At 41.1% G+C, this 41,703-nt stretch carries 35 protein-coding genes (1 of these 35 cut by a window edge); 17 read left to right on the top strand and 18 right to left on the bottom strand.

Annotated elements, in window-relative coordinates:
- The 11 genes from HWQ38_RS35670 to HWQ38_RS35620 all read left to right on the top strand — a co-directional run.
- Positions 1 to 2,063, top strand: a 2,063-nt coding sequence (locus HWQ38_RS35670) for a KR domain-containing protein (RefSeq protein ID WP_292803742.1), incomplete at its 5' end; no start/stop codon positions are given.
- A gap of 277 nt (positions 2,064 to 2,340) precedes the next feature.
- Positions 2,341 to 6,447 (top strand): non-ribosomal peptide synthetase, encoded by a 4,107-nt coding sequence (locus HWQ38_RS35665; protein ID WP_292803739.1) that lies wholly within the window; start codon positions 2,341 to 2,343, stop codon positions 6,445 to 6,447.
- A 5-nt stretch (positions 6,448 to 6,452) separates the two neighbouring features.
- Complete coding sequence (locus HWQ38_RS35660) at positions 6,453 to 7,838, top strand: cytochrome P450 (protein ID WP_292803736.1); 1,386 nt, start codon at positions 6,453 to 6,455, stop codon at positions 7,836 to 7,838.
- Between the two features lie 9 nt (positions 7,839 to 7,847).
- Complete coding sequence (locus HWQ38_RS35655) at positions 7,848 to 9,230, top strand: cytochrome P450 (protein WP_292803733.1); 1,383 nt, start codon at positions 7,848 to 7,850, stop codon at positions 9,228 to 9,230.
- A 2-nt stretch (positions 9,231 to 9,232) separates the two neighbouring features.
- Entirely contained in the window at positions 9,233 to 10,264 is a 1,032-nt protein-coding gene (locus HWQ38_RS35650) for a sucrase ferredoxin (RefSeq protein WP_292803731.1), read from the top strand.
- Between the two features lie 25 nt (positions 10,265 to 10,289).
- The gene (locus tag HWQ38_RS35645) at positions 10,290 to 11,663 is read left to right on the top strand and encodes an MATE family efflux transporter (protein WP_292803728.1); all 1,374 of its coding nucleotides are present in this window, start codon (positions 10,290 to 10,292) and stop codon (positions 11,661 to 11,663) included.
- A gap of 460 nt (positions 11,664 to 12,123) precedes the next feature.
- On the top strand, positions 12,124 to 12,297 hold the full coding sequence (locus HWQ38_RS35640; protein WP_251959247.1) for a hypothetical protein: 174 nt from the start codon (positions 12,124 to 12,126) through the stop codon (positions 12,295 to 12,297).
- A complete protein-coding gene (locus HWQ38_RS35635; RefSeq protein ID WP_292803722.1) occupies positions 12,281 to 12,526 on the top strand; it encodes a hypothetical protein in 246 nt (81 codons plus the stop codon). The genes HWQ38_RS35640 and HWQ38_RS35635 overlap by 17 nt, the downstream gene beginning before the upstream one ends.
- Positions 12,486 to 13,124, top strand: coding sequence for a transposase (locus HWQ38_RS35630; RefSeq protein ID WP_292803719.1), 639 nt, complete (start codon positions 12,486 to 12,488; stop codon positions 13,122 to 13,124). Before HWQ38_RS35635 ends, HWQ38_RS35630 begins: the two co-directional genes overlap by 41 nt.
- A gap of 500 nt (positions 13,125 to 13,624) precedes the next feature.
- Entirely contained in the window at positions 13,625 to 13,825 is a 201-nt protein-coding gene (locus HWQ38_RS35625; RefSeq protein ID WP_292803716.1) for a hypothetical protein, read from the top strand.
- Between the two features lie 413 nt (positions 13,826 to 14,238).
- Positions 14,239 to 14,877: a histidine phosphatase family protein gene (locus tag HWQ38_RS35620; RefSeq protein ID WP_292803713.1), complete on the top strand. Its 639-nt coding sequence runs from the start codon at positions 14,239 to 14,241 to the stop codon at positions 14,875 to 14,877.
- 55 nt (positions 14,878 to 14,932) lie between these two features.
- On the opposite strand, the gene HWQ38_RS35615 is transcribed toward HWQ38_RS35620, so the two are convergent.
- From HWQ38_RS35615 to HWQ38_RS35600, 4 genes are all read right to left on the bottom strand, one after another.
- Positions 14,933 to 15,685, bottom strand: a complete 753-nt coding sequence (locus HWQ38_RS35615; RefSeq protein ID WP_292803710.1) for a DUF1003 domain-containing protein — start codon at positions 15,683 to 15,685, stop codon at positions 14,933 to 14,935.
- Positions 15,686 to 16,052: 367 nt separating this feature from the next.
- Complete coding sequence (locus tag HWQ38_RS35610) at positions 16,053 to 16,232, bottom strand: hypothetical protein (protein WP_292803707.1); 180 nt, start codon at positions 16,230 to 16,232, stop codon at positions 16,053 to 16,055.
- Between the two features lie 112 nt (positions 16,233 to 16,344).
- The gene (locus HWQ38_RS35605; protein ID WP_292803705.1) at positions 16,345 to 17,238 is read right to left on the bottom strand and encodes an alpha/beta fold hydrolase; all 894 of its coding nucleotides are present in this window, start codon (positions 17,236 to 17,238) and stop codon (positions 16,345 to 16,347) included.
- Positions 17,239 to 17,367: 129 nt separating this feature from the next.
- Positions 17,368 to 19,008: a metallophosphoesterase family protein gene (locus HWQ38_RS35600; protein WP_292803702.1), complete on the bottom strand. Its 1,641-nt coding sequence runs from the start codon at positions 19,006 to 19,008 to the stop codon at positions 17,368 to 17,370.
- A 721-nt stretch (positions 19,009 to 19,729) separates the two neighbouring features.
- Between HWQ38_RS35600 and HWQ38_RS35595 the strand changes: the two genes are divergently transcribed.
- Positions 19,730 to 20,515 (top strand): isochorismatase family cysteine hydrolase, encoded by a 786-nt coding sequence (locus HWQ38_RS35595; RefSeq protein WP_292803699.1) that lies wholly within the window; start codon positions 19,730 to 19,732, stop codon positions 20,513 to 20,515.
- Positions 20,516 to 20,768: 253 nt separating this feature from the next.
- Positions 20,769 to 21,224, top strand: a complete 456-nt coding sequence (locus HWQ38_RS35590; protein WP_292803696.1) for a cupin domain-containing protein — start codon at positions 20,769 to 20,771, stop codon at positions 21,222 to 21,224.
- Between the two features lie 430 nt (positions 21,225 to 21,654).
- On the opposite strand, the gene hpnI is transcribed toward HWQ38_RS35590, so the two are convergent.
- The 9 genes from hpnI to HWQ38_RS35545 form a co-directional block, all read right to left on the bottom strand.
- Entirely contained in the window at positions 21,655 to 22,872 is a 1,218-nt protein-coding gene (gene hpnI / locus HWQ38_RS35585; RefSeq protein ID WP_292803693.1) for a bacteriohopanetetrol glucosamine biosynthesis glycosyltransferase HpnI, read from the bottom strand.
- Between the two features lie 135 nt (positions 22,873 to 23,007).
- Positions 23,008 to 23,880 (bottom strand): hopanoid biosynthesis-associated protein HpnK, encoded by an 873-nt coding sequence (gene hpnK / locus HWQ38_RS35580; RefSeq protein ID WP_292803690.1) that lies wholly within the window; start codon positions 23,878 to 23,880, stop codon positions 23,008 to 23,010.
- 76 nt (positions 23,881 to 23,956) lie between these two features.
- The gene (gene hpnJ, locus HWQ38_RS35575; protein WP_292803687.1) at positions 23,957 to 25,411 is read right to left on the bottom strand and encodes a hopanoid biosynthesis associated radical SAM protein HpnJ; all 1,455 of its coding nucleotides are present in this window, start codon (positions 25,409 to 25,411) and stop codon (positions 23,957 to 23,959) included.
- 415 nt (positions 25,412 to 25,826) lie between these two features.
- Complete coding sequence (locus HWQ38_RS35570; protein ID WP_292803684.1) at positions 25,827 to 25,988, bottom strand: hypothetical protein; 162 nt, start codon at positions 25,986 to 25,988, stop codon at positions 25,827 to 25,829.
- Entirely contained in the window at positions 25,989 to 27,185 is a 1,197-nt protein-coding gene (locus HWQ38_RS35565; RefSeq protein ID WP_292803682.1) for an ATP-binding protein, read from the bottom strand. It lies immediately after the preceding gene.
- Between the two features lie 481 nt (positions 27,186 to 27,666).
- A complete protein-coding gene (locus tag HWQ38_RS35560) occupies positions 27,667 to 28,980 on the bottom strand; it encodes a CO2 hydration protein (RefSeq protein ID WP_292803809.1) in 1,314 nt (437 codons plus the stop codon).
- A 92-nt stretch (positions 28,981 to 29,072) separates the two neighbouring features.
- Complete coding sequence (locus HWQ38_RS35555) at positions 29,073 to 30,569, bottom strand: NADH-quinone oxidoreductase subunit M (RefSeq protein ID WP_292803679.1); 1,497 nt, start codon at positions 30,567 to 30,569, stop codon at positions 29,073 to 29,075.
- A gap of 143 nt (positions 30,570 to 30,712) precedes the next feature.
- Positions 30,713 to 31,426 carry a carbonic anhydrase gene (locus HWQ38_RS35550; RefSeq protein ID WP_292803676.1) on the bottom strand — a complete coding sequence of 238 codons (714 nt, stop codon included), beginning with the start codon at positions 31,424 to 31,426 and terminating at the stop codon, positions 30,713 to 30,715.
- A gap of 45 nt (positions 31,427 to 31,471) precedes the next feature.
- Complete coding sequence (locus HWQ38_RS35545; RefSeq protein ID WP_292803673.1) at positions 31,472 to 33,355, bottom strand: NAD(P)H-quinone oxidoreductase subunit F; 1,884 nt, start codon at positions 33,353 to 33,355, stop codon at positions 31,472 to 31,474.
- Positions 33,356 to 33,897: 542 nt separating this feature from the next.
- Between HWQ38_RS35545 and HWQ38_RS35540 the strand changes: the two genes are divergently transcribed.
- On the top strand, positions 33,898 to 35,517 hold the full coding sequence (locus HWQ38_RS35540) for a cyclic peptide export ABC transporter (RefSeq protein ID WP_292803670.1): 1,620 nt from the start codon (positions 33,898 to 33,900) through the stop codon (positions 35,515 to 35,517).
- Between the two features lie 143 nt (positions 35,518 to 35,660).
- Here the strand turns inward: HWQ38_RS35540 and HWQ38_RS35535 are convergent, their stop codons facing one another.
- Positions 35,661 to 36,104 (bottom strand): molybdopterin-binding protein, encoded by a 444-nt coding sequence (locus HWQ38_RS35535; protein ID WP_292803667.1) that lies wholly within the window; start codon positions 36,102 to 36,104, stop codon positions 35,661 to 35,663.
- A 94-nt stretch (positions 36,105 to 36,198) separates the two neighbouring features.
- Here HWQ38_RS35535 and modA point away from each other — a divergent pair, with 94 nt between their 5' ends.
- Entirely contained in the window at positions 36,199 to 36,993 is a 795-nt protein-coding gene (gene modA / locus HWQ38_RS35530) for a molybdate ABC transporter substrate-binding protein (RefSeq protein ID WP_292803664.1), read from the top strand.
- A gap of 322 nt (positions 36,994 to 37,315) precedes the next feature.
- Here the strand turns inward: modA and HWQ38_RS35525 are convergent, their stop codons facing one another.
- The 3 genes from HWQ38_RS35525 to HWQ38_RS35515 all read right to left on the bottom strand — a co-directional run bounded on the left by HWQ38_RS35525 (position 37,316) and on the right by HWQ38_RS35515 (position 38,901).
- Positions 37,316 to 37,873 carry a peroxiredoxin gene (locus tag HWQ38_RS35525; RefSeq protein ID WP_292803806.1) on the bottom strand — a complete coding sequence of 186 codons (558 nt, stop codon included), beginning with the start codon at positions 37,871 to 37,873 and terminating at the stop codon, positions 37,316 to 37,318.
- A gap of 38 nt (positions 37,874 to 37,911) precedes the next feature.
- Positions 37,912 to 38,154, bottom strand: a complete 243-nt coding sequence (gene sipA, locus HWQ38_RS35520) for a regulatory protein SipA (RefSeq protein ID WP_292803662.1) — start codon at positions 38,152 to 38,154, stop codon at positions 37,912 to 37,914.
- Positions 38,155 to 38,388: 234 nt separating this feature from the next.
- The gene (locus tag HWQ38_RS35515) at positions 38,389 to 38,901 is read right to left on the bottom strand and encodes a P pilus assembly/Cpx signaling pathway, periplasmic inhibitor/zinc-resistance associated protein (RefSeq protein ID WP_292803659.1); all 513 of its coding nucleotides are present in this window, start codon (positions 38,899 to 38,901) and stop codon (positions 38,389 to 38,391) included.
- Between the two features lie 328 nt (positions 38,902 to 39,229).
- On the opposite strand from HWQ38_RS35515, the gene HWQ38_RS35510 reads away from it, so the two are divergent.
- Together HWQ38_RS35510 and HWQ38_RS35505 are read left to right on the top strand one after the other, a co-directional pair.
- On the top strand, positions 39,230 to 40,501 hold the full coding sequence (locus HWQ38_RS35510) for a sensor histidine kinase (protein WP_292803656.1): 1,272 nt from the start codon (positions 39,230 to 39,232) through the stop codon (positions 40,499 to 40,501).
- Positions 40,501 to 41,163 (top strand): response regulator transcription factor, encoded by a 663-nt coding sequence (locus HWQ38_RS35505; RefSeq protein ID WP_292803803.1) that lies wholly within the window; start codon positions 40,501 to 40,503, stop codon positions 41,161 to 41,163. The genes HWQ38_RS35510 and HWQ38_RS35505 overlap by 1 nt, the downstream gene beginning before the upstream one ends.
- A gap of 149 nt (positions 41,164 to 41,312) precedes the next feature.
- Here HWQ38_RS35505 and HWQ38_RS35500 read toward each other — a convergent pair whose 3' ends face one another.
- Positions 41,313 to 41,703: the 3' portion of a nucleoside deaminase gene (locus HWQ38_RS35500; RefSeq protein WP_292803653.1), read on the bottom strand. 35 nt of this gene lie beyond the right edge of the window; only the last 391 of its 426 coding nucleotides appear in the window; its start codon lies off the right edge, out of view; it ends in the stop codon at positions 41,313 to 41,315.

The raw sequence follows: 41,703 nt of genomic DNA, 5'->3' as shown, positions 1-41,703 counted from the left end.
GTTATCGTCTACCTTTACCTACTTATCCCTTTGAACGTCAACGATATTGGATTGATGCAAAATCACCATCACTTTCTTCAAGTAGCAACTCTATAACTTTAGATAAAAAACAAGACATTGCTGACTGGTTTTATATTCCCTCCTGGAAACGTTCTTTGCTACCTCATTCAACCTCCCCATCTCGTGCAGAGTCTTTTGATAAGGAATGGCTACTATTTGTTGATGACTGTGGAGTAGGTGTCCAGTTAATTAACAGACTGGAACAGCATGACAAAAATGTAATTGTTGTAGAGAAGGGACAAGAGTTTCGCAAATTACGTGAGGGTGTATACACTATTAATCCGCAAAACCGCGATGACTATGATGTTTTATTTAAAGAACTGATTTTACTGGGTAGAATTCCCCAAAATATTGCTTATTTATGGACTCTGAATACTTTTGAAAATTGTCAACTAAGTAAATATCTAGAATTTCAAAGTTTGTTGTTTTTAACTCAAACTCTTGGTAAGGAGAAAATTAGCGTAGACGCCTTAGCGGCTTGCCAAAGGCATCGCTTGCAAATCTGGGTTATATCGAACCAAATCCAAGAAGTTAACGGTAACGAAACTCTCGACCCAGAGAAAGCAACGGTGTTAGGGTTATGTAAGGTTATTCCTCAAGAATATCCTAATATTAGTTGTCGGAATTTAGATTTTGTTTTAACGAACCGCAGAGGCGCAGAGAGAGGAGGAGGAGATTTTGATCGTCATATTGTAGACCAAATTATAAATGAGTTTATAGCTTTGTCCCCTGATTTGGTTGTTGCTTACCGCGATCGCTACCGTTGGATACAAACATTTGATTCAGTACACTTATCAGCAGTTGCAGACAAAAATATATTGAGAAAAGAAGGTGTTTACCTGTTTCCAGGTGGACTCGAAAGTTTTGCAATTGTGCTGGCTGGATATTTGGCAAAAACTCTCCAAACAAAACTTATATTCATTGAAGATTCTACTTTTCCTGAAAATGATGAATACTTGCAATGGCTTGAAACTCACGGTCAAAAAGATGAAGTAAGTCGAAAAATTCAAAAAGTATTAGCATTAGAAGAATTAGGTGGAGAAGTTTTAGTCATGCGTGCAGATCCAACTAACTATGAACAAATGCACCGGATTTTAACATCAGACAATATTGGTCAAATTCATGGAGTAATCTCTTCAGTTGGAATAACGCGCGAAAATATATTTTGCTCAATAGCAGAAATTCAGAAAACAGAGTTAGAAAAGTTACTTGACACTCAAGGTCATAAAATAACTGTTTTAGAAAAAGTATTACAGAATCAAAAGTTAGATTTTTGTATTATTCTTTCTTCTTTATCTTCCGTTCTTGGAGGATTCGGGTTAGGATTATATTCAGGAGTTAACCAACTAATAGATACTTTTACTCAAAGACATAACCAAACTAGCTATTTGCCCTGGAAAATCATCAATTGGGATAAATTGCAACTGAATGCAACCCAAGAAGAAAAAACACTCACACAAACATCTGGGGTAGAATTAGCCATCACCGAGACAGAAAGTATAGAAGTCTTTAAAAGGGTATTTTCTTTAGCAGAGGGAACTCAGGTTGTTGTTTCTACTTTAGATATTAAAGCCAGGTGCGAGTACGCTTCGCGTATACTTGGCGATCGCACATTTAACGGCGACTCGATCACAAACGCAAAATTTTCCAATCAATTAGACTCATCCTCACGCTATTCTAGACCTAACCTCAGTAATTCCTATGTTGCTCCGACTAACGAGTTAGAAAAACAAATTGTGGAAATTTGGCAAGAAGTTTTGGCGATTACAGAAGTTGGTATTTATGACAATTTCTATGAATTAGGAGGAGATTCCCTCATCGCTACCCAATTAGTTTCTCGATTACGAGCAAAGTTTCCTGTAGAGTTACCTCTACGCGACCTTTTACTGCAAGCGATGATCCCAGCAAAACAAGCAGAAATGATCGAGCAACTTCTCTTTGAGAAAATCGAAGAATTATCAGAAGATGAAGTGGCACTTCTTTTAGGTAATGATATTCCCTAATCAATTTTAATAATTCTCTGCTACTCGGCGTTACATTTCATTTCACAGAATTTGATATTAAACAGCATAACTCAATACAGTTCAATTAAGCATTTCTTCCTTCTCTTCCTTTGCGACGGCAGTCGCTACAACGGGGGGAACCCCCGCAACGCGCTGCCTCTTCTTTGCGTCCTTTGCGGTTCGTTAAAAAAAATTGACTTTGACAAAGAGTTAAGCCTTAACCCAAGCGTATTGCAGCATAACTATCAACTTAAAAAATATTAAACAACTCTTAAAAATGGATAAACAATACTCTAATTTATCACCCACAAAAAAAGCTCTCCTAGAGAAATGGAAGAAGGGAAAATTTCCAGGTGATACAATTCCTAGACATCAAACCTACCAGAGTATTCCCTTATCTTTCTCCCAACAAAGATTATGGTTTATTGACCAACTTTACCAAGGTAGTTCCTTCTATAACATTTCGAGTGCCTTTCATTTAAAGGGACTGCTTAATATAACAGCACTCCAGCAAAGTCTTAATGAAATCCTCAAGCGTCATGAAGTCTGGCGCACAAATTTTACAACTGTCAACGGACAACCAGTGCAGGAGATTGCACCGGAATTAAATTGGGACTTGCCAATTATTAACCTTGAGCATTTATCTGGCAAAGATTGGGAAGGAGAGGTTAAACAATTTGCAGCTATTGAGAGCAAGAAACCCTTCAATTTAGCTAAAGGATCTTTAGTCAGAGCAACTTTATTGCGCGTGGGTGAGGAAGAACACATTTTCCTTTTGACGATGCACCACATTATTACAGATGGATGGTCTGTTGGTGTGTTTCTGCAAGAGTTGGCAACGCTGTATGCAGCTTTTTCTACAAATCAGCCGTCTCCTTTACCTGAACTTCGGATTCAGTATGCAGATTTTGCAGTTTGGCAGCGCGATCGCTTACAAGGTGAATTACTGGAAACCCAATTCAATTACTGGAAGCAACTACTAAGCGGCGAATTACCTTTACTACAGTTGCCTACAGATCGTCCGCATCCTGCCGTGACTACTTTTACTGGTGCAAAGCAATACTTCACGTTTTCTAAAACCTTAACAGATGCGCTTAATCAAATCAGCCAGCGCGAAGATGTGACTTTATTTATGACTTTGGTGGCAGGATTTAATATATTACTATACTGCTATACAAATCAAAAAGACATTCTAGTTGGTTCTCCAATTGCTAATCGCAACCGAACTGAATTAGAAGGAATGCTGGGTTTATTTGTCAATACCTTAGTGTTGCGTAATAACCTTAGTGGTAATCCTACTTTCCGTGAATTCTTACATCGAGTCCGGGAGGTAACTCTTGATGCTTATGCACATCAAGATTTGCCTTTTGAGAAACTTGTAGAAGAATTGCAACCAGAGCGCGACTTAAGCCGGAATCCACTTTATGAAGTGATGTTTGTTCTGCAAAATACACCAATGTCTGTACAGGAGGTTTCTGGTTTAACCTTGCGTATCTTGCAGTTCGATAGCGGTACAGCACAGTTGGATATTTTCGTATCGATGTCCGAATCTCAACAGGGCTTAACAGGCTTTTTAGAGTATAATACGGACATTTTTGATTCAGTAACAATTACCGGATTTATCAGTCATTTCCAAACTTTATTAGAAAGCATTGTTGCAAATCCAGATCAGCGTATTTGCGAATTATCACCATTAACTGCTAAAGAGCGATCTCAACTATTATTTGAGTGGAATCAGACTCACACCGATTATCCTCAAAATGCCTCTCTCCATCAATTATTTGAGCAGCAAGTAAAGTTAATCCCTGATGAATTAGCATTAATTAGTCAATCAGAACAACTAACTTATCGGCAACTTAATCATCGGGTTAATCAGCTAGCCCATTATTTACAAAAACAGGGTATAACCCAAGAAACTATTGTTGCCATTTGTCTAGAACGTTCACCAGAAATGGTAGTGGCAATTCTAGCTATTCTCAAAGCTGGTGGTGCTTACATTCCCCTCGATCCAAGTTATCCAGTGGAACGCCTTGGTTTCATGCTTTTTGATTCTCAAGCATCGCTGTTAATCAGTCAACAAGAAATATTAGAAAGGCTACCTGCATCTTTAGTCAAAACTGTTTACCTAGACATCCACAAAGACGAAATTCTTCAAGAAAGCCAGGAAAACGCCGTTAATAGGTCGAAAGCTGATAATTTAGCTTATATTATCTATACTTCTGGTTCTACTGGCAATCCTAAAGGCATTCTCGCTACTCATCGCGGTACAGTCAATGGCTTACACTGGCTATGGAAAACTTATCCCTTCACCAAAGGGGAGATTTGTTGCCAGAAAACAGCTATTAGTTTTGTAGATTCAGTATGGGAGATTTTTGCACCATTACTTCAAGGAATTCCGACTGTAATTATTCCCGATGCAATTGTCAAAGACCCACAATTGTTTATAGAAACTTTAACAGATCACAAAGTTACGCGTGTAGTACTAGTACCCTCATTACTGCGCTTACTTCTAGATAACTACAGTCATCTGATTAAAATTTTATCGCATCTAAAACTTTGGATAACCAGTGGTGAAGCACTATCTGTTGATTTGGCTCAAACTTTCCGAAAACTGATACCATCTGCCAAATTAATCAATCTTTATGGCTCATCGGAAGTTTCTGCTAATGTCACTTACTACGACACCAGTTTCTTGCCAGAAAAATTAACTAGCGTTCCTATTGGTCGCCCGATTGATAATACTCAAGTTTATGTACTAGATAGTTATTTAAAACCAACTCCTGTAGGAGTTGTTGGTGAGCTTTATGTTGGTGGTGATGGATTGGCCAGGGGATATTTACATCGTCCTGAATTAACTCAAGAACGTTTTATTAATAATCCCTTTATCCCAGAAAGCAAACTTTACAAAACTGGCGACTTGGTACGTTACCTTAACGATCGCAATCTTGAGTATTTAGGTCGCCGTGATGACCAAGTAAAAATCCGTGGCTTTCGGGTGGAACTGGGGGAAATTGCCGCAGCGATCGCTCAACATCCAGATGTGCGAGAATGTGTTGTCATTGCCCACGATGATCCTCAACGCTCAAAGCGTCTGATTGCATATGTAGTAACTCCCCTGCAAGAGATAGGGCTAGAGTTATTGCCCTACTTACAACAAAAGCTGCCGAATTATATGATCCCGGCTGCTTTCGTAGTATTGGATGCAATACCCCTGACACCCAATGGCAAAGTGGATAAGCGATCGCTTCCAACCACTGAGGTTATCCGAGCCAACACCATTCTATCTTTCGTTGCTCCCCGGAATTTTATAGAATTGGCTTTGGTGAAGATTTGGGAAAATCTCCTGAATAATCACCCGATTGGGGTTACAGATAACTTTTTTGACATCGGTGGTCACTCGTTTTTAGCTGTTCGCTTAATGGCACAAATTTATGACCGATTTGGGCATAATCTTCCCCTATCTACTCTTTTTGAAAAACCGACAATTGAAAAACTAGCAACTATTGTTAGTGAGCCGTCCCGTGAGAAATCGAACTCTCCTCTAGTCGCAATTCAGGCTGACGGTTCCAGAACACCTTTCTTTTGTATGCATGGTGCTGGTGGAGGAATTCGTAATTACTTCAACTTGTCTCGAAGATTGGGTGAAGACTATCCCTTTTATGCTTTAGAACATATCCCTCATGAAGAAGAACCCGAAATCATTTCAGTGGAGGAAACAGCCGCTCGCTATCTCCAAGAAATTCGTCAGGTACAACCGAATGGGCCTTATTTTTTGGGCGGTCATTGTTACGGTGGTGTTATTGCCTTTGAAATGGCGCAACAATTGCAAAGGCAAGGTGAAACTGTAGGTTTGTTAGTTGTGATCGATGCCATATTGCCAGAAATCACCATCAAACCAGGAGAAGACGACGATGCCAAATTCTTACTCCGTATGGCTGAATCGATAAAAACTAGCAATAATATAGACTTTTCTCTTCCTTTTGAGGAACTGCAAAATTTACCAGTAGATGAGCAATTTCATTTGGTGAATAAAAAAGCAAATTTCATTTTTAGCGACACAGAGATTCAGGATTTTCTCAGTTATTACAAACTTTTTAAAGTTCACGTCCAAGCCATGCGAGATTATGTCCCGCAGATTTATCCTCACTCCATGACTCTCTTACGAGCTACTGAGGAAATTATTCATGATTTTGAAAGTCCAGAATTCCATACTGATGATCCTTTCTTAGGTTGGGGCAAATGTTGCAGCCAACCTATTCAGGTTATTGAAGTTTCAGGAGATCATTTCTCGATGTTAGTTGAACCTCATATTCAGGCATTAACCAGACAGTTGAGAATTTGTATTGATCATGCTCACTTTTGTATAGAAAACGCGAGTAAATAAGACTAATGAAACTACCAGCAGGGCCGAAAACTCCCAATTGGCTGCTGAATCAGCAATTCCAAGCTGACCCCTTTGGCTATATGGATGCAATTTGTCAACGTTATGGTGACACAATCACCATCATGTCTGGTTCTACACCAACGGTACACGTTAGCAATCCTTTGGGGATAAAGCAGATTTTTACTAATACCAAAGAAATTACAGCTAGGGGTGCGTTGAACCGAAGTTTTGCTTTTATGACCGGAAACCAAGGAGTACTTCAACTTGATGGCTCACGTCACAAAGATCGGCGGAAACTTTTAATGTCTGCCTTTCATGGTGTGCGGATGCAAGCTTGCGGGCGACGTATTTGCCAACTCACAGAAAAAATCATCAGTCAACAGGTGGTTGGTAAACCTTTTATTGCTTACCCGATCATTGAAAATATTACCCTGCGGGTGGGTGTAGAGGTCGTCTTGGGCTTACGCGAGGGAGAGCGCTACGATAAAATTAACCATCTATTTGCGACTGTAAATAAACAATCGCAATCTCGTCTTTTTAAACTTGTCACAAAATTACCCTTTGGGCAAAAGGATTTAGGTCGGTGGAGTCCGTGGGGATACCGTCTGCATCTGCGAGAGGAAATTTTCCAATTACTCTATGCCGAAGTCCAAGAACGTCGCCAACAACCAGATGCTTCAGGTAACGATATCCTCTCGGATCTGATCTTTGCTCATGATGAATCAGGTGAATTATTAAGTGATGAAGAAGTGCGCGATCTACTACTATCGCCCATATTTGCAGCTCAGGATGCTTCAGCAACTGCGATCGCTTGGGCAATGTACTGGATTCACCGTTTAAGAGTAGTTCGCGATCGCCTCCTTGAGGAACTTGATACCCTTGGTGAAGATCCAGACCCGATGAGTATTGTGGCATTGCCCTACCTCAGTGCTGTTTGTAATGAGGCTTTGCGAATTTACCCAACCCAGTTATTTACATTTCCCCGGTTGGTAGAGTCACCAATTGAGGTAATGGGCCATGAATTGAGTCCGGGTACAGTACTCATTGGTAATATTTATTTGACGCATCAGCGGGAAGATTTATATCCACAACCAAAGCAATTTCAGCCAGAGCGTTTTCTCGAAAAACAATTTTCTCCCTATGAATTTCTACCCTTTGGCGGCGGTGCGCGTAATTGTATTGGTGGGGCTTTTGCTTTGTTTGAAATGAAACTTGTACTGGCGACAATTCTTTCACGCTATCAATTAGCGCTGGTTGACAAGCGACCAGAAAAACCAGAATTTGGGGGTCTGATTTGTTACCCAGCTAGTGGCGTGAAAATGTTCATGCATGGTCGTCGTCAGCATCAAGGACAGTCGCAGCCATCGGTTGTTAGTTTAATAAACAATTAAAAAATACTAATGAAATTACCTGAAGGACCAAAAACTTCCCCCCGGTGGTTGAGTCGTCAATTTAAGACTAATCCCCTCGGATTAATGGATGCTATGGGCGATCGCTATGGTGATATTTTCACTGTTATGGCTGGTTCTACACCAATAGTTTATGTCAGCAACCCACAGGGGATAAAGCAGATTTTTACTAGTGCCAAAGAAATTACAGCTTCTGGTAAGTTGAACCAAGGTGGCGCTCTCCTCGTGGGAAACAACGGATTACTTATGCTTGATGGCTTGCGCCATAAACATCGGCGTCAATTATTGATGCCTCCCCTGCACGGAACTAGGGTACAAGCATACGGGCAGCGTATCTGTCAAGTTACAGATAAAGTCATGAACGATCTGGCCATCGGCAAACCTTTGTTCGCTTATCCGACTGTGCAAAAAATTACCCTTGAGGTAATATTACAAGCTTTGTTTGGTTTGGATGAGGGAGAGCGTTACGAACAATTTAGGCAACTCCTTTCTAATTTATTAAGTTTCGCCCGTTCTCGCTGGCTGAAATTAGCCCTGTCATATCCCTTCCTCCGACAGGATTTAGGTCGGTGGAGTCCGTGGGGATATTGGCTTGACCTGCAACGGCAATTTGACAAACTCCTCTACACTGAAATTGCCGAACGGCGATCGCAACCTGACCCTTCGCGCACCGATGTACTATCTGAACTAATACTTGCTCACGATGAAACCGGTCAAGCAATGACTGATCAGGATATACGCGATATGTTCCCATCATTGTTATTCGGTGGTCAAGATGCATCAGCTACTGCCATAACTTGGTCATTGTACTGGATTCATCGTTTACCTACTGTTCGCGATCGATTACTTCAAGAACTCGATACGCTAGGTGAATCCCCAGATCCGATGAAGATTGTTGCACTACCCTACCTCAGTGCTGTCTGTAATGAAGCACTACGAATTTATCCGACTCAGGTAGTCACATTTCCCCGATTAGTAGAATCACCAATTCAGGTGATGGACTACGAATTGAGTCCAGGGACAGTAGTCATCGGCTGTATTTATCTGACGCATCAGCGTCAGGACTTATATCCCCAACCGAAGCAATTCCAGCCAGAACGCTTTCTGGAGCGACAATACTCTCACTATGAATTTTTACCATTTGGTGGTGGCGCTCGTCGCTGTCCAGGCGAGGTATTAGCGCTTTTTGAAATGAAGCTAGTTTTAGCAACAATTCTCTCACACTACCAACTAGCCCTAGCGCATCCAGAAAAAGTAGAAAAACCCCAGGCTAGAGGTGTTAATTATCCTCCGGCTAGTGGCTTGAAAATGTTAATGCTCAGTCGGCGTGCATCTCAAGAGCGATCGCCACAGTTGGTTAATAATTTTACTTAAATATGCAAACCCAACAAACCGATCAACTTCCCTTAACAGATTGTCGTTTTTGCTCACTGGTTTCTCAAGCTAACGGAGAAGATCCAATTGGTACAGCAGGGACTTGCGACCATTGGTTAATTATGGAAGTTCCACAACCTTGGCCGGAAAACATCTTTGAGGAACATCCGAGAATAAAGCCACTGTTGGGTCTGTTCCAAGAGTTAGTGGTCAAACATGGAGTCAAGCTGCGACCAATGTTAATTGCTCCCGATCGCGAGTACTCCCACCCTGGCTTCACCCGCTTACTCTACTACTATCGTTCTACGGAGATGTTTTCTCAGTTTGAAAAACAAGAGTTTCTTGTCCCAGAGGAGGAAACAACTGCTTTGGTAACGGCAATACTGAAGCAGTTGATGCAACAGCCTAACGATTTATCAAAGTTTCAGCAGTATCAGCAACAAACCAATCACATCCGAGAACTCATGGTTTGCACCCATGCTCAAGTTGACCTTGCTTGTGGCAGATTTGGCACTCCTATGTATCGGCGATTACGCAAGGAATATGCTCCTGCTTCCAATGGAAAGTTAAGAGTGTGGCAAACAACCCATTTTGGCGGTCATCAGTTTGCTCCGACTCTAGTTGATTTACCCCAAGGATGCTTATGGGGACATTTAGTGCCAGAAGTACTGGATTTACTGGTACTGCGGGATGGTTCAGTCTCTGACCTGCGTCAGTTCTACCGAGGATGGGCGGGTTTAACTAAGTTTGAGCAAATTGCTGAACGCGAAATTTGGATGCAGTTGGGTTGGACTTGGCTCGATTATTTGAAAGCTGGTGAAGTGCTGGCAAAAGAGGAAGTTCATCAAGAGGATGATCCTAACTGGGCTGATGTACGCATTCATTTTGCCGCGACCGATGGCAGCATATCAGGTACTTATGAAGCCAGAGTTGAAGTCAATGGTGAGGTCATGAGTACATTGAACTCAGGGAAAGAAATGGAGTTAGAAGCGGTGAAGCAATATCGCCTTAGCCGTTTAGTGAAGGTTGATTAAACAGCAACAATTTGAAAACTTTAAAATGACTGCACAAAAACAATCTCAACTCACAAATGAGATCCTCCAAGGCAATCTCATTAAACTGATGTTCAAGTTATCATTTCCTGGTATTTTCGGAATGCTACTACTAGGCTTGAACACTTTTACCGATGTTTTATTTGCAGGGCAATTTATTGGTGAAACTGCCGTTGCCGGGATCTCGCTTGCATTACCCCTCACAAATATATTAATTGGATTTGCTTTATTAGTTGGGGTAGGTTCTGCTTCTGTTCTCAGCCGAGCTATTGGTTCTGGAGATATCAAAACCCAGTCCAAAATCTTTGGTAATTTAATCGTAATGAGTGTGATTATCTGTTTTTTTGTCACAACTATTAGCTACACATTTGGTGAAGAATTCATTAGATTCATGGGAGGAAATGGTGAAGTTGCCTCTGCGGGGTCAAAATATTTTAAGACTTATATGCTTGGTTCAGGATTTTTTATCCTAGCGGTAGCTTCTAGTCAGATTATCAAATCAGAAGGCAGAATCAGACTAGCTACCATCTTTTCAGGCATTTTTGTGATCGTTAATATTACCCTAGATATCATATTTGTCAGTGTCTTTCGCTGGGGTATTCAGGGATTAGCCCTTGCTAGTGTTGTTGCAATGGTTATTTATAGTATTATAAATTTAACTTATTTTCTTTTTGGTAAAAGTTCTATCCCAGTTGATCCCAAAAAGTTTGTTCTGGCAATAGATTTACTGCCTGCTATTTTATCAGTGGGAATACCAGCGCTACTTACTCAAGTTATGGGTTTAGTTGATAGTTTTGTGGTTTTGAAATCAATTTCTCATTACGGAACACATAATGATATAGCCTTTTACGGAGCAACACTGAGATTAACTTCATTGGCACACGTTCCTTTAAATGGTTTTACGCAAGCCTTACAACCTGTGATTGGTATAAATTATGGATCTCAAAATTATGATCGACTCAAAAAAGCTTATTTAACTTTTGCTATTGGTGGAACTACGTTATTAACATTACTTTGGATACCTCTACAATTATCCCCAAAAACATTTCTAGTTTGGCTGTTGCCAGACGTTACTTTTAATGACAATGATTTCCTAAATTTTCGTATTCTTAGTTTACTAATACTAGTCATACCCCTTACTGCTTTTGGAGCAACCCTATTTCAATCCATAGGAAAAGGTAAAATAGTTACAATTATAATTCTTTTAAATAGTATATTTATATTCATTCCTATAGTGCTAGTTTTATCACAAATAATAGGTATTACGGGTATATACTGGGGAATTTTGATAACAAATATTGTAGTTCTTTTAATTGCAGTAATATTGACATTTTTTGAATTTAAGCATTTAACCAAAATGCGAATAAAAAAATACCAATAATAAAATTATTCTAGAACGACACTACAAAAAATCTTCTTTTATAGCAGTCGCCATCTCACTGGACTTTAGACTAAAGGTGAGCGATCGGTAAGTGAGAGGGTGGGCAAAAAATAAAGGGATGCCTGTAATCACAAGCACCCCAGTAACTGGAGTTTAGACTAAAAGCGATATGAGAGAACGCAAACCAAATGGAATTAGAGGTTAAAAATATTATCTTGTCAGCCTCAAAGCATCCGCGACCTGGAACAATTATTGTGTAGTATACTTGTCGAGAAAATATTACAAGAATGATAATCATGAAAATGGTGGTAGAGAAACGAGCGTCGCTCGTTTCTCTACCACCCACCGTTATTCGATTATCATTATCAGATAATGAGCAAGAAAAAAGGGGTGTCTGATTGAATACAGTCCCCATGAAGGTAGAAGGTGAGAAAAGAACTACCATTACTCACCTACCAACATGAAAAATGCCAGACTTGAAGAGTTTCGTCAAGTAGCCTACAAATATTTAGGTAGAGCCAAAGACGCGACCTTTGAATTAACAGATGCCATATTACTGACTCGCAATGTTTATTCCTTAGCAGACTTATCCTTATCACCAGTATTTAGACGCTCTTTTGCCAAGCATCTATGAAGCCTTACAAGATAGCAGACCACAGCGACGGAAACTGATGCAGTTATACATCAAACAGATGCCAGCAGAGGGACGACCGTTGTTAGCAGGAGATCATACAAACTGGTCACGCCCAGATGCAGTAACGTTGCAAGAGCGAACCTATGAGCATAGTGGCACATCTATAGCGGGAAATAAACCGATTACCATTGGTCAAGGATATAGCAAGCACAATTGCCTGGCTACCTGAAAAATCAGGCAGTTGGGCATTACCTTTGAGACATGAACGGATCACAAGTGGGGAAAGTCCCATCTCAAAAGCGATTTGGCAACTAAAACAGGTGTGTAAATATTTACCTAGTAGACCGATTTCAGTTTGGGATAGTGAATATGGATGCGCCCCTTTCGTCTTAAAAACTGCCAGTATTCCCGCAGATATTCTCGTTCGGTTGCGCTCAAATCTGTATTTATGGGGTGAACCAGGAGCTTATTCAGGGATTGGCCGTCCCAAGAAGCATGGTGATAAATTTAAGCTCAATGAACCAATGACATGGAGTGAAGCCACATCTGTGTTGGAAATGAATGACCCAAAATTAGGGCGTGTGCGTGTTAGCTTGTGGAAAGATTTACACTTCCGTCAGGCTGCTACACGTCCAATGTTACTCATCAGGGTTGAACGTCTCGACGCACAAGGCAATGAACGAGTATCCAAACCTCTGTGGTTAGCTTGGGTAGGAGAAGAAATGCCACCACTAGAGGAAGTTTGGTGTCTTTACTTGCGTCGCTTTACCATTGACCATTGGTATCGCTTTTTAATCTTCGTCTACATTGGACAGTGCCACAGTTGAGTACTCCAATAGCATTGTGAAAGATGGAGTGACCTCATGCCTCTGATGACTTGGGAATTGTGGTTAGCCCGTGATATTGTAACTGACAATCCTATCCTCTACCTTGGCAGAAGTCTCAGGGTAATTTCACCCGCTCGTTGAGTTGCTCAAGCTATGGGTGGAGTTTTCGCGGCCATTGGTACTCCAGCCCTTCCACCCAAACCTCGCGGAAAGTCCCCAGGTTGGGAAGCAGGAAAAAAGCGTCACCGTAAAAACCGATGTCCGATTGTTAAAAAAACCGTAACCAGACCACGTAAAGAGCCATCAGTTGCGGTTTAATACTAAAGATTATTCATAATTTTGCTAAGTCTCTGATTACTCAGCCCTGCTGGGTCGTTTTGCATAGCTTAGTCTAAACTCCAGTTGTAAAGCTTGTGACATAGCTTCGCTTAGGGCGCAGCCTCAGAGGAAAAGCGGATGTCTCTCTGGTTTGGCTCAAAGATCAAAGCAAGATTAGCGATGTGACTCTATATCTGTGCGGTTTGAAAAATCTCCCTCTCTGTACAGGTACTTCATCAGGCTCTACGACTTCAGCACCTACCTGTAATCCTGGCATTGTCGAAGTTTACTCTGGGGCTTTAGCCTATCAGCTTGGTCTGGCTCCCAGCCCTAACCCGGGCAACCGCACGCCTGATGTGTTCGTCCAAACAGGCTCAGGGTAAGACCTACGGCGGTAAACTACGCTCTTAACTGACTTTCCCCTAGAACTAGCTGCGATCGCTATCCTTCATCTTCACAAAAATATTCTTGTTAACAGGTTTATTGTGCGGGAGTCTGCAATCAAATACTGAACCATTTGAACTGAAGTTGGAGAATCTTGCATCTGGGTATAAAATTGCTCAGAAAGTTCTCAATCAGTTCAGTTTAGCTGTTTGGGGAATTCGCCAACAGTATCCGCATCCCAGCTCAAACTAGAGTACTAGCTCTTACCGCTACTTTTGTCAACGAAATCAAAAGTTTGTGGTTGATCGACTTTTTTGGTTGATTACTTTGTCCTGGTGTCACAGACTCGATTGCGAGATTGATGGTATTTTATTTTTACACAAACTCCTTGATCACAATTGCGATACTAACTATGACACTGAATTTATATTTACTGCGACATGGAGAAACTACTTTTAGTCAAAGTGGTAATTTCTGCGGTGAAACTGATGCCCAGTTGACAACAGAGGGGATGCAGATGGCATCCGGTTTTGCCGATGTTTATCAAAGGTTGTTGTGGTCGGCTGTTTATGTTAGCCCGATGAAGCGCACAATTGCAACTGCCAAGCCATTTTGTGATGCTATCGGTATGGATATGCAGTTGCGTGACGGACTTAAAGAAGGTAGTTATGGCTCTTGGGAAACTTTGAGTAAATCGTTTGTCCAAGAGAATTACGCAGAAAATTATGTAAAATGGTTGACAGAACCCGCTTGGAATGCACCACTAGGTGGAGAGACTGCGGTAGATATTGCTAACCGTTCTATGCCTGTAATTGCTGAAATTCAAGAAAAACATCCCCAAGGTAATGTTTTAGTAGTTTCTCATAAAGCCACGATTCGGATTATGCTTTGCAGTTTACTGGGGATTGATTTAGGACGCTATCGCTATCGGGTAAATATTTTGGTCGCGTCGGTAAGTATGGTTAAATTTGACGTTAATGGCCCCTTGTTAGAAATATTAGGCGATCGCCATCATATACCCGATCATATTCGCTCTCGTCCGGGAACATAGATGTAATCAAAAAGTTGCTCATTTTAGTACTTGTTGTAATACTAAGCTTATTTTGTTACTCCTGAGTTGATATTTCTTGCTGCGATAAATTTGCTAACTCCGATTCTAAGGTTTCTTCCAATAAGTCTACAATTGCATGTGCATCAGTAGGGGACTTCATTATTTCGGCCTCCGGATCAAAGCGATTTTTGACATTAGGAATATCGTGGCGTAATTCCTCAACCAAACTGATGAGTTTAGCTATTTTTTGCTCAGAGAGCAGGTTGAGTTGAAGACTGAGCTGCGCCCGTTGTTCTGCTAACTTTTCTTGTCGCTCTTGTTTAATCAACACCCCTGCTGTCACCAATAATGAACCCACAGTCAGTGAAAATTGTAACCAAGGAAATGGAAAAGGATCAAATCTTGGTACGCCTAAACGTCGTGGTAAGAAATTGGGTGTTACCCAGAGAATAATCCCAAGCAGAATACTATACAAGAATACAGGACGACCAAAAAAGACGGTTATCGTTTCTACAAAGCGCTGGTGTTGTGAGACATTTTTTTCAGAACGTCTATGCAATGCGATGATAGTCTCGATATTTTGACTAATAGATTCTGGTAATGGGGCAGTGGGCAGAATCTTTTGATGAGGTATTTGACCCGATACTTGCGGTGAGGCAGTCGGAGTCTTCTCTGCGAGACGCTCCGCGTTCGCGTAGCGTTCCGTTCGCGCAGCGTCCCGTAGGGAAGGAAAGGCGGCTCCCGTCGAGTCCGAACTGCCGAACCCGGAGGGTGAATCACTTGGATTTGGTTGATTGTTGGTTTGCATTGGTAGTCTAGCGTTATGAATGATTCCTTCCAACTGACTAACTTCAATTTTGACTGCAAAGCGATACTTGAAGGCAGAAAAAATGTATGAAAGTATCCACAGATAGATTCTCTTAGATTGCTATTGCTACTTTGGCGATTGCATTTGATTTTGCCATTAGTAGGAGCGATGCCTACGGTTTTTGCTAGCCCCTTCAGTTATGAAAGAAGCTGAGGCGATGCCCTTCTCTACGAGACGCTCCGCGTAGCTTGCTTCCACGAAGTGGTACGGCGCAGGTGTTACCCTGAGCCCTTCGACAAGCTCAGGGTAACACCTACGGCGGTAAACTACGCTGTTTGGCAATTTTTCCTCGCTTGATTTTCTTTGGTTAGCTATGATACTTGCTTGATGGGGGTGCAATGGCGTACCCGCCCGCAGGGAAAGCGATCGCTTCCGATGTTTGCGGGGTAGTTCTGGGACAAGGGGGGCGATCGACTTTATCCAAAATTAAGACTTGCATCTGTTTATAGAGCAAAAACCCTAGCTTTTTGGCAAAAACTTTTTCCATGTAACTGATTTACGGTTAAATCCAAAAAGTAAAGCTACCGTCCTACAAAGGTTTCAGCGTCAGCTTCAGCGTTGCCAAAAAATGGATAAAGTCGAGCTTAGGGACGAAATTATCACCTTTGCGCCAGCCAATCGACAATCTGAGCATTAACGACATCTGGAACTTCATCGTGGGGACAATGACCGGCATTAGGAATGGGAACAATTTTGATTTCTTTGCCATTCTCACGCGCCTCTTCGTAAATTTTGGCCCCAGTAATTGGTGTCCAGGGATCGTCAGCACCCCAAATCACTAATAAAGGACGTTCTACTTTGGGCAATAATTCCTCTGGACTTGGGCCAGGAGGGGCTGTGAGAATGGAGGCGAAAACTTGTTGCGCTCCTGGATCGCAAGAGGGAGTATAAAGTAAATCGACTAATTCATCAGTGACGGCTTCCCGATCGCGGTAAACTTGATAGAGGGTACGGCGAATTTGGGCTTTTTGGCGGATGCGATTATAGACAAATTTACCTGTAATTGGCGATCGCACAAACCTGTTAAAAGCTGCCATCACAATCCGTAATGGTGGGTTCAATTCGTGTGAACGATGACTCAAACCACCCGCAGAGTTAATTAAAATACCACCAGCAGCAATTTCGGGATGTTCTACCAGTACTATCAAGCTCAAAAGTGCGCCAATGGAGTTGCCAATAAATACAGCAGGTTCGTATATGTGTGCTGTGCAGAAATCTTTCAGCAGTTCCACCCAAACTTCCACAGTGTAATCAATCGGCGCTTTATCAGAACCACCAAAACCTAAAAGGTCTATGGCAAATACTTGGTAGCCAGCATTAGCTAAAACTGGGATATTTTTGCGCCAGTGTCCAATGGAAGCACCAAAGCCGTGAACCAGTACCAGAGGGCGTCCTGTACCCATGACAGTATACTGAATTTTGTAGCCCTGCCAATTCCAAAAGAATTTTTCAAAGGCATCTTGGGTTGCAAGCTCTTGTCTAGTTACAGTCATTAATAAGATTTATAAAGTCTTTCTTCAGTATAGTAATCTTTTTCCTCGTTCCCATACAGAGTATGGGAATACATTCATTGAGTCTCTGACTCCATTCTGACTCAATATTAACGCCGTTCTACTTATTCCCTATTTCAACTTAAATTCATCAAACTTCAATACTTCCGAATCAGGCTTGCGGGTATCAAAGCGATAACTACTTATTGTAGCTGTCCCCGTATCAAAGATACTGAAAACCGTAATATCATTACTCGCAATATAAGGCATCGGCTTGCCATCTTCACCCAGCAAGGGAGCAATTGTTGGTACTATCGGTTCTAAACCATTGGGATCACCAAGCTTAACATAATTTTCTTGATATCCAATTGGCACTTCTCGCTTTCTGTCACCCCAAGCCGCGCCGTAAGTATTGCCCACATTAGATGTTTCCAGAAAGTGCATTCCACTGGAACTAATAAAGCGGTTCCACAAATGGGAATGTCCATAGAATACCAATTGCACATTAGCCGCTTCTAGTAAAGGGACAACATCGCGGATAATATAATCTGCGTCTTTGGGGTACTCGTAACGCACTGCTTTGATATTATCGTTATCTCGTTCAATTATTTGTACTGGTTCTGTATAAGCCGGAACTATATTATCACCCAGAGTATGGGGCGGATGATGGAACATTACAACTTTGTATTTTGCTTGTTTAAACTCAGGGCTGTTGAGTTCTGCCTCTAACCAATTATACTGCTTGCTGCCTTTAGCAATTGGCTCATAAATCAACTGTCCATAACCCCAATATTCAGGATTATTTAAATCCTTTTCTGCTTCTTGATATCTACCTTTACGCTTTCGATCTAAGCTGGGAGTGCGCCATGTATTCGTAGCGTACAGTACCACCAAACGCACATCGCCAAAACTAACTGCATAATACCTTTTTCCCCCATCTTTACTTTTTGGTAAAGAGAAAATCTCTTCGTAGGTATTAGTATTAAAAGAATTATCTATTAAAGATTTGTCCGAGTAGATTTTTTGAGCAACAACACGGGGAATTGTATCATCAAATTCACCATTTAAACTTTCCGTCCTGGCAAAGCGCCCCATCACCTCATGATTGCCAATGGAAGTAAACATGGGTGCATATTGAATTATTTGGCCACCAGTATAGGTTGTCTTAATACCGTCGTGCGTCATGTCATATTTAGCACGACCTTGTAAACCGGGAAACAACGCACCACCACTATGATCATCAAACCATTCTGAGGCGCGATCGCTAACATTGACCAAATCACCAGCAAACCACACTCCATCGACTCGTCCAACCGTTTCTACCACCTTTTGCAGATTTGCAGATGTCATCGGCTTTAATTGATGGTCAGAGGTGAGTAAAATTTTTAATGGTGTATCCGGTTTTGGAGTAGCTGCGAGGCTAAAAACATCACTGCTAACACTTTCGCCGTCTTCTCGCACACTCGTAACACGATAGTTTACCCGCAAACCAGGAGTTAACCCAGTTACCTCAGCTTCATGTCGCCAAATATCACGCTGGACGGGTTTTTGATAAACTTGGCCGTCTTTGGTTTGGTTTGCAACTCTTGAGTGTTGGTCTTCACGCGTGCGACTGAGTTTGATAATATTTGCCTTAGCAGTTTGTTTGAGATTTTCCCCGTAGGTTACTGTATGATTAACACCAAGAAACTCAGTAAACCAAACTACTCGTACTGAGGTTTCAGTTGGCAGTTGCAAAAATGGGTCAGTGAGTAGTTGGGGTGCTGATGTCATAATTGTTTGCCCAAATGAACGCACACTTACCAGAGTAAAGCATATAACAAGCACAAGCATAGCCACTGAGGATATTTTACGGCTACTTAAGCGTCTGAGCATGAGTAATACCTTTTCACTTTAATAATCATACAAATACGTTGGTAGGGGCACAGAAAAAGCTCATACTTGTCAACTTAACGTAAAAGCCATGTCCCACAAGGAACTGAAGTTCCTTGCTAATAGCGAAAGTCATCTCAAGATGACTAAATAATCTGAAAAATCTTTAGTCTACTTGAGTAGACTTTAGCTAAAAGCCAAAGAACTTTAGTTCCAGGCGGGCATGGAAGCCAACAAATAAGCGATTTTTCGCTTAAGTTGACACCAATGAGCTTTTTCTGTGCACCTACGAGAAATCTATATGTATCAGGGTTTGTGTGAAATGGTATAACATAGCAAATTTTGTCGGGTGTCCGGTCTCTGGTTTACCTCACCCTCAATCCCTCTCCTGATAAAGGAGAGGGATTGAGAGACAGGATAAAGTTTCCATTTTATTTAATCTACGTTGCTAAGGAACCGCAGCATGAGTATATTCAAGGCGACCGCATCTGTTGCCAAGGGGCTTCCGTGCCGTTGGAGGTTCTTTTTGGGAAATCTACCATATTTAACCTTGATTAAGTAATTGTATTTTCAACTGAATTTCAAGTTACAAAAGAGAAAATGGTGTTGGGTATTGCAATTTATGAATCAGCCTTTTCGGACATTGGGAGTTGCGCCAAATGCGTGGACAGTGAATCATGCGATCGCAGATATTACTCGTCTTCAAAAGACGCCACAACCGGTTATTTTATCAACTGAAACTAAAACCCTGCGCCTAGACTTGGCAAAAACTGCTATCCTCGTCATTGATATGCAAAACGACTTCTGTCACCCTGATGGCTGGTTAGCGCATATCGGTGTAGATGTAACTCCGGCGCGTCAGCCCATTGAACCTTTGAACAACTTACTTCCAGAACTACGTGAAACTGGTGTTCCAGTCATTTGGGTAAATTGGGGAAATCGTCCCGACTTACTCAATATTAGTGCTGGTTCGCGTCACGTATATAATCCTACAGGGGAGGGTGTGGGATTGGGCGATCCCCTGCCAAGCAATGGTGCTAGAGTACTCATGGCAGGTAGTTGGGCCGCAGCAGTAGTAGACGAACTAGAACAGATTCCCGAAGATATTCGTGTGGACAAATACCGCATGAGTGGGTTTTGGGATACGCCATTAGATACTATCTTGCGGAATCTGGGAAGGACAACATTATTTTTTGCTGGTGTTAATGCTGATCAATGTGTGCTAACTACATTATGTGATGCCAACTTCTTAGGATATGACTGCGTTTTAGTTAAAGACTGTACCGCTACCACTTCTCCTGAATATTGTTGGCTGGCGACATTGTATAATGTCAAACAATGCTTCGGTTTTGTCACTGACTCGCAAGCAATTTTAACAGCACTGCAAAAGAGTGAGGAGCAATACTAAATTGTTAAAAATTTAATTAAAACTATCTAAACTTCACAAAATTAAGCTTTCTTTAGTTGTAGATTATAATTAATGCCGAAAACCAAGGCTTAATTATCTGGTTTGTAAACCACAGTTGATTCAAAAAGTTCTGTATAGCAGTGAGGAATATTTAGGAATTAGTGATTCTGTAATTCAAAGATACAACTCAATACTCAGAACTTAGATTTTAGGAATTTTCATACTTATCAATCACTTCAGAAGGGATAAATAAATGTACACTTCTCGTTGTGTAATTCCGGTGATCAAATCTCTCAAAGATTACCAGGTATATCGCATCAGTCCCAACGACTCTAATCGATTAGCAATTATCTTCGATTCGACAAATGCTAATATTTCCTTGACTTGCTGCATAGAAATTTTTGATGTTGGGGGACAAACACCGCCACATCGCCATCAGGGGGCGGTGGAAATGTTTTTCATTCTCAAAGGGGAAGCGATCGCTATGTGTGACGGCAAGAGTGCCGTGATCAAAGCTGGAGATAGTTTATTGGTGCCTCACACTGGGACTCATTTGATTAAAAATACTGGTTCTACTCGTTTATACACGTTGACTGTTATGGTTCCTAATGAAGACTTTTCAGAATTAATTCGCAGTGGTATTCCGGCGGAGTTAGATGCAGAAGATATGGCAGTACTGGGAAGATTAAATGCTTTGATGCCCTGTTAAAATAATTCTGAATTCGTAATGAATTAGTATACTAGCCCTAGCGAATAGAATTCACGGCTATACAGACTTGTGTTGAGCGCAGTCGAAATACAAAACCTACACTTAGACCCTTCTCTACGAGACGCTACGCGTAGCTTGCTTCCACGAAGTGGTACGACAAAGCTCAGGGCAACGCAAGCTCAGTGACCGCCTCAGTGGGTTAAAAACTCTTGATCCAAATCCCCTAATTTTAATTATGGGGATTTCCAACAAATAAATTATCCAATCTTGTGGGGTGCGCGTCTCGCCCTTAGCCCAAGGCGGGCGAGACGCCCACCCCACAAGAAGTAGTTGAGTATTTTTTTATTTGTCAGTCCCTTATGGGGATTTCTGTGTTCACTTTTAATGTATTTTGCTCATTCGTAATTACTTAAAGGTAGCTAAATTTCCGCTACAGTGTCTTAGTCAAAACCTTAGTTGATAATTGATAACTTTTGTCTTCTTGTACTTGTAATTTTCCATCTTTAGTTAGCTTCATTTTCTGCCCCCGCCACTCTATAGTGTTGCCAATAAAGCCAAAACACCAAATAGCAAAGCTTAACAAGTCGCACCCAGGAACTAGCCACACAAACTTTTTGACAATTGGATCTTTCAGACTGATAGTACCAACAACCCAAGCCATTACTAATCTTGTTAGCCAACAGATACATAGTGCTAGCCATCCTAGCATTGAACCATCTGTGGCAATTAGCAGCAGCAAGCTGGTGACGACACCATAGGTAAAAATTAGTCCTAGATAACCCCAAGGACGAGAAACTCGTTTACAAAGCGCCCAACGAATCTGGCGCTTGATGACATCAATTAAGGTGCTGCCTTTATGTAGATGTTCAACTATGTAATCGGAAAGCACAGCTTTGTAACCTGCTTGGACAGGTAGATAGCCAAGTTGGAAATCATCTGCTAGATAATCAGCGATCGCTTCAAATCCACCGATGGCTTCTAGTACTTTTTTCGGCATGGCAATGGTGCAACCAAAGGCATATTTTATACCATTTTCCTGGATGTTGCTGACTAAAACCCCAGCATGAAAGTCAGTAGTAATACTAATAGCCTCTAATGTCGATATCCATCCTTGAGTTAAGGTTCGATACATACAAGTAACTACACCCACGCTTTCGTCTTGCAATGGCTGGATAACTCTTTGCAAATAGTCTGTTCCAACTCGGATGTCACTATCAGCAAGGACTAAAATTTCGTATTTAGCTTTGGCTACGGCATTGGCCAAGTTGCTAACTTTCAGGTTTGTACCGATGACGCGATCGCTTACGAGCAACAGAATATCCAAATCTGGAAAATTATCGATGATTTTCTCTACAACCTGTATGCAAGGGTCTTTAGAACTTCGCACAGCAAAGATGATTTGATATTCTGGATAGTCTTGCTGACAAAATGAGGCTAGGTTTTCATAAGCATCGCTATCAAGCCCACAAATGGGTTTGAGGATACTAACAGGTGGATGAAACTCTAGATCAATTGGCCGGGGATCAGCAAAAAAAGCTATTGCTGCATAAATTGCATAGCAATAAAACCAGATAGATGATACGCACAAAATTAGCAGGAAACCAATGATAATCAGGTGAAAATTTGTGAACAAAGTAGATATAAACATGGAATTGATTAGCAGGCAAGTAATGTTAGTATTTTCTCGATTTGCTGCTGAGAAGTTTAGGACTTTTTTATGTATATTAAATGAAATTGGGATGACAAAGTTATTACTTTTGAATTCAAAATTCTGAATTCTTCTTTAGGTGGCACGTTGGGATAGTAAATGGTGGTTGGTAATTTCAAAGCCGTTACTAAGGAGCGCTTCGTGTACCTGCTCACTTAATAAAGCAGCAAGTTCTGCTTCACCTGCCTCTATAGCCCCATTCAAAGGATCGCCATGAATAGCGAGCGCCGGATGAGAGTAAATCTCCACCAAGTTTGCCTGGATTTGGGGTATCAACCCAAGCAAATATTCCTCTGTAACGCCACCAGTTTGCAATAAACCGTAAACTCTTTGGGTAAAACTAATACCTTGGGATTTTAACATCTTCTCACCATAGCTGCGGAGTCTGCCGAATACTCCTGACCAAACTAGCTTTGTCAGCAGATGACTGCGATTAACTCTCAGGGTTAACCCCAGTTCCTCACTTGGAAGACGAATTACTTTAATATCAAATTCTGATGCCAGTTCAACTAAAATACGCAAGATTACTGGATGCATATGCAAATGCAAATGTCCATCTACATGAGAGAGAGGCAAACCAGTTGAACGGTATTTTTCTAACTGGGCGCGAATTTCTTGTCGTAGTTCTTGACGGGTTTCCCTAACAAATTGATAGCGCAATCCGGCGAACAATGGACTGTTGGAAAAGTTACCTTGTTTGTCAACTAAATGGGGTATTTGCTCTGGCGGTAGGACGGAGCGCCCACATATCAATACAAGATGGAGACCAATAGCTAGGTTTGGGTGGGCATTTGCCAACGTGACAGCCTCTTTTGCAGCATCAGCGCTCACCATCAGGCTGGTACTCGTTAGGACTCCTTGTTCGTGTGCTTTGATAATTGCTTGATTAACTCCTTCGGAGAAACCAAAGTCATCACCATTGATGATGGCGAATCGCTTTGCTTGCATAAGTTTTGTATTTTTCTGATAATTTAGCTATTGACTGATATTTGGCTGGGTTAGCTCTAAAAAGAACAATCAACAACTAACTAACAACTACTGATTCGGCTTTAGCAGTTGCTTGGGTGCGACGATCTTTTAAGTAGGAGAAAAATTCCCGCCCTTCACGCAGGCGGCGCACTAACATTTGAGGATCGGTGAGCATTTCAGTGACAATTGGGATAATTGCTCTGGGACGGAAGTAGAACTTCCGATACATCTTCTCAACTGCATCCTCAATTTCAGCACTGGAGAGATTTGGATATTGCAGTGTGGACATTTGAATTCCTGAACTGGCAATTAAGGAATTGTTGCTAAACCAATTATTTTCTTGTGCTTGACGATAAAGTTCTGTTCCGGGATAGGGAGCTGCGATCGAAACCTGAATTGTATGAGGACTAATATCGCAAGCAAAACGGACTGTTTCCTCAATTGTTTTTTGGGTTTCGTCGGGTAAACCAATGATAAATGTACCGTGTACGGTAATGCCAAGTTTATGACAATTGTCCATAAACTTCCGCGCTACTTCCAGCTTGACTCCTTTCTTAATTCCATCCAAAATTTGCTGATTGCCAGATTCAAATCCTACTAATAATAGCCGTAAGCCATTATTGCGTAGTTGTTTGAGGGTGTCATAGTCCAGGTTTGCACGGGCGTTGCAACTCCAAGTTAGTTTGAGTCGTTGCATGTGTTCGCTAATTGCGATCGCCCGATATTTGTCTATAGTAAAGGTGTCGTCATCAAACATATATTCTCGCACCTTGTCGCCGAAGAGAGCTTTAGCTTCTTCCATCTCGCGCCCAACTGCTTCTGGGCTTTTAGTGCGGTATATGTGTCCTCCAATTGTTTGCGGCCAAAGGCAGAAGGTACATTTTGCTGGACAGCCCCGCCCAGTGTAAAAGGAAATATATGGATGTAGCAAGTAGCCGATAAAGTATTTGGTAATATCCAAATCACGGTGATAAATCGGCAATACACTGGGCAGAGAATCCCAATCGTGAATCAAAGGGCGGTCTTCATTATGACGTATATTACCCTGGCGATCGCGGTAGCTTAGACCTGTGATTTCCTCCCAAGATTTACCTTCTGCTAATTCCTTGCAGGTATAATCAAATTCGTGGCGACACACAAAGTCAATAATTGGGTTTTCAACCAGCGTCTGCTCTGGTAATACTGCTACGTGCGCTCCAATCAAGCCAATCTGGATATCAGGGTTTTGAGCTTTGATTGTCTCGGCACACTTCACATCATTAGGCAGCGAAGGCGTGCTGGTGTGCATGATAATTAGCTCGTAATCTTGAGCAATTTTGATGACATCTTCGACTGTTTGGCCATGTGGTGGTGCATCGATAAGCTTACTACCAGGTACAAGGGCTGCGGGTTGCGCCAGCCATGTCGGATACCAGAAGGAAGTAATTTCGCGCTTGGCTTGGTATCGGGAACCTGCTCCACCATCAAACCCATCGAAGGAAGGAGGACTGAGAAACAAAGTTTTTTTCATAGATATATTTCCTTATATATAGTTCGGAGCTTCTACCTAACACTTCTTTAGGATAAAACCTCAAAGGTAGCATAGCCGATCCCAGTCCGAAATAATTCATTCAAGAAGAATTCAGAACCAGAAATATCCCTAGAGACGACAATGCTAATGGCGCTCGTGCTAAAGACCGCCAAAAAACTTGTCTGAATCGTATTCTAGTGGTGTAAGTGTCGTTATCTGCCGCTTAGGAACATGGTGAAAGTCACAGAAGTTTATTGAATCACATAACAAGCGCTCAAACAAAATTCTTTAAAACACGTAACGATAATGCTTTCAGCGATTTTATCGTTTTATAAACTTGCTAATTTTGATTGCCAGTCACATAAGAGTCACATAAGATTAAGTTATAAGTAATATAAATAAAATATATAAGTATTTATGCCCAGTATGGCACATATTTAGCGTGTTTCTTGGATTTATTTTCAGGGTCATAAGACTTAATTAAGTTTTCACTAATTGTATCCGCGATAATTCTGGAAGCCATAGAATAGTTTTTATCGTCAATAGCAAATCTTTGTCTTAAGGATTCATTAGTCATTTATTCACGACAGACAAAACGTAAACAAGCGTGTTGATAACAAGCTCTAATACGATCACTTTTATCCATATCTTTTAATTCTCTATAGCTAAATAAAATAGCTTCTGTGTGTTGATTATTAGCATTAAATTCTGGGGCAGGTAATTGAAAAAGCTCTATTGAATGAATTACTTTATCTATACCGCTACCACGTTCTTCACAGATATTAATTCTTCTCATAAAAGCAGCTAAATCTTCGTTGCGAGATTGAGGAGGTACGTCTATAAAACGCATTGTATCAACTAACGGTTCACCCGGATTTCTAATTTCCATACGATCAGAAAATATCTCAATAGTAGAACTAACGCCAGTCATATTAAAATCTTGATGAATCATGGCATTGGCAACTAATTCTCTAATAGCAATTTCTGGATACATTTTGATATTTTGGCGTAGGGCTTTACCAATTTGTTCATTTTGAGGAAGTTGATCATTAATAAACTCAATAATTTCTTCATAACTTATAGCATAACCTTTTTCAAAAACTCGTTCTCTTTGAGTAGAAATTCTATTTTTATCTTTATAGATAATAACTCTAATCGCTTTTCTTGCTAATCGGTCAAAATCGCTTAATTTTTTCGCAGAAAGTATTGCTCCAACATTGTTTATATCATAATAATCACCAATTTTTATATTTATTATTTTTTCTTCACTTAAACGATTTAAAATTCCTTGTTTATTATCAGTAAGATTCTGTTTTGTTAGTTCAAAATAGCTTGGGTAATTAATTTTTGCTAAAACCTCATCTGCTGTTATATTTTCCAAGGCTATTCTTTTTTCAAAGGTTTGGTAAGTAAATAAATTCCATAATTCTTTTTCCTTTTCTGGATAATCTTTAAGTTTTTTCTTGTAGCTACCAACTCTAATATATTCTATTCCTTGAAAACTAACAGGCTGATGGCTAGCACTGTAAATTTCAAATAATACTAGGTTTTGACTTTGAAAAGTAAATTCATGAATTTTAAAATTAATTTTAGGAAAAAGTAACTTAAATAACCAATTTTCTAATTCTTCATTACCCTTTTTTGCTTGTTTAGGTTTAAATTGAGTACCTACAACCTTATGAGTCTTATCCTCAATTCCCCAAACTATATAACCAGTATTTTGACAGTGTAAAGCAGCAGAGTTTGATAATGCGGAAATATACTCTCCTATCATTTCTAAGTTTTCGTTGCTTGTTGATCCCCCCTAACCCCCCTTAAAAAGGCAGGGCTGTTTCATTACCTAAAAGACGCTGATTTACAAGCGTTTCAAGTAAAAAAATCAGGTGACTAAAAAATCTGATTGTGCAAGAAAATGGCGTAGGCGTAGCCCGTCGTAGACATCGCACTTAAATTTACTGATTGAGGTGGTAATTTTTGTTTTTCCCACTTAAGCAAATTTCTGACTCATACTCTTGACAAAATCCCTAAGAGATCGAATGAAACAGCCCTGCCCTTAAAAAGGGGGGGAACTTGGAATCAAAGTCCCCCTTTTTAAGGGGGATTTAGGAGGAACTAAAACGTTTGGATACCTACAATCGGACTTTTAAAACATCCTCTTAGGGACTTTTGCAAGAGGTCTAATAAATCCGGGTTATGTATTTTTCTTTTTTCCTATGAAAACACCCTGTCCTAAAAAAGGAGGCTGGGGGGATTTCTTATCTATAATCTTGTTTTTGAATACTCCCCAAACGAGCCGCATCACGAATGTTATATTCGGGTCGAGTAAAGCGATTTAGCTGCATTTCAAAGAAATCTCGATTTGCTTGTAAATGCTGAATATTTTCGTCATCCAATGGATATAAAAGTGCAGTCCGCAAAGCTTGAATTACCGCAGAAGTGACACAATACATTGAGCGTTGAAAACTAACTCCCAACTGAATCAACATATCTTCTTCACCCCGGCAATGTTGCCTGTAGTAATCAACAAGATATGGGGGCAAAAAATGCAGCATATCTTGCATTAATAATGTGGGGGGAATGCCAGCAGTACCCACTGGAAATACATCAGCGTAAAGAATGCCATAGTGAAAGTCTTTTTGGTCTTCTGGTACTTGACGCGCTTGAGCATTATAAGATTTTGTGCCTCGGAAGGGTGCAGTGCGGTAGAAAACTGCTTCTACATACGGTAATGCAGCTTCATATAGCCACATGAAACCCTTAGATTTGGGAACAATTTCATAGCATTCGCCACGAATATAAACATGATGGTAAATGGGACGACCTGCGATCGCAAATATACCATTAACTAAAAAGCTCATCGCCTCTGGGACGCTGCTAATTGTCCCTTCGTCATAGCGGTCGGACATTTCAAAGAATACTGGGGCCATGACTTCCCAGAATAAGCCCAGGTTAGCGTAGTATGACATCTGGCGGCACTGTTCCAAAAACATATCAGGGAACAGCTTGTAAAGTCCCAGCATTACGGGATTCCCTTGGAAGTAAGCTTTAATTGCCTTGTCAGCGTTGGCTTTGTATTCTTCGGAATCTAGGTAAGGGTCAAATTGTCCACCCATCCCTCTGTGCCACAACATCGCCCGCATACAAGCTTCCGCAAATTCCATGTTAATGCGATCGTGGAACAAGTGATGCAACAACTTCGGCATTTTGAAAGTTTCACCCTTCTCAATAAATGCCAAAAGTTCTGGATGTGCAGTAGCTTCGCCGCGCCAAATTCGTAAATCGGCATCATCGCCAGCATAATGATTATGCCGTTCTAAATACTCTTTGGGTAAGAAGTATTTAAAGAAGGGAAGCGGGTTTAAAAATTCGCGTTCGGCAATATAAAGCAAGTCACGCCAGTAAAAATCCATCGGCACAGCATAAGCTTTGTATAAACCGATGATTTGCATCAAATTTTCTGGGGTATCGGGTAACATTGCACCGCCTGCTTCTAGGCGGTGAATTACTTCGGCAAATTCGTGCTTTGAAGGAGGTAATTTAATTGCTGTTTTAATTGCTGTCATGGTAATGGGGAATTGGTAGAGACGCGGTTTATCGCGTCTGGGGGATAGGTTTTGAGACGCGATAAATCGCCGTCTCTACAAGTGTTTTGATTTATTTCCTATTTCACCGCTACTTCAAATATGACGGTTTTTTCCAAAGAGGGAATTGTAGCCACCATTGTTGTAGTTGTGGATTCACTCCAACGCACTAGCCAAGTGGGTTGTACTCCCAAAAAGATGATAAAAGCTGCCAAAATTAAAGCTGGTATTTTCTCAGACCATAAAACTTTGGGATAGTAAGCTAAGTTATCGAGTCTGCCAAAACAGGTACGGTTGAGGAGAATCACAAAATAAACTGCGGTTAATCCACTAGCTACTACACACAAAATTGTCGAAATGGGAAAGACAGAGAAACTACCTTGAAAGACGATAAATTCTGCAATGAATCCTGTTAAACCGGGAATACCAGCACTAGCCATACCACTTAAAACCAGTAGGGCGCTAATTAAGGGTAAACCGCGTATGGGACTCATCAAACCATTGAGTTTATCTAACTCGCGGGTGCCAACTTTAGCTTCCACGACTCCCACCAAATGGAAAAGAATCGCCAAGATGATACCGTGGCTAAACATTTGGGCGACTGCACCTACAAGTGCTAAAGGAGTACTGGCGGCAGCAGCTAGCAATACATAACCCATGTGACCGATGGAACTGTATGCTACCATGCGCTTGATATCTTTTTGAGCGATCGCAATTACTGCCCCATAAATAGCGCTGACTGCTCCCCAAATCGCCAGATTCGGTGCAATAATACTCCAAGCATGGGGAAACATACCCAACCCAAATCGCAGCAATCCATAGGTTCCCAACTTTGCCAACACGCCACCAAGAAGAATCGCAATTGGTGCTGAAGCCTCAACATAAGCATCGGGTAGCCAAGTATGGAAGGGAATTAAGGGAATTTTAATCCCAAAACCTAATACAATTCCTGCTAGTAAAAGGATTTGTTTGGCTGTTGACAAGTTTTCTGTAGAGACTGCATCAAAAGCGAAATTGGTAGAACCACTCAGCCACACCATACCCAAGAATGTCGCCAGAATTAAGGCTCCGGAAACAGCAGTATAAATCAGGAATTTAATCCCAGCATAACCCCGTTTTTCTCCTCCCCAAATTGAAATTAGTAAGTAGAAGGGGATTAATTCTAGTTCGTAGAACAGGAAGAATAGCAGCAAATTCTCCGCGACAAAAGCACCTGCGACTCCTCCACTAACTAATAAAATCATCGAGTAGAATAGCCGGGGGCGTTCAGTTTCTTTACTACTGCTGTAAATCGCAATCCAGGTGAGTAGGCTATTTAACACCAACATCAATATAGAAAGCCCATCAACACCTAATTGATAGCTCAAGCCAAGGGTTTCATTCCAGGGTAAATACTCTTGAAATTGCATTCCTGGATTGCTGATATCAAATTTTAGCAGGATAAAAATGTTCCAAAATAGAACTATCCCAGCCAAAATTAATGCTGTTAACCGAATGCGATCTTTAGGGATATTTAGAGGTAATACCGCGATGAAAATAGCAGCGAAAATTGGCAGCCAAATCAAGACACTTAACATGGTAATTTTGTCCTTTGTCTTTTCCTCGTTCCCAGTCTCCGACTGGAAACACACTTCATTGCGGCTCTGCCGCGAATTCATGAGGCAGTATGAATTTGCATTCCCAGTCTTCCAACTGGGAACGATATTTAAGTACAAAAAAGCTAGCCTACTATACTGATTTTGCCAGTATCTAAATCGTAATAAGCTCCGACTATTTTCAGCTTTTCTGCCTTGATTAACTCAGATAAAACTGGCGATGATTTCAATTTTTTAATTTGTGCTAAAACGTTTGTTTTACAAGCGTTTTCTAACTTATCTCCTGATTTTCCTTTTGAGCTTTCTACACTCGGTTTAATCGCCTCAAGTAAACTTCCGATTTGCCCTGGTACTTCAGCACCTTTGATTGCAGCATCTACCGCACCACATCTTTCATGCCCCACTACCATAATGACTTTAGAACCTAATACTAAACTGCCAAATTCTAGGCTACCAATTTCTTCTCGTGTGGCAATATTACCAGCTACACGGCAGACAAATAAATCTCCAAGTCCTTGGTCAAAGACAATCTCTGAAGGTACGCGTGAATCTGCACAACTGAGAATAGAAGCAAAGGGCTTTTGACCTTTGGCAACTTCGGCTAAACGTGAATATGTTTGGTGTGGATTACGACGTTTTCTTTGGGCAAATCTTTCATTCCCATCTAATAACTCTTGCAATGCTTTATCGGGGGTAATCTCATCTTCTGCTGGGGCAATTTCTGCTGCAAGTAAGTTTGAGCTAAGTCCAGCTGTCAACACACCTGTACCGATCGCACCTGCACTAAACTTGAATAAACTTCTTCTGGAAAGATTTATCTGGGGATGTTGTCTGCTCATGGAATTATTCTCAAAATATTAAACTGTTAACTTGTAGTAGGATAGTTACTGATACCCAACTGTCGAGATTTGAAAAATTACATTTAAAAACTGCACTCCCCAAAACGGCCAAGTTACCCACATTCCTAAAACGCCTACTCCTAAAAGAACAGTGAAGGCATAAAATTGGGTTTGTCCAGAGGTGCTGTATTTGAGACTTTCGCCACCTAATAGCGAAAATAAACCAACTAAATTAACGATGCCATCGACTACAAAGCGGTCAATCATATCGGCAAGTTGGGAAATTTTGGCAACGCTGAAAATAATGGTCATCCGATAGAGTTTGGGGGTGTAAAAATCGTATGCAAATAAGTCTTGTAAACCTTGCCAAGGCAGGCGAATCGGTTTCGGAATATTCCCTAAATAAATCATGCCAGTGATGCTGCAACCGAAAATACTCGACGAAATTAAAAGTAGTGCAACATCTTTATTTAGGCTTGTCCAATCGGGTAAAATTGATAAGCTTTGCAACACTAAAGGAAGATGTAGACTGACACCAAGTAAAATGATCATTGGCAGAATCATCGGCCAGTGTGCTTCCGGCGATCGCTGACTCATTTGTGTAGCTTTACCACCAAAAATTAAACCGAATTCTCTGGTTAAACTCACGGCTGTTAAAGTATTTACCGCTACCACTACTCCCACTAACCAAGGTTGCGTTTCCCACAACCCATCTGCTAGTTCCATCAACGCCCAAAAGCTACCCAAGGGTGGAAAACCAATTAATCCCAAAGTCCCGACGATAAAGGCTATTGCTGAAATCGGGCGACGTGTCCACAATCCGCCTAATTGGGTGACATCTTGGGTGATGCTATTCCAGATAATTCCCCCAGTACTCATCACCAACAGGGCTGCGGATATGGCATGGGTGAGTACTAACAACAACGCCGTTTCGGATTGTTGCACTCCCACGGCGATGAATACTAAACCCATGTATGCACTCACAGAATAGGATTGGCAGCGTTTAAGATCAATTTGAGCGATCGCAATCAAAGAAGCACCCAACGCTGTCACAACCCCAATTCCCACCATTGCAGAGGAAACTATGGGCGAGATGGTTAACACAGGTTGCAATTTAATCAGCACCCATGCACCACTAGCGACTACTACCGAGTTCCGCAAAATCGTACTCGGAACAGGGCCTTCCATCGCTTCATCCAACCACAAATGTAGGGGGAACTGGGCACATTTGCCCATCGGCCCAGCAATTAAGGCTAAACCTACGAGTCCCATTGTTGTCGGGTTAACATTTGCAGTAGCCGCCCACTGCGCTAGTTCTGTATAATTCCAAGTTCCGGCGAGAGGCCATAATGCCAACACGCCCATCAGCAAGAATAAGTCTCCCACGCGCTTGGTTAAGAAAGCGTCTCTTGCACCTGAAACTACCAACGGCTGGCTAAACCATAAGCCCACTAAAAGGTAGGTTCCCAGTGTGAGGACTTCCAAAATTACATAGCTAAAGAACAAGTTATTACACAGAACAAGGGCACATAGTCCCGCTTCAAATAATCCTAATAACGAATAGAAGCGTCCCCAACCCCAATCCATTTCCATGTAGCCGATCGCATAAATCTGCGCCAGCAAATTCAAGCCAGTAATCACAACCAAAGCGCCGACACTGACTGAGGAAATTTCTAAAGCAATGGTTAAGTCTAAACCAGCCGTAGATAACCAAGGAATAAATACATTTTGGGGTGGCTGATTCCAAGTTGTTTGTAAAGCGATGCCACTATGTACAAACGCCAAAAATGTCATCACCAAGTTTACATAACCCGCCGGTCTTGGCCCGGTTTTCCGAATGATCCCCGGCGACCAAGGCACAGCTAACAAGCCACCTATTAAGGCATAGCACGGAACTAGCCAAACAGTCTCAACTAGAAACTGAGCCATCAACTTACCTCTAGATTTTCATCAAAAGTTCAGGGTTTTGAATCAACTGGCGTTGATCCCAGTTAACCCAGCGACCGCAGATAATCAAAATTTATCTTTGTTTAATTTTGTTAGAAACAGCTTACCGTTATATCTGTCAAAATGGAATTACTTTATCTAAATAAATTTGAGATAATTACTCTAATTAATTCTTATCTAATCGACTATTTGATTAATCAATAATAGCTATTGTTGTTTATCTATGAATTGAACGTGATATTAATCAATGGTGATCATTAGTTTTATCAATTGATACAAGTAGCGGCGCACAGCTATAGCAATCCTGAATCAAACGCGCAGAAACAAGATCCCCGACTTCTCCAGGACTTACACAAACAATAGCTGAAAAGAATGATTTTTAGGTAGGGGCAATACCCTTCGGGAAGCTAAAGCTACATGAATTGCCCTTATAGCGTGTAGTTTTGCGTAAGTCCTAATTAGTGTCAACTTAACGTGAAAGCTCAGTCTGATAGTACAATTGAGGAATTGCATAAAGGCTGAAAGTGTTGATTTTACGATGGTTGGTGCGTTCTTCGTGGGGGATGGTAGCGATCGCGATCGCTACTGGATTCTTGAGTGGCGGTAGTAGTGCTGGCTTGATTGCCTTAATTAGCCATGCTGCTAGTAATAGTTCCGCTTCCCGCCTCACATCGATAATTTGGGGTTTTGTGGGGCTAGCAATAGTTGCACTGATTACCAGTATCATTTCTCAAGTGATGCTAATTCGCCTTTCTCAGAATGCAGTTTTGAAATTACAGATGGGTTTGAGTCGCCAAATTCTCGCTTCAAAGTTGAGTCATCTGGAACGCTTAGGGAATCCTCGATTATTGGCAACTCTCACAGAAGATATTCAGGCGGTTGCTAATGCTGTTTATCAGATGCCTTTCATCTTTATTAATTTAGCGATCGTTTTGGGTTGCGTAGCGTATATAACTTGGCTCTCTTGGTTAGTATTGTTGATGGTTTGTGCGATTTCAGTAGTAGCGATCGCTAGTTGTCAGTGGCTACTCAACAGAGGAAGGAAATTGCTGGCTCTAGCTCGTGAAGATGAAGATCATCTATTTAAACATTTTCGCACCATTACCGAAGGAGTCAAGGAACTCAAGCTAAACTACAGGCGGCGTGAAGACTTTTTAGAAGAAAAACTCCAATCAACTGCTACCGAATTCCGTCATCACAACGTTAACGGTCTAACCCTTTTTGCCATAACTACAAGCTGGGGTCAACTCGTCTTCTTTTTTGCCCTCGGTTTTGTACTGTTTGTGTTGCCTAATCTGCTTGCCATCAATAGCGAAACTCTTTCTGGCTACATTTTGACCTTCACTTACTTGGTGTTACCAATGGATAACATCATCAGTAAACTTCCCCTATTAAGCAAAGCCAGCATTGCTTTGCAAAAAATTGATTCATTGGGTTTATCTCTAGCTAGTCGAACTGAAATATCCACTGTTCCACCTGCGATTAAATCTGACTGGCACAGCTTGAAATTTCAAAGTGTTACTCATACTTACGACACGGTTAAAGAAGACAATAGCTTTATTTTTGGCCCCATCGACTTGACACTTTATCCTCAAGAATTAGTCTTCATTGTCGGCGGGAATGGTAGCGGTAAATCTACCCTAGCGAAACTAATTACTGGACTTTACATTCCTGATGACGGCGAAATTTGGTTTGATGACGAGTTAATTAGCGAACAGAACCGAGAATGGTATCGTCAGCATTTTTCCGTGGTATTTTCCGACTTTTATTTATTTGAACAACTTTTAGGATTAAAAAATTATCACTTGGATGCTCAAGCCACAAAATATTTACAACAACTGCAACTAGACCATAAGGTGAAAGTTGAAAATGGGCAACTTTCCACCACAGCACTTTCTCAAGGACAACGGAAACGACTAGCTTTGCTCACAGCCTACTTGGAAGATCGACCAATTTATCTATTTGATGAATGGGCAGCCGATCAAGATCCAGTATTCAAGGAAATATTCTACACTCAACTTTTACCAGAACTGCGATCGCGGGGCAAAACAGTGCTGGTGATTAGCCACGACGATCGCTATTTTCATTTAGCAAACCGAATTATCAAACTTGACTATGGACAAATAGAGTATGACAAAATTTAACCCAAGCGGATTGGGTTAAGGCAGAGCTGTTTCAGTTTTAATTTAATTGAACCACAGATGTTGTAGGGGCACAGCATTGCTGTGCCCCTACCGCGTGGTCTATTTAAGACGAAAATTTCTGTCAGAATAGCGATCGCCACAGCCTATTCACTGGCAATAACTATATCATTGGACTTAATAACGGCATAAGCCTCTTTCCCTTCAGACAAACCCAACTCTTCAACCGATACTCTGGTGATAATCGAAGTTAACATAACTTTGTGAACAATCTCCAGCGTCACCTCACTATTAACGGCTCCAGTGACAACTCGTTTAACAACACCCTTTAGAATATTGCGGGAGCTAACTTTGAGTGGTTTCTTTTGAATACTAATTTCTCTCTCAGGCTTTTGAGTGTAGATATCTTCCTCTTCTGTGTTTATGGTTGGTTGCGAGTTGGATGGTGAAGAGTGTTGATTAAGACCACGTACCAATTCCCGAAGAATCTCCGTCTTGGTTCGCTGAGACTGTCCACAAAAGTCTTCCAAAATCTTTCGCTCCTCTTCTGAGGTTTGGAATGTAACCCACCCTTGTTCTTTTCTAGGCATAATTTTACCGATATAGTTGGGGAAATTTTGGTATTATTGTTAGGATTCTACCTAGCATCAATTTTAGAAAAAAAACCTCTCAAGCAGCTTTTTTATGAAAAGAAGACAACTTTTTGGCTTTCTGGGTATAGCGGTTGCTGGCTTGCTGCTAGCAATTGGTTTACCGTTGGTTACTCCTTCTCCTGTAATAGCACAGTCAAACACCAGCATACTCGTGTCCGCGGCCGCCAGCTTAAAAGAGGCGCTGGAAGAAATTAAGCCTCTTTACCAACAAAGTAAATCAGATGTGAATATTAGTTATAACTTTGGGGCTTCTGGTGCTTTACAGCAACAGATTGAGCAAGGGGCGCCAGCAGATATCTTTATTTCTGCTGGGAAAAAACAAATGGATGCCTTGGAAGAAAAAGGACTGTTGCTAACAGGTAGCCGTACTAACCTAGCAAATAACCGTCTAGTCTTGATTGTGGCTCAGGATGTTGTTGGCATCGCTAGCTTCTACGATTTAACAGATAGTAAGATTAAAAAAATTGCGATCGGTGAACCCAGAAGTGTACCCGCCGGTCAATATGGGGAGCAAGTCTTAAAGAAATTGAAACTTTATGATCGGGTCAAGTCAAAATTGGTTTTTGCTAACAATGTGCGTCAAGTTTTAGCAGCAGTAGAAAGTGGTAACGCCGAAGCCGGTTTAGTTTATGCCACTGATGCCAAAATTTCCAACAAGGTAAAAGTCGTAGTCGCTGCTGATGATAAGTTTCACTCACCGATTGTCTATCCGGTAGCAATAATTAAAAGCAGTAAAAATACCTCTGCTGCCAAAGAGTTTGTCGAGTTTCTATCTGGTAGTCAAGTCAAAGCTGTACTCAAAAAAGATGGGTTTATTGTACCTTAAAGAAGAATGCAGATAACAAGGGGCTTAAGCCCCTTATGTAGTTAAGGGACTGACAAATAAAAAATAATACTCAACTACTTATTGTGGGGTGGGCGTCTCGTTTGCCCATAGCCAAAGGCGGGCAAGACTTCGGCGTGAGCGCTCAGTCCTTCGACCCTTCTCTACGAGACGCTACGCGAACGACAGGTGTTACCCTGAGCCCTTCGACAAGCTCAGGGTAACACTTGTCGAAGGGCTCAGGGCAGGCAAGCTCAGGAACCATCGAACGCTGCTCACCCTACAAGATTGGATAATTTATTTGTTGGAAATCCCTAATTGAGGTCTAAGAAGTTGCGGACTGTAATTTTTCTAGTCGTACCAGCACTTCTGAACTGTGAATAGTTGGGTTGACTTTGACAAAAGTCTCGCGCAAGACGCCCTGAGGATCGATGATAAAACTGTGGCGCATAGATAGAAAGCCGAGCCACGAACCATAAGCTTTACTCACTGAACCATCAGTATCAGCTAACAGGGGAAATTTTAGTCCCTCTGAATCACAAAATTTGGCGTGAGAATCAATATCATCAGCACTTACGCCAATAATCTGGGCGTTTTTTTGCAGGTATTGGGCTAAGTCTTGCTGAAAACGACGAGCCTCTATAGTACAACCAGAGGTGAAGTCTTTAGGATAAAAGTAGAGGACTAGCCACTTACCGCGCAAGTCAGAGAGGGAAATTTTACCATCACCTGTGTTGGTTGGCAAAGTAAACTCTGGCGCGGGTTGATTAATTGCAGGAAGTTTACCACCAAGAGCATCAGCAGCAGGGGTAAAATTCAGCCAGCTGATGATAGAAATACAGCTGGCAAATAATATGCTTAAAAAAGTGCGGCGGGAAATCATGGTGTAAACCAGAATCACAACTTTACACAAGTTTACAATTATTGGTCACTACTAATCTCAGGGGTATCTGTGCTTTCGATGTATTGGCTATCTAGGAGAAAGGCTCCCCTAGCGAAGCGAATACCCCAATATCCACCCGGTCTGCGGTCAATGACTATACCCTCTTCGCCAATGTGAATTACATCGGGTGGGCGTAGCATGGGCATAGGTTCAGCAGTTTTGACGTAGGCTGGTAGTGCCACGACACGGACTTTACTACCAATTGCAAATTCTTTGGACATGTTAATCAAGCTAGGAGTTTTGAATTAACTCATAACTCATAACTAGCTTAAAGTCTACTAAATTGGGCATGGGAATAAATAGGGAAAGGGAAAGGGGATGAAGTTTTTCCCCTTTCCGCATCTTCTGCAAGAAGTCTATTAATTTTTAGCTATGGAAAACAATGCTTATTTTGGGATGAGATGGGCAGGACTGCCCACCTCAGACTTATTAAGTATTTTTTGAAAGATTGGGGATTATCCGGGATTGTTTTGTTGACGATTTTGATGCCATTGCTGTATTTGTTGCTGCTGTGCAGGGGTCAAGACTGCTTTAATCTGTTCTTTCTCTGACTTCCGAAGTGCTTTTATTTGCTCTTTCTGTGCTTCACTCAGATTTAACTTAGCAAAACCTTTTCCGCCACGATGATGACGATGCTGACCTTGACCTGGTTGCTGTTGACCTGTTTGCCCCTGAGCCTTACGCGCTTCCCACTCAGCCCGATGCGCTTGTTTCGCTGTCTCGAACTGTGTTTTTTGGTCTGGGGTGAAAACGTTATCTTCAATTTGCTTCCAGGTATTTTCGTGAATTGTCTTAATTTGGGCTTTTTGTATACCTGTTAGACCCAAGTTTTTCCAAGGGTCTCCTTGGGGATTTTGTGCAAGTAGCACGGGTGAAGGAGAGGCTGTTTGGGCGTTAACAGAAAAGGAGGTTGCGGTTAAAGTTAAGGCGATCGCTCCAGCGACTAGCGATAATGCTTTGAGTTTCATTACTTGTCTGGTGGTTTTTCCTGGTTGGATGCCACTATCATAAGAACTTATCTTTAGTAGTCACATGAGGAGAAAGTCATGGTTTTACCCATGACTAAAGTCATGATTCAATTTTGACAAATGTGATTGACAATAAGGAGTGGGGAGTTGAAAGTTAAGAGTTAGGAATTTGGAATGAGCAAGATTTTTATTATGATTGATTTATATAGCAATCCTATCTGAGTTGTAAAAGTTATTTTGTTTAACGCGGCTCAAATATTCGGAACTCCTAACTTCTAACTCCTAACTCCTAACTTTTAACTAATCCATAACTGGAGCGAAGCAACTGATGAGTCGTCTAATTCAAATTAAGAAACATCCTTTTCCGTCTCTGCTTTATCTGGAGTGGACACTACTAGTGATTACTGCATTGACAGCAGTTATACCACCTCCGTTACGCCAATTTCGTCATAAGCCTCCACCTCCAGAACTATCAATTTGTGGTGCATTTCCAGACTTGTCAGTTTGTAACATATTGCCACAACTGTCAATTTATGGTCTGATTATTTTTGCGTTAATGGGCTTAAGATTACCCAGGAGTAACCAGCTAACTAAGGTAATCTACACAGCCATTGAAATTTTACTGATTTTAATGACTGGACTTTTTGGTGAGAGATATGCTCGCCTTTTCCCATTTCTATACATAATTTTAGTTACTCGGAGTTGCTTAATTTTTAAGTTACCTGGGCGTTTATTCGTTACAAGTCTATCATTTACCTTGTTTCTATTTACTACACAACTCAAATACCAGTTATTCAATTTTCAAGCATCACCACAAGCACAAGAACGATCTCGATTTCTGAGCTTGAATTGGTCGCTAGTATTTGGCTTAAGTTTAGTTTTTGTGTTGTTGATGATGAATGCAGTATTATCTGAACGGCACAGTCGAGAAAAGCTAGCGATCGCTAACGAAAAACTCCGTCAATATGCCATGCGAATTGAAAATCAAGCTACCTTGGAAGAACGTAACCGCATTGCTCGTGAAATTCATGATTCATTAGGACACTCTCTAACTGCTTTAAATCTGCAATTAGAAACTGCTTTAAAACTGTGGCAATCTAACCCAATTAGGGCTGAAACATTTCTAGCAACAGCAAAAGAATTAGGTTCAAAAGCGCTAAAAGATGTCCGTCAATCAGTTTCTACTATGCGTTTTAATCCCTTACAAGAGCAGTCTTTAGAACTAGCGATCGCTAGTCTTTCAGAAAACTTTCATCACTCCAATGGCATTTTACCAATTTATCAAATCAACCTGGAATATTCTCTGCCTCCTGAAATCAACACTGCTATTTACCGGATTACTCAAGAATCTTTGACAAATATATCTAAATATGCCTCTGCAACCGAGATTAAATTAGAACTGACTACGACAAGAGATAATTTACGATTGATAATTCAGGATAATGGTAGAGGTTTTGATTTAGGGCAAAATACTACCGGTTTTGGACTTCATAGTATGCGCGATCGCACTTTAGCATTAGGCGGTGAGTTTAATATTAATAGCGCTCTTGGTTCTGGTTGCAAAATTACAGTTAATATTCCCTTAATGAGGTTGACATGATGATTAAAGTATTGCTGGTAGATGACCAAAGTTTAATTCGTCAAGGCTTAAAAGCTTTATTGGAACTAGAACCAGATATAGAGATAGTGGGAGAAGCCGAAAATGGTGAACAAGCGATTAATTTAGTTGCCCAATTACAGCCAGATGTAATATTGTTGGATATCAGAATGCCGATTATGGATGGAGTTGCAGCCACGCGGGAGATTCAAAAACGTTTTGGTAAAACGAAGATTTTAGTACTGACGACTTTTGATGATGATGAATATGTGTCAGCAGCGATGCAAAATGGAGCAATGGGTTATTTATTGAAAGATACACCATCAGAAGAATTAGCTGTTGCTATTCGTGCTGTTCATAAAGGATACACTCAACTAGGCCCAGGTATAGTTAAAAAACTGTTGACTCAGTTTTCTCATCCGACACCAACCCAGTCATTGCCTGTACCATCTAGTTTAGCTGAACTTACTCCTAGAGAAAAAGAGGTTTTGCAGTTAATTGCTACAGGCGCTAGTAACCGGGAAATTGCTCACCAACTCTATATTTCTGAAGGAACGGTAAAAAATCATGTTACAAATATTTTAAACAGATTAAATTTGCGCGATCGCACTCAAGCTGCAATTTGGGCAAATACATATTTATCATATTTGAATGAGCCAAGTTAAATAATTCGTAATTTATAATTATCACCTCTATAGTAATTCTATTTGATTCATGAGAATTGCAACCCGCAGATCCCCGACTTCTTTAATAAGTCGGGGATCTTGTTTCTTACGAATGATTCAGAATTGCTATAAATTAGCCAGTGCGTTGCTTATTTAAATAACTCCAAACATTCATTTTTTAAAACGCCTTTTGTGACTTTGATGTTTCTAAATGATTTAGCGATCACCTCTTCGCAAGATATATTAATTTGTGATTGATTTAACGAGATTAAATCTTGAATTGAAGCACCATATACAATTTCTGATAACCCACTCCAAACACAAGCAGTTGCACACATCGGGCAAGGTTCGCCAGTTGTATATATGCTATAACCTTCTAAAGAAGGATTTTTTAGTTTAGCTGTTAAACTGCGAATGACGTTAATTTCTGCATGGGCTGATGGATCGTTGTCTCTACTAACAGTGTTATGAGCTACGGCCATGATTTCGTTATTTTTAACAATGACGGCACCGTAAGGCGCATCGCCTTCTTTTGCTTCT

This window comes from Nostoc sp. NMS7, from assembly GCF_017115085.1.
In the GTDB taxonomy this organism is placed as follows: domain Bacteria; phylum Cyanobacteriota; class Cyanobacteriia; order Cyanobacteriales; family Nostocaceae; genus Nostoc.
Note: the sequence above shows the minus strand (reverse complement) of the source record. Positions and strands in the feature narration are given on the sequence as shown.

What these genes read in the sequence shown, in the direction of transcription:
- HWQ38_RS35665 (WP_292803739.1), top strand. Translation starts at nt 2,341, where the DNA reads ATGGATAAACAATACTCTAATTTATCACCCACAAAAAAAGCTCTCCTA.
- HWQ38_RS35660 (WP_292803736.1), top strand. Translation starts at nt 6,453, where the DNA reads ATGAAACTACCAGCAGGGCCGAAAACTCCCAATTGGCTGCTGAATCAG.
- HWQ38_RS35655 (WP_292803733.1), top strand. Translation starts at nt 7,848, where the DNA reads ATGAAATTACCTGAAGGACCAAAAACTTCCCCCCGGTGGTTGAGTCGT.
- HWQ38_RS35650 (WP_292803731.1), top strand. Translation starts at nt 9,233, where the DNA reads ATGCAAACCCAACAAACCGATCAACTTCCCTTAACAGATTGTCGTTTT.
- HWQ38_RS35645 (WP_292803728.1), top strand. Translation starts at nt 10,290, where the DNA reads ATGACTGCACAAAAACAATCTCAACTCACAAATGAGATCCTCCAAGGC.
- HWQ38_RS35640 (WP_251959247.1), top strand. Translation starts at nt 12,124, where the DNA reads ATGAAAAATGCCAGACTTGAAGAGTTTCGTCAAGTAGCCTACAAATAT.
- HWQ38_RS35620 (WP_292803713.1), top strand. Translation starts at nt 14,239, where the DNA reads ATGACACTGAATTTATATTTACTGCGACATGGAGAAACTACTTTTAGT.
- HWQ38_RS35615 (WP_292803710.1), bottom strand. Translation starts at nt 15,685, where the DNA reads ATGCAAACCAACAATCAACCAAATCCAAGTGATTCACCCTCCGGGTTC.
- HWQ38_RS35610 (WP_292803707.1), bottom strand. Translation starts at nt 16,232, where the DNA reads ATGGAAAAAGTTTTTGCCAAAAAGCTAGGGTTTTTGCTCTATAAACAG.
- HWQ38_RS35605 (WP_292803705.1), bottom strand. Translation starts at nt 17,238, where the DNA reads ATGACTGTAACTAGACAAGAGCTTGCAACCCAAGATGCCTTTGAAAAA.
- HWQ38_RS35600 (WP_292803702.1), bottom strand. Translation starts at nt 19,008, where the DNA reads ATGACATCAGCACCCCAACTACTCACTGACCCATTTTTGCAACTGCCA.
- HWQ38_RS35595 (WP_292803699.1), top strand. Translation starts at nt 19,730, where the DNA reads ATGAATCAGCCTTTTCGGACATTGGGAGTTGCGCCAAATGCGTGGACA.
- HWQ38_RS35590 (WP_292803696.1), top strand. Translation starts at nt 20,769, where the DNA reads ATGTACACTTCTCGTTGTGTAATTCCGGTGATCAAATCTCTCAAAGAT.
- hpnI (WP_292803693.1), bottom strand. Translation starts at nt 22,872, where the DNA reads ATGTTTATATCTACTTTGTTCACAAATTTTCACCTGATTATCATTGGT.
- hpnK (WP_292803690.1), bottom strand. Translation starts at nt 23,880, where the DNA reads ATGCAAGCAAAGCGATTCGCCATCATCAATGGTGATGACTTTGGTTTC.
- hpnJ (WP_292803687.1), bottom strand. Translation starts at nt 25,411, where the DNA reads ATGAAAAAAACTTTGTTTCTCAGTCCTCCTTCCTTCGATGGGTTTGAT.
- HWQ38_RS35570 (WP_292803684.1), bottom strand. Translation starts at nt 25,988, where the DNA reads ATGACTAATGAATCCTTAAGACAAAGATTTGCTATTGACGATAAAAAC.
- HWQ38_RS35565 (WP_292803682.1), bottom strand. Translation starts at nt 27,185, where the DNA reads ATGATAGGAGAGTATATTTCCGCATTATCAAACTCTGCTGCTTTACAC.
- HWQ38_RS35555 (WP_292803679.1), bottom strand. Translation starts at nt 30,569, where the DNA reads ATGTTAAGTGTCTTGATTTGGCTGCCAATTTTCGCTGCTATTTTCATC.
- HWQ38_RS35550 (WP_292803676.1), bottom strand. Translation starts at nt 31,426, where the DNA reads ATGAGCAGACAACATCCCCAGATAAATCTTTCCAGAAGAAGTTTATTC.
- HWQ38_RS35545 (WP_292803673.1), bottom strand. Translation starts at nt 33,355, where the DNA reads ATGGCTCAGTTTCTAGTTGAGACTGTTTGGCTAGTTCCGTGCTATGCC.
- HWQ38_RS35535 (WP_292803667.1), bottom strand. Translation starts at nt 36,104, where the DNA reads ATGCCTAGAAAAGAACAAGGGTGGGTTACATTCCAAACCTCAGAAGAG.
- modA (WP_292803664.1), top strand. Translation starts at nt 36,199, where the DNA reads ATGAAAAGAAGACAACTTTTTGGCTTTCTGGGTATAGCGGTTGCTGGC.
- HWQ38_RS35525 (WP_292803806.1), bottom strand. Translation starts at nt 37,873, where the DNA reads ATGATTTCCCGCCGCACTTTTTTAAGCATATTATTTGCCAGCTGTATT.
- sipA (WP_292803662.1), bottom strand. Translation starts at nt 38,154, where the DNA reads ATGTCCAAAGAATTTGCAATTGGTAGTAAAGTCCGTGTCGTGGCACTA.
- HWQ38_RS35515 (WP_292803659.1), bottom strand. Translation starts at nt 38,901, where the DNA reads ATGAAACTCAAAGCATTATCGCTAGTCGCTGGAGCGATCGCCTTAACT.
- HWQ38_RS35510 (WP_292803656.1), top strand. Translation starts at nt 39,230, where the DNA reads ATGAGTCGTCTAATTCAAATTAAGAAACATCCTTTTCCGTCTCTGCTT.
- HWQ38_RS35505 (WP_292803803.1), top strand. Translation starts at nt 40,501, where the DNA reads ATGATTAAAGTATTGCTGGTAGATGACCAAAGTTTAATTCGTCAAGGC.